Annotated in this window: 54 protein-coding genes, 1 tRNA gene and 1 pseudogene (2 of these 56 running past the window's edge); 33 read left to right on the forward strand and 23 right to left on the reverse strand. The window is 71.8% G+C overall.

Annotation, left to right across the window (positions count from 1 at the left end):
• On the forward strand, positions 1-216 hold the 3' portion of the coding sequence (locus ACGF5O_RS09375; protein ID WP_393809300.1) for a MerR family transcriptional regulator. Its footprint begins 162 nt before the window's first position; the window shows 216 of its 378 coding nt (coding positions 163-378); its start codon lies beyond the left edge, outside the window; the stop codon is at positions 214-216.
• 341 nt (positions 217-557) lie between these two features.
• Here the strand turns inward: ACGF5O_RS09375 and ACGF5O_RS09380 are convergent, their stop codons facing one another.
• Complete coding sequence (locus ACGF5O_RS09380) at positions 558-1,415, reverse strand: LysR family transcriptional regulator (RefSeq protein WP_393809301.1); 858 nt, start codon at positions 1,413-1,415, stop codon at positions 558-560.
• A 107-nt stretch (positions 1,416-1,522) separates the two neighbouring features.
• On the opposite strand from ACGF5O_RS09380, the gene ACGF5O_RS09385 reads away from it, so the two are divergent.
• Entirely contained in the window at positions 1,523-2,521 is a 999-nt protein-coding gene (locus ACGF5O_RS09385; protein ID WP_393809302.1) for a 4,5-dihydroxyphthalate decarboxylase, read from the forward strand.
• Positions 2,522-2,965: 444 nt separating this feature from the next.
• On the opposite strand, the gene ACGF5O_RS09390 is transcribed toward ACGF5O_RS09385, so the two are convergent.
• From ACGF5O_RS09390 to ACGF5O_RS09405, 4 genes are all read right to left on the reverse strand, one after another.
• Complete coding sequence (locus ACGF5O_RS09390) at positions 2,966-3,802, reverse strand: carbohydrate ABC transporter permease (RefSeq protein WP_393809303.1); 837 nt, start codon at positions 3,800-3,802, stop codon at positions 2,966-2,968.
• A 2-nt stretch (positions 3,803-3,804) separates the two neighbouring features.
• The gene (locus tag ACGF5O_RS09395; RefSeq protein ID WP_393809304.1) at positions 3,805-4,794 is read right to left on the reverse strand and encodes a carbohydrate ABC transporter permease; all 990 of its coding nucleotides are present in this window, start codon (positions 4,792-4,794) and stop codon (positions 3,805-3,807) included.
• A gap of 82 nt (positions 4,795-4,876) precedes the next feature.
• On the reverse strand, positions 4,877-6,217 hold the full coding sequence (locus ACGF5O_RS09400; RefSeq protein WP_393809305.1) for an ABC transporter substrate-binding protein: 1,341 nt from the start codon (positions 6,215-6,217) through the stop codon (positions 4,877-4,879).
• Between the two features lie 90 nt (positions 6,218-6,307).
• Positions 6,308-7,327: a LacI family DNA-binding transcriptional regulator gene (locus ACGF5O_RS09405; RefSeq protein WP_393809306.1), complete on the reverse strand. Its 1,020-nt coding sequence runs from the start codon at positions 7,325-7,327 to the stop codon at positions 6,308-6,310.
• 179 nt (positions 7,328-7,506) lie between these two features.
• Between ACGF5O_RS09405 and ACGF5O_RS09410 the strand changes: the two genes are divergently transcribed.
• Together ACGF5O_RS09410 and ACGF5O_RS09415 are read left to right on the forward strand one after the other, a co-directional pair.
• On the forward strand, positions 7,507-8,847 hold the full coding sequence (locus tag ACGF5O_RS09410) for a mucin-1 (RefSeq protein WP_393809307.1): 1,341 nt from the start codon (positions 7,507-7,509) through the stop codon (positions 8,845-8,847).
• An 11-nt stretch (positions 8,848-8,858) separates the two neighbouring features.
• Positions 8,859-9,905 (forward strand): family 1 glycosylhydrolase, encoded by a 1,047-nt coding sequence (locus tag ACGF5O_RS09415; RefSeq protein ID WP_393809308.1) that lies wholly within the window; start codon positions 8,859-8,861, stop codon positions 9,903-9,905.
• Positions 9,906-10,005: 100 nt separating this feature from the next.
• Here ACGF5O_RS09415 and ACGF5O_RS09420 read toward each other — a convergent pair.
• Together ACGF5O_RS09420 and ACGF5O_RS09425 are read right to left on the reverse strand one after the other, a co-directional pair.
• Positions 10,006-10,079: transfer RNA gene (locus ACGF5O_RS09420), tRNA-Pro, on the reverse strand.
• Positions 10,080-10,125: 46 nt separating this feature from the next.
• Positions 10,126-11,553, reverse strand: a complete 1,428-nt coding sequence (locus tag ACGF5O_RS09425) for an MFS transporter (RefSeq protein WP_393809309.1) — start codon at positions 11,551-11,553, stop codon at positions 10,126-10,128.
• 204 nt (positions 11,554-11,757) lie between these two features.
• Here ACGF5O_RS09425 and ACGF5O_RS09430 point away from each other — a divergent pair, with 204 nt between their 5' ends.
• The gene (locus tag ACGF5O_RS09430; RefSeq protein ID WP_393809310.1) at positions 11,758-12,336 is read left to right on the forward strand and encodes a TetR/AcrR family transcriptional regulator; all 579 of its coding nucleotides are present in this window, start codon (positions 11,758-11,760) and stop codon (positions 12,334-12,336) included.
• Positions 12,337-12,368: 32 nt separating this feature from the next.
• Here ACGF5O_RS09430 and ACGF5O_RS09435 read toward each other — a convergent pair whose 3' ends face one another.
• Positions 12,369-13,619 (reverse strand): PP2C family protein-serine/threonine phosphatase, encoded by a 1,251-nt coding sequence (locus ACGF5O_RS09435; protein ID WP_393809311.1) that lies wholly within the window; start codon positions 13,617-13,619, stop codon positions 12,369-12,371.
• A gap of 479 nt (positions 13,620-14,098) precedes the next feature.
• Between ACGF5O_RS09435 and ACGF5O_RS09440 the strand changes: the two genes are divergently transcribed.
• The 6 genes from ACGF5O_RS09440 to ACGF5O_RS09465 all read left to right on the forward strand — a co-directional run bounded on the left by ACGF5O_RS09440 (position 14,099) and on the right by ACGF5O_RS09465 (position 23,354).
• Positions 14,099-15,085, forward strand: coding sequence for a cyclase family protein (locus tag ACGF5O_RS09440; RefSeq protein WP_393809312.1), 987 nt, complete (start codon positions 14,099-14,101; stop codon positions 15,083-15,085).
• Positions 15,086-15,224: 139 nt separating this feature from the next.
• The gene (locus ACGF5O_RS09445; protein WP_393809313.1) at positions 15,225-18,317 is read left to right on the forward strand and encodes a SpoIIE family protein phosphatase; all 3,093 of its coding nucleotides are present in this window, start codon (positions 15,225-15,227) and stop codon (positions 18,315-18,317) included.
• Positions 18,318-18,532: 215 nt separating this feature from the next.
• Entirely contained in the window at positions 18,533-20,152 is a 1,620-nt protein-coding gene (locus ACGF5O_RS09450) for a sugar ABC transporter ATP-binding protein (protein WP_393809314.1), read from the forward strand.
• Complete coding sequence (locus tag ACGF5O_RS09455) at positions 20,149-21,261, forward strand: ABC transporter permease (RefSeq protein ID WP_393809315.1); 1,113 nt, start codon at positions 20,149-20,151, stop codon at positions 21,259-21,261. The genes ACGF5O_RS09450 and ACGF5O_RS09455 overlap by 4 nt, the downstream gene beginning before the upstream one ends.
• Before the next feature lie 176 nt (positions 21,262-21,437).
• A complete protein-coding gene (locus tag ACGF5O_RS09460; protein WP_393809316.1) occupies positions 21,438-22,613 on the forward strand; it encodes a substrate-binding domain-containing protein in 1,176 nt (391 codons plus the stop codon).
• Positions 22,614-22,730: 117 nt separating this feature from the next.
• Complete coding sequence (locus tag ACGF5O_RS09465; RefSeq protein ID WP_393809572.1) at positions 22,731-23,354, forward strand: DedA family protein; 624 nt, start codon at positions 22,731-22,733, stop codon at positions 23,352-23,354.
• 6 nt (positions 23,355-23,360) lie between these two features.
• On the opposite strand, the gene ACGF5O_RS09470 is transcribed toward ACGF5O_RS09465, so the two are convergent.
• A complete protein-coding gene (locus tag ACGF5O_RS09470; protein WP_393809317.1) occupies positions 23,361-23,786 on the reverse strand; it encodes a MarR family winged helix-turn-helix transcriptional regulator in 426 nt (141 codons plus the stop codon).
• Between the two features lie 94 nt (positions 23,787-23,880).
• On the opposite strand from ACGF5O_RS09470, the gene ACGF5O_RS09475 reads away from it, so the two are divergent.
• Positions 23,881-24,318, forward strand: coding sequence for a PaaI family thioesterase (locus ACGF5O_RS09475; RefSeq protein WP_393809318.1), 438 nt, complete (start codon positions 23,881-23,883; stop codon positions 24,316-24,318).
• A 32-nt stretch (positions 24,319-24,350) separates the two neighbouring features.
• Here ACGF5O_RS09475 and ACGF5O_RS09480 read toward each other — a convergent pair.
• A pseudogene (locus ACGF5O_RS09480) lies at positions 24,351-24,833 on the reverse strand (ATP-binding protein); the annotation flags it as partial.
• Here ACGF5O_RS09480 and ACGF5O_RS09485 point away from each other — a divergent pair.
• The 3 genes from ACGF5O_RS09485 (at position 24,718) to ACGF5O_RS09495 (ending at position 26,100) form a co-directional block, all read left to right on the forward strand.
• Positions 24,718-25,395, forward strand: coding sequence for a TetR/AcrR family transcriptional regulator (locus ACGF5O_RS09485; protein WP_393809319.1), 678 nt, complete (start codon positions 24,718-24,720; stop codon positions 25,393-25,395). The pseudogene ACGF5O_RS09480 and the gene ACGF5O_RS09485 sit on opposite strands and share 116 nt — an antisense overlap.
• Before the next feature lie 166 nt (positions 25,396-25,561).
• Positions 25,562-25,930 (forward strand): HdeD family acid-resistance protein, encoded by a 369-nt coding sequence (locus ACGF5O_RS09490; RefSeq protein ID WP_393809320.1) that lies wholly within the window; start codon positions 25,562-25,564, stop codon positions 25,928-25,930.
• An 8-nt stretch (positions 25,931-25,938) separates the two neighbouring features.
• Positions 25,939-26,100 carry a DUF308 domain-containing protein gene (locus tag ACGF5O_RS09495; RefSeq protein WP_393809321.1) on the forward strand — a complete coding sequence of 54 codons (162 nt, stop codon included), beginning with the start codon at positions 25,939-25,941 and terminating at the stop codon, positions 26,098-26,100.
• 156 nt (positions 26,101-26,256) lie between these two features.
• Here the strand turns inward: ACGF5O_RS09495 and ACGF5O_RS09500 are convergent, their stop codons facing one another.
• Both ACGF5O_RS09500 and ACGF5O_RS09505 read right to left on the reverse strand, forming a co-directional pair.
• Positions 26,257-26,709, reverse strand: coding sequence for a MarR family winged helix-turn-helix transcriptional regulator (locus ACGF5O_RS09500; protein WP_393809322.1), 453 nt, complete (start codon positions 26,707-26,709; stop codon positions 26,257-26,259).
• Positions 26,710-26,962: 253 nt separating this feature from the next.
• Positions 26,963-27,958: an Lrp/AsnC family transcriptional regulator gene (locus ACGF5O_RS09505; RefSeq protein ID WP_393809323.1), complete on the reverse strand. Its 996-nt coding sequence runs from the start codon at positions 27,956-27,958 to the stop codon at positions 26,963-26,965.
• A gap of 193 nt (positions 27,959-28,151) precedes the next feature.
• On the opposite strand from ACGF5O_RS09505, the gene ACGF5O_RS09510 reads away from it, so the two are divergent.
• Positions 28,152-29,744, forward strand: a complete 1,593-nt coding sequence (locus ACGF5O_RS09510) for an MFS transporter (protein WP_393809324.1) — start codon at positions 28,152-28,154, stop codon at positions 29,742-29,744.
• Between the two features lie 4 nt (positions 29,745-29,748).
• Here the strand turns inward: ACGF5O_RS09510 and ACGF5O_RS09515 are convergent, their stop codons facing one another.
• A complete protein-coding gene (locus tag ACGF5O_RS09515) occupies positions 29,749-31,080 on the reverse strand; it encodes an enolase C-terminal domain-like protein (protein ID WP_393809325.1) in 1,332 nt (443 codons plus the stop codon).
• Positions 31,081-31,253: 173 nt separating this feature from the next.
• Here ACGF5O_RS09515 and ACGF5O_RS09520 point away from each other — a divergent pair, with 173 nt between their 5' ends.
• The 3 genes from ACGF5O_RS09520 (at position 31,254) to ACGF5O_RS09530 (ending at position 33,151) form a co-directional block, all read left to right on the forward strand.
• A complete protein-coding gene (locus ACGF5O_RS09520) occupies positions 31,254-31,427 on the forward strand; it encodes a hypothetical protein (protein WP_393809326.1) in 174 nt (57 codons plus the stop codon).
• 40 nt (positions 31,428-31,467) lie between these two features.
• Positions 31,468-31,836: a DUF779 domain-containing protein gene (locus ACGF5O_RS09525; RefSeq protein WP_393809327.1), complete on the forward strand. Its 369-nt coding sequence runs from the start codon at positions 31,468-31,470 to the stop codon at positions 31,834-31,836.
• 142 nt (positions 31,837-31,978) lie between these two features.
• Positions 31,979-33,151 carry a phosphodiester glycosidase family protein gene (locus tag ACGF5O_RS09530; RefSeq protein ID WP_393809328.1) on the forward strand — a complete coding sequence of 391 codons (1,173 nt, stop codon included), beginning with the start codon at positions 31,979-31,981 and terminating at the stop codon, positions 33,149-33,151.
• 34 nt (positions 33,152-33,185) lie between these two features.
• On the opposite strand, the gene ACGF5O_RS09535 is transcribed toward ACGF5O_RS09530, so the two are convergent.
• The 6 genes from ACGF5O_RS09535 to ACGF5O_RS09560 form a co-directional block, all read right to left on the reverse strand.
• A complete protein-coding gene (locus ACGF5O_RS09535) occupies positions 33,186-33,380 on the reverse strand; it encodes a hypothetical protein (protein ID WP_093505948.1) in 195 nt (64 codons plus the stop codon).
• Positions 33,381-33,482: 102 nt separating this feature from the next.
• Positions 33,483-34,346 carry a phosphatidylinositol-specific phospholipase C/glycerophosphodiester phosphodiesterase family protein gene (locus tag ACGF5O_RS09540; protein ID WP_393809329.1) on the reverse strand — a complete coding sequence of 288 codons (864 nt, stop codon included), beginning with the start codon at positions 34,344-34,346 and terminating at the stop codon, positions 33,483-33,485.
• Between the two features lie 225 nt (positions 34,347-34,571).
• Positions 34,572-35,645 carry an acyl-CoA dehydrogenase family protein gene (locus ACGF5O_RS09545; RefSeq protein WP_393809330.1) on the reverse strand — a complete coding sequence of 358 codons (1,074 nt, stop codon included), beginning with the start codon at positions 35,643-35,645 and terminating at the stop codon, positions 34,572-34,574.
• Entirely contained in the window at positions 35,642-36,823 is a 1,182-nt protein-coding gene (locus ACGF5O_RS09550; RefSeq protein ID WP_393809331.1) for an acyl-CoA dehydrogenase family protein, read from the reverse strand. Before ACGF5O_RS09550 ends, ACGF5O_RS09545 begins: the two co-directional genes overlap by 4 nt.
• On the reverse strand, positions 36,820-37,788 hold the full coding sequence (locus tag ACGF5O_RS09555) for an NADPH:quinone oxidoreductase family protein (RefSeq protein ID WP_393809332.1): 969 nt from the start codon (positions 37,786-37,788) through the stop codon (positions 36,820-36,822). Before ACGF5O_RS09555 ends, ACGF5O_RS09550 begins: the two co-directional genes overlap by 4 nt.
• A 165-nt stretch (positions 37,789-37,953) precedes the next feature.
• Positions 37,954-38,526 (reverse strand): helix-turn-helix domain-containing protein, encoded by a 573-nt coding sequence (locus ACGF5O_RS09560; protein WP_393809333.1) that lies wholly within the window; start codon positions 38,524-38,526, stop codon positions 37,954-37,956.
• Positions 38,527-38,604: 78 nt separating this feature from the next.
• Here ACGF5O_RS09560 and ACGF5O_RS09565 point away from each other — a divergent pair, with 78 nt between their 5' ends.
• The 5 genes from ACGF5O_RS09565 to ACGF5O_RS09585 all read left to right on the forward strand — a co-directional run bounded on the left by ACGF5O_RS09565 (position 38,605) and on the right by ACGF5O_RS09585 (position 43,514).
• Positions 38,605-39,540 carry an NAD(P)/FAD-dependent oxidoreductase gene (locus tag ACGF5O_RS09565; RefSeq protein WP_393809334.1) on the forward strand — a complete coding sequence of 312 codons (936 nt, stop codon included), beginning with the start codon at positions 38,605-38,607 and terminating at the stop codon, positions 39,538-39,540.
• Positions 39,541-39,794: 254 nt separating this feature from the next.
• On the forward strand, positions 39,795-41,333 hold the full coding sequence (locus ACGF5O_RS09570; protein WP_393809335.1) for an ATP-dependent DNA ligase: 1,539 nt from the start codon (positions 39,795-39,797) through the stop codon (positions 41,331-41,333).
• Complete coding sequence (locus tag ACGF5O_RS09575) at positions 41,330-41,797, forward strand: NUDIX domain-containing protein (protein ID WP_393809336.1); 468 nt, start codon at positions 41,330-41,332, stop codon at positions 41,795-41,797. The genes ACGF5O_RS09570 and ACGF5O_RS09575 overlap by 4 nt, the downstream gene beginning before the upstream one ends.
• Before the next feature lie 75 nt (positions 41,798-41,872).
• A complete protein-coding gene (locus tag ACGF5O_RS09580; protein ID WP_393809337.1) occupies positions 41,873-43,258 on the forward strand; it encodes an NADP-dependent succinic semialdehyde dehydrogenase in 1,386 nt (461 codons plus the stop codon).
• A 25-nt stretch (positions 43,259-43,283) separates the two neighbouring features.
• Positions 43,284-43,514, forward strand: a complete 231-nt coding sequence (locus ACGF5O_RS09585) for a DUF6213 family protein (protein ID WP_089105419.1) — start codon at positions 43,284-43,286, stop codon at positions 43,512-43,514.
• A gap of 56 nt (positions 43,515-43,570) precedes the next feature.
• Here ACGF5O_RS09585 and ACGF5O_RS09590 read toward each other — a convergent pair whose 3' ends face one another.
• Positions 43,571-44,233 carry a transcriptional regulator gene (locus ACGF5O_RS09590; protein ID WP_393809338.1) on the reverse strand — a complete coding sequence of 221 codons (663 nt, stop codon included), beginning with the start codon at positions 44,231-44,233 and terminating at the stop codon, positions 43,571-43,573.
• Positions 44,234-44,418: 185 nt separating this feature from the next.
• On the opposite strand from ACGF5O_RS09590, the gene ACGF5O_RS09595 reads away from it, so the two are divergent.
• From ACGF5O_RS09595 to ACGF5O_RS09605, 3 genes are read left to right on the forward strand one after another with little or no spacing between them, the layout of a single operon-like run.
• On the forward strand, positions 44,419-45,486 hold the full coding sequence (locus ACGF5O_RS09595; protein ID WP_393809339.1) for a type III polyketide synthase: 1,068 nt from the start codon (positions 44,419-44,421) through the stop codon (positions 45,484-45,486).
• 2 nt (positions 45,487-45,488) lie between these two features.
• Positions 45,489-46,754 (forward strand): cytochrome P450, encoded by a 1,266-nt coding sequence (locus tag ACGF5O_RS09600; RefSeq protein WP_393809340.1) that lies wholly within the window; start codon positions 45,489-45,491, stop codon positions 46,752-46,754.
• Positions 46,755-46,761: 7 nt separating this feature from the next.
• On the forward strand, positions 46,762-47,283 hold the full coding sequence (locus ACGF5O_RS09605) for a cupin domain-containing protein (RefSeq protein ID WP_393809341.1): 522 nt from the start codon (positions 46,762-46,764) through the stop codon (positions 47,281-47,283).
• A gap of 88 nt (positions 47,284-47,371) precedes the next feature.
• Here ACGF5O_RS09605 and ACGF5O_RS09610 read toward each other — a convergent pair whose 3' ends face one another.
• Positions 47,372-48,637: an acyl-CoA dehydrogenase family protein gene (locus ACGF5O_RS09610; protein ID WP_393809342.1), complete on the reverse strand. Its 1,266-nt coding sequence runs from the start codon at positions 48,635-48,637 to the stop codon at positions 47,372-47,374.
• 173 nt (positions 48,638-48,810) lie between these two features.
• On the opposite strand from ACGF5O_RS09610, the gene ACGF5O_RS09615 reads away from it, so the two are divergent.
• Positions 48,811-49,455, forward strand: coding sequence for a TetR family transcriptional regulator (locus ACGF5O_RS09615; RefSeq protein ID WP_393809343.1), 645 nt, complete (start codon positions 48,811-48,813; stop codon positions 49,453-49,455).
• Between the two features lie 104 nt (positions 49,456-49,559).
• Here ACGF5O_RS09615 and def read toward each other — a convergent pair whose 3' ends face one another.
• Positions 49,560-50,099: a peptide deformylase gene (gene def, locus ACGF5O_RS09620; RefSeq protein WP_393809344.1), complete on the reverse strand. Its 540-nt coding sequence runs from the start codon at positions 50,097-50,099 to the stop codon at positions 49,560-49,562.
• 151 nt (positions 50,100-50,250) lie between these two features.
• Between def and ACGF5O_RS09625 the strand changes: the two genes are divergently transcribed.
• The 5 genes from ACGF5O_RS09625 (at position 50,251) to ACGF5O_RS09645 (ending at position 54,809) form a co-directional block, all read left to right on the forward strand.
• Positions 50,251-51,489, forward strand: a complete 1,239-nt coding sequence (locus ACGF5O_RS09625) for a MurT ligase domain-containing protein (RefSeq protein ID WP_393809345.1) — start codon at positions 50,251-50,253, stop codon at positions 51,487-51,489.
• Between the two features lie 20 nt (positions 51,490-51,509).
• A complete protein-coding gene (locus ACGF5O_RS09630) occupies positions 51,510-52,238 on the forward strand; it encodes a glutamine amidotransferase (protein WP_351499378.1) in 729 nt (242 codons plus the stop codon).
• A 180-nt stretch (positions 52,239-52,418) separates the two neighbouring features.
• Positions 52,419-53,444: a 6-phosphofructokinase gene (locus ACGF5O_RS09635; RefSeq protein ID WP_393809346.1), complete on the forward strand. Its 1,026-nt coding sequence runs from the start codon at positions 52,419-52,421 to the stop codon at positions 53,442-53,444.
• 166 nt (positions 53,445-53,610) lie between these two features.
• Positions 53,611-54,561 carry a cytochrome c oxidase assembly protein gene (locus tag ACGF5O_RS09640; protein WP_393809347.1) on the forward strand — a complete coding sequence of 317 codons (951 nt, stop codon included), beginning with the start codon at positions 53,611-53,613 and terminating at the stop codon, positions 54,559-54,561.
• Positions 54,562-54,629: 68 nt separating this feature from the next.
• Positions 54,630-54,809, forward strand: coding sequence for a hypothetical protein (locus tag ACGF5O_RS09645; RefSeq protein ID WP_393809348.1), 180 nt, complete (start codon positions 54,630-54,632; stop codon positions 54,807-54,809).
• 110 nt (positions 54,810-54,919) lie between these two features.
• On the opposite strand, the gene ACGF5O_RS09650 is transcribed toward ACGF5O_RS09645, so the two are convergent.
• On the reverse strand, positions 54,920-55,233 hold the end of the coding sequence (locus tag ACGF5O_RS09650; RefSeq protein WP_393809349.1) for a sensor histidine kinase. 868 nt of this gene lie beyond the right edge of the window; only the last 314 of its 1,182 coding nucleotides appear in the window; the start codon falls outside the window, past its right edge — the gene reads right to left on this strand; it ends in the stop codon at positions 54,920-54,922.

A 55,233-nucleotide genomic window follows, 5' to 3' on the forward strand; every position in this document is an offset into this window, starting at 1 on the left:
TCCCGGGTCCGTTTCTTCCAGCAGATGTTCGCCGCCGGTCTGACCAGCCGAAGGATCACGGAACTTCTTCCGTGCTGGGACTCCGGGCACACCGACGCCGAGCAACGAGCCATGCTGCGCGCCGAGCGCGATCGCATCCAGGCCAAGCTCGACGACCTGCAGGGCGCCCTGGACCGCCTCGACGAGGTCATCGCGATCACCGACACGCACCCCTAGACGCGGTCGGCCGGACGTCACGCCAGCGATCTGCGGCTGGAGTACCGGATCAGCCATGAAGCGCTCTCGCACAAGGCGCGCCATGACGGCTCCGTGCCGCTTCCGGTCGGGCTCGCACAGGCCCGGCAGCTTCGCGCCTCCACCGGTGCCCGCTGTGCTTGTCTGCTCGCCGACAGCACCTATGGGACCGGGACCTTCGCCGTCGACCTGGACGGGGACGCGTTCGGCACAGCAGTTGTCCGTCAGCGGATGGCGCCGGAAGTTTCATGATCTGTACACGCGATGCACCAACCCTCGTGGCTGGTGGTGATCAGCTGGATCCAGGAGCACGTGTGTCTGTTTCAGGTGTACCAGCAGCTCTCCGTGACTCGGATGAAGCCGCGTACCAGCGGGTTGCGCGCTGTCGTCCTTGGCCAGGCCACGACGAGGTCAGTGGGCGGGCGGTCACTTAGCGGGACTACGACCAGGCCTGCGGGCAACGGCTGATCCATGGGAGCCAGAGCCGATGTGCCGTTCCACAAGACCGCTTGCAGGCACTCCTGGATCGTTCGCAGGACCGGCGACGCGTCGTTGTCTCCGCTGCCGGTCCAGTACGCCGTCCACACCGGATCGGTGCCATCCGGCAGCCGGACCCATCGGCGGTCGGCGAGGTCGGTCGACGAGACCGAGGCGTGACCGGCGACTGGATCGTCATCCCGTATCACTACGCCGACGGGTACCGAGCGCAGGACGTGGGTGTTGATGCCGGTTTCGTCGAAGGGCGTTCGGGTGATTGCCACGTCGACCAGCCCGGCGCGGAGTCCGGCCGTCGGGTCGCCGAGGTCGGATTCGTGGATGGTGACGTGGACGTGCGGATAGCGGGCCCGGAAGAGTGAGACCAGTCGGCCGCTGACCTGTTCGGCCGCGTCTGCCAGAGTTCCGACGGTGAGGGGTGCGGTAGCCGCCGCGGCGGTCACCCGCCTGCGGATCCGGTCGGCTCGCCCCAACAACGGCCCCGTTTCGTCGTACAGGACCTTTCCAGCAGGCGTGAGGGTGACACCCTTGGGAGTGCGTTCGAACAGGAGGACGCCGAGTTCGTTCTCGAGCTGCCGGATCGCGCGGCTCAGCGGTGGCTGTGTCATGTGAAGGCGGTTCGCCGCCCGGCCGATGTGACACTCGTCGGCGACGGCGATGAAATACCGGAGCGAGCGAAGGTCCACCGCAAGCACGATACCCGTGCGGTATCGGATGTTCCCGACGGGTCTTGGACAGCGGACAGCGCGACGGCCAACGATGAAAGCAGCAGAGCCTACGAGAAGGAGTATTCATGGCCGCCCCTGCCCTCACGGTCGGGTGCTTCCCGTACGACACGACGCGAGCGCTGTTCGATGGGACCGTAAACACCGACGGCATCGACGTCACGATGAAAACCGGAGAGACCCTGCCGGAGATTTTCGACCGGCTGATCCGCGGAAACGAGTTCGACGTCGCCGAGCTCGGTCTCACGTTCTACCTGCGGTTGCTGAAGACCGGACTGCCGTTCATAGCGTTGCCGATCTTCCCGAACCGCGTGTTTCGTCACTCGTGCATCTTCGTCAACATCCACAGCGGGATCACGGAACCCGGCGATCTTGCCGGCAGGACCATCGGTGAGTTCGGCGTCTACGGTCAGGACTCCGGTGTGTGGGCCAAAGGGATCCTGATGGACGAGTACGGATTCAAACCCGAGGAGAGCCGCTGGGTGATCGGCGGCCTCGAACACCCCGCGCCCCCCTTCGACTTCATCCCCCATCCATACCCGGCCGAAGTAGACGTGCGCGTCGCACCCGAGGGAAAGACACTGAGCGCGATGCTCGACGCCGGTGAGATCGACGCACTGTTCTCGGCGAACGTCCCGCAGTGCGTGCTCGACGGATCCCCGAACGTCACCCGGCTGTTCCCCGACTTCGAGTCGCTGGAACGCGACTACTACCGGCGAACCGGCATTTTCCCGATGATGCACGCCATCGTCATCCGGCGGGAACTGCTGCGGGACCATCCTGGGCTCGCGACCGGCGTCTACCGCGCTTTCTCCCGGGCGAAGGACGCCGCTGCCGAACGCTACCGCCAAAACCGCAGGCTCTACCAGGTCCAGACCATGATTCCGTGGATGAACGCCCTGGTGGACCGCAACGGCAAAGAGTTCCCTGAGGACTGGTGGCCCTACGGCATCGCGGCCAACCGCGCCGCCCTCGACGCATGCCTGCGCTATCACTGTCAGCAGGGCCTGACCAGTCGGCAGTGGAGGATCGAAGACGTCTTCGCCGCGGAATTGCTCAACACGTAGCCACCGCCCCCTGGAACCGGGCCCGCCGGGCTAGATCCCGTGAGCTGGAAGAACGCTAGGTCTGCGCCGAGTACGCCACACATCTGGCCTGAGAGATCGACGCGAAGACGGACACCACCGACCCCTGCTCGCGACATCCACGCCCGACACCTCGACGTAGGGCACGGCCTCGTCCGTCTGAGCCAGTACGGCCATACAACAGCCCCGGCGTGCTCACCCCGCATGACCAGGTTCGCTGTCAAAGACGCCGAAACGGCTGGGTTCGCTGTCAAACGACTCGATTGGACGGCAGCGGACACCGGCGAACTATCCACCGACACCGCGCTGTAGGGTCTCGAATTTCATGTCGGAATCTCACGGCCAATGTCGGATCGATGTCGGATGCGACATCGACCGTGAGAAAACAGCAGATTCCTGGATGAAACAACGGGAGAAAACGCCCTCTCAGCCTTTGACGGCGGAGCTCGCGACGCCCTGGACGAACCAGCGCTGGAAGAAGGCGAAGACGAGGAGGACGGGCAGTACGAGGAGGACGCCGAAGGCGAGGACCTGGCCCCAGTCGACGGGCTGCTGGCCCTGGAAGACGCTCATCTCCAGGGGCAGTGGGCGGACCGTGGGGTCGGAGACCATCAGGACCGGCCAGAGGAACGCGCCCCACTGGGTGAGGAAGGTCAGGATGGCGACCGAGGCGAACACCGGCTTCGACATCGGGAGGACGATCGCGAAGAAGGTCCGCCAGGGACCCGCACCGTCGATGCGGGCGGCTTCCTCGATGCTGGGCGGGATGGCGCGGAAGAAGGTGGCGAACTGGTAGACGGAGAAGGCGTTGGCGATGAAGGGGATGGCCTGGATGTAGATGGTGTTGCGCTGTTCGTTGAGCATGTAGAAGAGCGGGACGGCGACGGCTTCGAACGGGACCAGCATCAGTAGCAGGACCACGGTGAAGACGGCGTTCTGGCCGCGCCAGCGCAGCCGGGTCAGCCCGTAGGCGGCCATGGAGTTGACGATCAGCCCGCCGAGGACCGTGACGGTGGCCACCAGCAGCGAGACGCCCATGAACCGCCAGAAGTAGCCGGTCGCGTCGGAATTGAAGTTGTTCAGGACGGCGCGGTAGTTGTCGAAGGACAAGTGGGTGGGGAGGAAGCCGGTGAGGCCGCTCAGGACTTCGTCGGAGGGCTTGAAGCTGCCGATCAGCAGATAGAGCACCGGCAGGACGAAGACGAACGCCAGCACGCTCAGGACGGTGTAGTCGAGGAAACGGCGCAGGGGGGTGCGGGTCATGGTCAGTCCTCGTTGCCGGTGCGGACGACGCGGCGCTGGATGAGCGTCAGGGCGACGACGATCAGGAAGAAGACGACGGTGATCGCGGACGCCTGGCCGATGTTGTTCTGGTCGAAGGCGGTGGTGACGGCCTCGTACATCACGGTGCGGGTGGCGTCCTCGTTCAGTCCGCCGCCGTGCACGAGGACGTAGATCTGGTCGAAGACCCGGAAGGACAGCACCGAGGTGAGCATCGCGACGAAGACGAGCGTGCCGCGGATGCCCGGCAGGGTGACATGGCGGAACTGCTGCCGGCGGGAGGCCCGGTCGAGTTCGGCGGCCTCGTAGAGCTCGCCGGGGATCTGCTGCAGGCCGGCCAGCAGGATGACCATCTGGAAACCGACGCCCTGCCACACGGACAGCACGATGATCGAGGCCATCGCGGTGAGCCCGTTGCCGAGCCAGTCGAAGGCGCCCCAGTTGCCGAGACTCACCGTGTGCAGCGCGGAGTTGAGCAGGCCGTCGCCGCTGCGGGCGAGGATCAGCCGCCAGATGACGGCGACCAGCGCCATCGGGAAGACCACCGGCAGGAAGAACAGGGACCGGAAGACACCGATGGCCTTGAGCTTGCGGTTCAGCAGGATGGCCAGGCCCAGCGCGAGACCGGTCTGCAGCGGTACGACGACCACGGCGAACGTCAGGTTGTTCAGCAGCGCCCGCAGGAACGGCCCGGACATGTCGGGGTCGGTGAAGAGCCGGCGGTACTGCTCGATGCCGAAGAACCGCGGCGGCAGCGGTGAGCCGAGCCGCACGTTGTAGAAGGACAGGACGACGGCGTACCCGAACGGCACGCCGACGAAGGCGATCAGTCCGGTGAGCGCGGGCGCGGACATCAGCAGCCCGTGCAGCCGGTCGCGGTTGGGGCGCCGCGGGCGTCCGGGCACGACGGCCGCCGGTGCGGGGCCCGGTTTCCGCCGGTCGGGCGTGGCGGGTGCGGGGTTCACGGTGGTCACGGTAGGAGTCCTCTTCCCGGCCGGGCGGGACGGACGCTGTCAGAGCGCGTCCGTACCGCCCGGCTGCTGGATGCCGGTCCGGCTACGACAGCGGGTAGCCGTCGTTGTCCGAGAAGTCCTGGTCGATGGCGCGGGCGGCCTTGGCCAGGGCGGTCTTCGGGTCGGCGCCGCCGTAGACGTCGCTCAGCGCCTGGCTGAACTTGGCGGTGACGGTCGGGTATCCGGCGGTGATCGGGCGGGTCACCGCGACGCAGGACTTGGTGATGTCGCTGTCACCGCAGGGCTTGGCGAGCTGGTCGGCGAAGAGCTGGAGCGGGCCGCCCTTCTTGTACAGCGCGCTCGCGGCCAGCGCGGACTTGGTGCCGGCGGGGGCGCCGTTGGCCGTGGTCATCGCGGTGACGTTGGTGTCGTTCAGCAGGGAGTCGAGGAAGGCGCCGGCGGCCTTGCCGTTCTTGGTGTCGGCGCCGATGCCCCACTCCCAGGAGCCCTGGCCGGTCTTGGCGCCGTTGCCGAAGTCGGGCAGCGGCAGCACGACCAGGTCCTTGCCGAGCGCCTTGCTGTACGCCGGGTAGTTCCAGTGACCGCCCCAGCTCAGCGCGACCCGGCCCTTGGTGAAGGCGTTCCCGTCGGTGTTGGGGTCGGTGTACGTCTTCCAGGACTGGAAGGTCTTCAGCGCCGAGGCCACGGCGGAGGTGTCGAGGGCGCCCGCCGCCTTGCCGTCCTTCAGCAGCGAGCCGCCGGCCGACCAGACGACGGGCGCGAACGCGTAGGTGCCCCACTCGCTCGCGAAGCCGTTGTTCTCCTGGAGGTCCAGGCTCTTGCCGTCCGAGTCCTTGGCGGCGAGCTTCTTCACGGCGGCGGTGAACTCGGCCGCCGTCCAGTCGTCGGAGAGACCGGTGGGGTACTTGACGCCGGCCGCGTCCAGCAGCTTCTTGTTGCCGTAGATGCCCAGCCCCGAGTCGTACATGCCCAGGCCGTACTGCTTGCCGTTGATGTCGCCCTCGGCCTTGATGGAGTCGGTGGCGTTCGCCAGGGTCTTGGCGGAGACGTAGCTGTCGATCGCGGCGAGCTTCTTGTTGTAGACGAAGTTCGCCATCGTCGGACCGTCGAACTCCATCACGTCCGGCAGCTTGGAGGCGTCGGTCGCGGTGATCGTCTTGGTGTAGTCGGCGTCGGGGATCAGCGTCAGCTTGGCCTTGACCTCCTGCTGCGAGGAGTTGAAGGTCTTCACCGCGCTCTGCAGCACGGCGGCCTCGCTGGCCTGACCCTGGTGGGCCCAGACGGTGATGGTGCCCTTACCGCTGCCGGCCGAGGCGGCGGTGCCGCCACCGCTGCCGCCGCAGGCGGCGAGTGCGGCGAGGGGAAGGGCGAGAGCCAGGCTCGTACCGACCGTGCGGCGGTACCTTCTGCTGGTCGGGATCATGGTGTCGTGCCTCCGTGCGGTGCGAGGGTGCGAAGGTGCGTGGTGCGCTGGTGCTTCCGGCGTGGGGGGGGCTCTGGGGAGGAAGGAGGATTACTGAGGTCCGCGCGGGCGCGGGGGTGCGGTGGTTTCGCGCAGGACGAGACGGATCGGCATCTGCACATGCCCGGAAGGCTCGGCGCCGGGCTCGTCGAGCTGGCGCAGCAGCAGCCGGGCGGCCTCGGCGCCCTGGCCTGCGACCGGCTGGGCAACGGTGGTCAGCCCGATCACGTCGGAGAGCTCGTGGTCGTCGAAGCCGACGACCGACACGTCTTCCGGCACCTTCAGCCGGTGCCGGCGCAGTGCGCGCAGCACGCCCATCGCCATCTCGTCGGACTGGGCGAACACCGCGGTAGGCGGCCGGGAGGCGGCCAGCAGTTCGGTCATGGCCCGCTCGCCGCCGTCGACGGTGTAGTCGCCGTCCGCCTCCAGGGCCGGATCGTGGGCGATCCCGGCTTCGGCCAGTACGTCCAGATACGCCTGGCGGCGTGCGAGGGGTGTGGTCCAGTGCTGTGGCCCGCTCGAACCGCTGATCATGCCGATCCGGCGGTGGCCGAGGTTCACCAGATGCCGTACGGCGCTCTCCGCGCCGGCCCGGTCGTCGATACCGACAACGGTGAAGCCGGGACGGGCACCGCCGACCGTGCTGGCCAGCGGCACGCCTAGCGAACGCAGCGCGGCCGCCTCCTCCTCGTCGGGGATGAGCAGCGACAGTACGGCGTCGACCCGCTTGCGGACCGGCATCTTGGTGAAGAAGCGCTTGCGTGTCTCGGGTGAGCCGAGGTTGTACAGCAGGACGTCGTAGCCGGCGGCGCTGAACACGTGCTCGGCGGCGTCCAGGACGGTTCCGAAGAACCAGCGGCCCACATACGGAACGACGACCCCGATGGTGAAGGTGCGCCCGCTGGCCAGGCTGGACGCCGAACGGGAGGCCGTGTAGCCGAGCCGCCCGGCGACGGCCGTGATCTGTGCTCGCACTTCGTCGGAGACGCCCGGCTGGCCGCGCAGGGCGCGGGACACGGTGGACGCCGAGACTCCGGCGGCGCGGGCGACATCGGTGATGCTGACGGTCACCGCGATTTCTCCCGTCTGTTTCACATCGGTGTGATCTGGAGGTGACGAGACCGTAAGCCGGGCGTCGCTGTTGCGCAAGCGTTTGCGTTCAGTTTTACTTGGGCCGATTCCCGAGTGAGACCTTCAGGGTTATTGATCAGCGCATGCGTTTGGGCGCTGCGAGCCGACAGGAACTGTGCATGCGATACGCCCCGCCCGGCCTCTGCGTGAACGACTTCGCCCTGCTCCGTGACGGCGACGGCACCTACGCGGTGCTGCACCTGCAGGGCCCGTGGACGAGCGAGTTCGACCATCTGAGGATGGAGACCTCGTACGGCCGGGCCACCTCCACCGACCTGGTCGCCTGGCGGCCCGAGGGCACCGCCTTCGGCAACGGCCTGCCCGGCCGCTTCGACCAGCAGGCGGTGTGGACCATGCATCCCATCCCCTACCGGGACGGGATGGCGATGTTCTACACGGGCATGAGCGGACTGACGCCGGGCGGCTGGCCGCTGCAGTCCGTCGGACTGGCGTACTCCGACCGCACCGACGGCACCGGCTGGCGGCGCCACGGCACCGGCCCCGTCGTCGAGGCGGACCCCCGCTGGTACCGCACTGGTGAACGCATGGGCTGGCGCGACCCGTTCGTCGTCCGCGACGACGAGGGCGACGGCTGGGTGATGGTCGTCTGCGCCGCCGACGCCTCCCACCCGGTGGAGGCCAGTGGCTGCGTCGCCTGGGCGACCTCGGACGATCTGGAGCACTGGACGGTCCAGCCGCCGCTCATCTCGCCCGGCGACGTCGACGAGCTGGAATGCCCCGTCCTCGAACACCTCGACGACGGCAGCTGGCTGCTGATCGGCTCGATCGGCGCGACCCGCGGATTCGAATCATGGACCGCACCCCGGCTGCGCGGACCATGGACCCGGCGCGGTCCGCTGGGCCCGACCGGCTCCTACGCCCCACGCGTCATCGCCGCTCCCGACGGCTCCCGCGTCGTCCTGCACACCACACCCCGCAAGACCGGCCTGACCGACTCCGGAGACCGCTGCCGCGGCATGCTGGCCCAGCCCAAGTCCCTGGTCGTAGAGGAGGGTTCGGCACCCCGCCTGGAGTGGTGGCCTGGCCTGGACGCCTGGCTGCTGGAGCAGACGACACAGCCGACGCTCCACGCGGTCGGTGACATCGATGTCTCGGGACGCACCGAGATCACCCTGCGCGACGGCGACGAGGGCCCCGCCCTCACTGTCGGGTGCGACGGCAAGAACCTCTGGATCACCGGCCCCGCCGGCACCCCCCTGGGCGAGACCGTCCTGACCGAGCCCGCGACCACGCTGCGCATCCTCACCGTCGGCGAGTACGTCGAGGTCTACGCCGACGGCGTCTTCGTCCTGACCACCCTGTGCTACGCGGGCCACCCCGCCTCCTGGACAGCGGAGGCGGAAGGCCGGACCCGCACCATCCCCGTCCGCCCCGTCCGCCTCCCCGCCCCGGACCGCGACGACGCCTCCGCTGTGTGGCCCGGCCCCACCGCACGCTGAGAGGCCCCACCATGACACCGACCTCCGACGGCCTGCCCATCCCCGACGGCTTCCTGTGGGGCACCGCCACTGCCGCCCACCAGATCGAGGGCAACAACGTCAACAGCGACTGGTGGCACCGGGAACACACGCCGGACACCACGCTCCCCGAACCCAGCGGCGATGCCTGCGACAGCTACCACCGCTGGCCCGAGGACATGGACCTGCTCGCCGGACTCGGCTTCACCGACTACCGGTTCAGCATCGAATGGGCCCGCATCGAACCCGCCCCCGGCCACTTCTCCAAGGCGGAGATCGCCCACTACCGCCGCATGGTCGACGGCGCCCTGGAACGCGGCCTGCGCCCCATGGTCACCCTGCACCACTTCACCCTGCCGCACTGGTTCGCCGAGCAGGGCGGCTGGACCGCAGACGACGCAATCGACCTGTTCGAACGCTACGTTCGGGCGACCGCACCGATCATCGCCACCGGCGTCCGCCACGTCTGCACCATCAACGAGCCCAACATGATCGCCCTGGCCGTCGCCTTCCGCGAACTGGGCACCGAAGTGGCGCCCATCGCCGGCATCCCGCTCCTCGACAAGCCGACCACCGACGCGCTGATCCAGGCCCACCACAGGGCACGCGCCACAGTGAAGTCCATATCCCCCGACATCCAGGTCGGCTGGTCCGTCGCCAACCAGGTCTACCAGGCCCTGCCCGGAGCCGAAGAGACGACCGCCGCCTACAGCCACCCCCGCGAGGACGTCTTCATCGAGGCCGCGCGCCACGACGACTTGCGCGACGCGACCCACGGGGACGAGGTGGTCACCCGGCTCGGCTACGAACACCTGCGCCGCCACGATCTGCGCCACACCGGACTCACCTGGCTCGCCGACGCCGGAGTCCCCATTCACGTCCTGCGCAGAATCGCCGGCCACGGATCGCTGACGACCACTCAGCGCTACCTGCACCCGGACACTCACAAGATCACAGCCGCCGGTACGGCACTCTCCGCGCACCTCAGCGTGCTGCGCGCCCCGCGCACCCTTCCCGCAACGGCGGTCCTGACCCGCTGACACCGGTCAAGGCCAACTGGTCCCCAACTGGTCCCCAGAAAAGATCAAGGGGCGGTTTCGGATTTCTCCGAAACCGCCCCTGACCTGCGACTCCATAGAGTCGGGACGACAGGATTTGAACCTGCGACCCCTTGACCCCCAGTCAAGTGCGCTACCAAGCTGCGCCACGTCCCGCTGCGGAGTCACGCGGTGAGTTTCCGCGTGATCACGCAGGTCAACACTACCGCACGCGTACGGGTGCTGCCGCCGACCGCTCCGTGACCGGGTCGGCGACGCGGCTCGCGCGGCGGACCGGGACGAGGAGGGCGGCGCCGGCCGCGGTCAGGCAGAACAGGGCGAGCAGGGCCCAGGCGTGGGTGTAGCCGGAGGCGTACGGCAGTCCGGAGGGCTGGAGCCGCCCGGTGACCAGGACGCTGGTGAGCGCGGCGCCGATGGAGCCGCCGATGGTGCGGATGTTGGCGTTCATGCCGGTCGCGGCGCCGGTCTGCTCGGGCGGCACGCTGCCGACGATGAGGTTGGCCATCGAGGCGAAGGCCAGGCCGATGCCGAGACCGAACAGGCCCGCGACGACGCCGATCTGCCACTGCGCGTCGTGCCAGAGGGAGAGGAAGCCGCAGGCCAGCGCGCCGAGCGCGGCTCCCGTGGTGAGCTGCGCCTTGGCGCCGACGCGGGGTTCGAGGCGGCCGCCGACGACACCCGAGAGGAACATGGCGATGAGCATCGGCAGCATGAGCAGGCCGGACTCGGTGACGGTGGCGCCGAAGCCGTAGCCGGCCGCGGCGGGCGTCTGGACGAAGCCGGGGAGGAAGGACCAGATCGCGTACATGCCGGCGCCGAAGAGGAGGGCGGCCGCGTTGGTGGTCCAGACGGCGGGCAGCCGCATCACGCGCAGGTCGATGAGCGGGGTGGCGGATCGGGACTCGGTGAGCAGCCAGACGGCGAACAGCACGACGCCCGTGGCGAACAGACCGAGCACCCTGGCCGAGCCCCAGCCCCACTGACCGGCCTGGCTCAGCGGCAGCAGCAGCGCCACCAGCCAGGCGGAGAGCAGCCCGGCACCGAGCCAGCTGACGCTGCCCTCGGCCCGCTTCGGCGACTCGGGCACGTAGCGGGCGGCGATCAGGACGGTGGCCGCGACCACGCCCACCGGGATCCAGAACAGCCAGCGGTAGTCGAGCGCCGAGACGATCGGTCCCGCGGCCACGATGCCGACGCCGCCGCCGGCCGCGATCACCGCGGAGAGGTTGCTGATGCTGCCGCTGACCTCGGCCGGGGTGAACTCGTCGCGGATGATGCCGAAGGAGAGCGGGAACAGGGCGCCGCCGATGCCCTGGACGACCCGGGCGATGATCAGGACGCCGATGTTCGGCGCGAGGGCGGCGACCAGACAGCCGGCCAGGACGGCCACCAGGACGGCGACGAGGGTGCGCTTCTTGCCGACCAGGTCGCCGACCCGGCCGAGTATCGGGGTGAAGACCGAGGCGGACAGCAGATAGGCCGTCATCACCCAGGTCGCGGTGGACTGGGAGGTGTGCAGGGCGTGCTGGACGGTCGGCAGGGCCGGTGCGACCAGCGACTGGAGCATGGAGAACACGCCGGCACCGGTCGCGAGGACCGCGAAGGTGAGGCGGGTGGACTTCCGGGGCATGAAAGGCCTCTCCGAAATCGGAACGGAGGGAAGGGTGGAAGGAAGAGACAAGGGTGTGGGAGACGCCGGGCCGCGTCCGGCCATGGCGGTACCGCTCCGCACTGCTAAAGTGGAGGTACCCCTCCACTCTACTGGAGGCAACCCTCCGCTTCAACCGAAGTCGAGGAAACCCTCCGCTTCACCCTCGTCGCACGGGAGGCAGCAGTGACGGACAGCCCGTTCCCCGTCAGTGAGATCGTCGCGTCCCGCAGACCGCACCGTAAGGACGCGGCCCGCAACTACGACGCGCTGGTCACGGCCGCCCGCGAGGCGTTCGCCGAGCGGGGCGCGGACGTCTCCCTGGAGGACGTCGCCCGCCGCGCGGGGGTCGGGATCGGCACCCTGTACCGGAACTTCCCGACCCGCCGCGACCTCTTCGAGAGCGTCTACGCGGACGAGGTCAACGCGCTGTGCCGGGCCGCCCTGGAACTGGCCGGGCACGAGCCGTGGGCGGCCCTGACCTCGTGGCTGGACCGCTTCACCGGCTACATGGTCACCAAGCGGGCGGTGCGCGAGGCCCTCAACGACGAGTCGGAGATCTTCCAGGCCTGCCGTGACTCGATGTACGCGGCCGGCGGCCCGCTGCTCGAACGGGCCCAGAAGGCGGGCGTGGTCCGCACCGACATGGAGATCGGCGACCTGCTCCGCATGGTCTCCGGCATCACGGCCACGGCCTTCGAGGACGACGCCCAGCGCGACCGCGTCCTCGGCATCGCCCTGGACGGGGTACGCGCCGGCCGCTGACGGGCGCCGCTCCGCCGCCGGAGTCCGGCGGCTCAGAGCCGTACGACGATGAGCGCGATGTCGTCCCGGCCGCCGCTGGCGACGCCCAGGCGGGCCAGCACGGTGTCGGCGAGCTCCTCGGTGCCCAGGTGGATGAACTCGCCGAGTACATCGGCCAGTTGTTGCAGACCGACGTCGATGTCCTGGTGCCGCCGCTCGATCAGCCCGTCGGTGTACAGGACGAGGGTGTCGCCCGGCTTGTACGGCAGGCTCGACTGCGGGCGCGGGACGTGCTGCGGGCGGGCGCCGAGCGGCGGGTCGGTGGCCTGGTCCAGCAGTTCGCAGCTGCCGTCGGGATGGATGAGCATAGGCGGCGGGTGGCCCGCGCTGCTGTAGGTGATCAGCCGGCTGCGCATGTCGACGACCGCCTTCACGGCGGTGGTGCCCAGCGCCCCCTCGACGGACCTGGCGTACAGACCGAGTACCTCCAGCGCCTGGGCGGGACGCTCCAGGGCCCGGATGGCGGCGGACAGCGCGCTGCGGAGCATGCCCATGACAGCCGCCGCCTCCAGGCCGTGGCCGATGACGTCGCCGACCGCGACGGCCAGCCGGTCGGGCGCGATGTCGACGACGTCGTACCAGTCGCCGCAGACGTTGAGGGAGCCGGTGGCGGGCAGGTAGCGCACCGCGATGTCACGGTGGTGGGCCAGGTCGGGGACGTGGAGCATGGCCTCCTGGAGGATGACGGCGACCTCGCGTTCGCGGGTGTGGGCCTGCCGCAGTTCCTCGTTCAGCCGCTGCAGCTCCCGCGCCCGGGCGTACAGTTCCGCCTCCAGGGCCTGTGTCTCCTGCGGACGCTCCGTCGCCCGGATGCCGTCGGGATGGGTGGCCCGGTACTCCTTGACGAACGAGGTGACGTCCTCCACCCGGTGGATGATGTAGTCCACCTGGCCTGCCGCGCCGAGCACGGGGGTGTTCACCGGGGACCACCAGCGCTCCTCGAAGACCCCGGGCCGGCCCATGACCGGGATGTCGTACTTCTGCAGCGCCATGGTGTCGGACCGGCCGGTGGCGAGGACCCGGTGCAGGGAGGCGCCGAGGTTCTTGACCCCGTCGGCGTCCGGGTCGGCGGGGTTGTCCGGGAACGCGATGAAGATGTGCCGCCCGAGCAGGTCCTCCCGGGTGCGTCCGGTGGCCGCCAGATAGGCCCGGTTCACATCGACGATGACCAGATCCGGACCGAGCACCAGATACGGGCTCGGCGTCGCGGCGAACAGCGCCGTGTGATCAACCCGGGATGCCACCGCTGACGCTCCTTCCCGCCTCGACGGCTCCGTCCTCAATCTACGGTCCGTCCTGCGCCTCTGCCCGCCGTGCGCCTCCCGGCCCGGCCCGGTCGCCCTGCGGGGGCCTGCCCCGGCGTGCCGGGTGCACCCGGCACGCCGGGGCAGGTGGTGCCAGGCTGGGAATCCGGCGCGACGGGCGCGCGGAGGGTCGTCAGGCCTGCGCGGCGGTTCACCGAGTCCGTAAGGAGGGTCGCCGGATCCGCGCGGCTGGCCGCCGGGTACGCGCGGCGGCGCACGGCCGCCGGAGCATGGCCCCCGCCCGGCCATCGGGGCCGTGCGCCGACACGGAGGGCGGGGCGGTGCGTGCGGAAAGCGGCGGGCCGCGCGCGAGGAAGGCGGTGACCGGTGCGTACGGAATGCGGAGACCGGTGCGTACGAAAGGCCGTGGGCGGTACGCGGAAGGCAGTGAGCGTGTGTGCGGAAGGCGGTGAGCGCGGATGAGCGCGGACCCCTTGGACGGCCCGGACCTCGCGGACGGCCCGGACCACGGTCCCGGCGGTGACCGGAACGGGCCCGCCGTCTCCCGCCGGGACTTCGACGCGCTCTTCGAGGCGGTCCGCACCTGGGGCCGCTGGACCCCGGCCGACCGCGGCGCCTGGAACCGGGTCACCGCCGAGCAGGTACGACGGGCCACGGCGACGGTGCGGTCCGGCCGGGTCGTACCGCTGGCGCTGCCCTGGAACACCGTGCCCGGACCCGACAACCCCAGGCCCGCCCTGCACCACATGACCGACCTCGGCGACGTGGAGATGCCGGAGCCCGCCACCCACAAGGACTTCATCGGCGCCGACTACCACGGCAAGGCCGTCACCCATCTGGACGCCCTGTGCCACGTCTCCTACCGGGGGCGGCTGTACGACGGCCGGACGGCGAAGGACGTCGTCGGCGCGGCGGGCGCCCGTTTCGGGGCGGTGTCGGCGCTCGGCCCCCTCGTCACCCGGGGCGTGCTCCTCGATCTCCCGGCCGTCCTCGGGGTGCGCTGGCTGGAGCCGGGGCTGGCGGTGCACGCGCGGGACGTCGCCGCCGCGGAGCGGGCACTCGACGTGCGGATCGGTGAGGGCGACGCGGTGCTCCTGCGTTCCGGGCAGGCCCGCCGTCGCGCGGAGCTCGGCGCATGGGACCCGGGCACGGCCAGCGCGGGCTTCCACGTGGACGCCGTACCGCTGCTGGCCGAGCGCGGCATCGCGCTGCTCGGGGGTGACGGCGACAGCGACGTACGGCCCTCCCCCGTGGCGGGTGTGCACTCGCCCGTCCACGCCCTCGCCGTGGCCGCGATGGGGGTGCCGCTGCTGGACAACCTCGACCTGGAGGCCCTGTCGGCCGCGACGGGCCGGGCAGGGCGGTACGAGTTCCTGCTCGTGGTGGCACCGCTGAACATCCCGGGCGGGACGGGCTCCCCGGTCAACCCGGTCGCCGTCCTGTGACACCAGGCGCGCCATGTCCGTAATCCAACGTATATCCTATTGTTGTAGTAAAACTTCTCGGAGCATTGTCGGAACGAAACGAACACTGCGGGCGCGAGTGAGGCGAAGCGTGGTTCGGGGCGGTGGGAAAGCGGCAGCGATGGGGCGTGCGACAGACGGCAAGGGGCCCACTCGTTCGCGTGAGCGATTTCTGCAGGGCGAGGCGGTCGAGGCCGGCGTACGTACTCCCATCTCGCACTCGTGGCAGCGCTGCCGGGCCCTGGGGCTCTCCCCCGACCAGCCCGGGCTCCCCTTCCGGGACGACTTCGAGCGTGATGCCCGGATCATCCGTGCGGCCATGCCGGTGCTCGACCGGCTGCAGTCCTGGTTCGCCGACACCAGGATGAACATCTCCGTCGCGGACGCCAACGGCACCGTCCTGCTGCGCCGCTTCGGAGCGGCGTCGCTGGCCAGAAGCCTCCCGGCGTTCCAGCGCGACCCCGGGTTCGTGTTCGCCGAGCGGTACGCCGGCACCAACGGGATCGGGCTCGCACTGGCGGAGCGGCAGCTCGTCCAGGTCTACGGCGCCGAGCACTTCGCCGAACGCGCGCAGGGCAACGCCTGTCGGGCGCTGCCGGTCCGCGACCCGATCAGCGGCCGCATCGAGGGCGTCCTGTGCCTCGGCTACCCGCGCGGCGCAGAGGACCCGGCGCTGGCCACCCTGATCCGCCGGGCGGCCCACGCCATCGAGAGGCGGCTGCTCGGACAGAGTTCCGAACGCGAGCGGGCCCTGCTGCGGGCGTACCTGGACACCGGCGCCGAGACCGCCGCCGGACCCCACCACCGCCTCGGGGTCGGCGAGCCGGCCCTCGGGATGCGCCCCTGCGACCGGGCGGTCCTCATGGAGAAGGCCGTCGAGCTGATCTCCTGGGCGCAGCGAGCCGCCGTCCACGTGGTCCTGTCCGACGGCCGGCGGGTCACGCTGGTCAGCCGCCCGATGACGACCGCGACCGGCGTGCAGGGCTTCGTCACCGAGGTCGTCATGCCCGGCCCCGCCCCGCGCGAGCCCCTCCTCGTCCCGTGGCCGACCGAGGAGCCGCGGCACCCCGCCCTCGTCCACGCCGGCGCCTCCGTCGCGACCACCGATCCCGCGGTGGCCACCGCGTTCACCGATCCTGCGGCGTCCTCCGTGCCCGGCGCCGTCGTCCGGGAGACGTCCGCCGTCTTCACCGTCCCGCCGACCGCCGCCGTCCCCGTCCCCCTCGCCGTGGCGCCCGGCTCCTTGCCCGGCCCCGCTGCGCCCGGCTTCGTACCCCTCCGAGCCGAATCGCGCGACGTCCAGACGCCGGCGGACGGTTCGAGCGGTTCGAGCGGCCCGACGGCCGGTTCCCAGGCCGGAACCGGAGCCGAGGCCGGAACCAGAGGCGGAATCGGTCCCTCCGTCGCGGCGGACGGTAGCGGCTCGCCGCCCACTGCTGAGCCCTCCGCACCACCCGCCGCAGAACCAGCCTCAGAACCAGCCTCAGAGCCCCCGGCAGAGCCCCCGGCCAGAGGGCTCGTGCTGGTGGGAGAGCCGCATGTGGGGCGGTACGCCCTCGCCGCCCGGCGTCGCCTGGAGCTGCTGACCGACGCCAGTACGCGCATCGGGACCACCCTGGACGTGCGGCGCACCGCCGAGGAACTCGCCGAGACGGCGGTGCCACGGCTGGCCGACTACGTCACGATCGACCTGCCCGAGGCCGTACTGCGCGGCGAAGAGGCCGCCGATCCCTTCTCCGACCTGTACCGCACGGTGGTCCACGGCGTCGCCGACGACTGTCCGTTCCACCCGGTCGGCAAGCGCGTCGACTACGGCCCGGCCACTCCGCACGTGCGTTGCCTGAGCGGCGGGCAGGCCGTGCTGGAACCGGACCTGAGGACCGCCATGGGCTGGCTCGCCCACGACCCGCCGCGCACCGAGGCGATGCTGGCCCACGTCCACTCGCTCATCGCCGTCCCCCTGGTGGCCCGCGGCGTCATCCTCGGCGTGGCCGCGTTCTACCGTGGACGGCACCCCGCGCCCTTCGACGACGACGACCGCTCGCTGGTCCAGGAGCTCGCCGCCCGTGCCGCCCTGTCCATCGACAACGCCCGGCGCTACACGCGGGAACGCACCATGGTCCTGACCCTGCAGCGCAGCCTGCTCCCGCAGGGCCTGCCCGACCAGGACGCCGTGGACGTGGCGCACCGCTACCTGCCCGCGGAGTCGGACGTGGGCGGGGACTGGTACGACGTCATCCCCCTCTCCGGCACCCGGGTCGGCCTCCTGGTCGGTGACGTCGTGGGCCACGGCATGCTCTCGGCCGCAACCATGGGACGGCTGCGCACCGCGGCCCGCAGCTTCGCCGAACTCGACTTCTCCCCGGACGAGGTCCTCACCCACCTCGACAACCTGGTGGGACGCCTCGACCGGGAGGCCCCCGCCGCGGGCGAGACGGGCATCTTCGGCGCGACCTGCCTGTACGCCGTCTACGACCCGACCACGCAGCAGTGCACCATGGCCCGTGCCGGGCATCCGCCTCCCGCGCTCGTCCTCCCCGACGGCACGGTCTCCTTCCCGGACCTGCCCGCCGGTCCCCCGCTGGGCCTCGGCGGCCTGCCCTTCGAAGCCGTCGACATCGACCTCCCCGAGGACAGCCGGCTGGTCCTCTACACCGACGGGCTCATCGACAGCCGCAACCGCGACGTCGACCTGGTCCTCGACCAGATGCGCGGCATCCTCGCCCACCCGGGCCGCACACCCGAGGAGATCTGCGAGACGCTGCTGGACACGGTCGCGCCGGACCACCCCCACGACGACATCGCGCTGCTCGTCGCCCGTACCCACGCGCTGGCCCCGCACCTGATCGCCACCTGGGACCTGCCCGCCGACCCCTCCCTCGTCAGCCAGGTCCGCTCCTCGGCGCTGCGCCGGCTGGCCGACTGGGGACTGGAGGAGGCCGGGTTCGCCGCGGAGCTGGTGCTGAGCGAACTGGTCACCAACGCCATCCGGCACGGCTCCGGCCCCGTCCAGGTACGTCTGCTGCACGGCCGGACCCTGATCTGCGAGGTCTCCGACGGCAGCAACACCGCCCCGCACCTGCGCCGGGCGGCGATCACCGACGAGGGCGGCCGCGGCCTGTTCCTGGTGGCCCAGCTGTCGCGGAGCTGGGGCACCCGCTACATCCGGCAGGGCAAGGTCATCTGGGCCGAGTGCGGGCTCGACGCCGCCTGAGGCCGTGCGCCGGCCGTGCGCGGCGGAGGCCGGCGCCGCGGCTGACCCGTTGGTGTCATCACGGGTATCGAATCGGGCATCGGATCCGCCGCCCGGGCGTCGCATCCGGAATGCGACGATTCATCCAACTACGATCACCGGCAAGAGTCGGGAAGTGAAGAAGGCAGGAAGAAGCAGGCAGGAAGAAGACCTCAGGCCGACCCCCGGAGCTGTCCGTGCACGAGCCTTGCGACCCCCTCGTACGGATCCGCGGGCTCGCCAAGCGGTTCGGCGGGACCCGCGCGCTCGACGGGGTCGATCTCGACGTGCGGGCCGGCAGCGTCCTCGCCCTGCTCGGCCCCAACGGCGCCGGCAAGTCCACGCTCATCAAGGTGCTCGCCGGGGTCCATCAGGCCGACGCCGGGTCGGTCACCGTGGCCGGGCACCCGCTCGGAAGTCAGGCCGCCGCCCGCAGCATGTCCTTCATCCACCAGGACCTGGGGCTCGTGGAGTGGATGACCGTCGCCGAGAACATCGCCCTGACCACCGGATATCAGCGCCGGGCCGGGCTGATCTCCTGGCGGCGGACCCGGGAGCGCTGCGCCGAGGCCCTGGAGACGGTCGCCGGGCACCTCGATCCGGACACGCCGGTCGCGCGGCTCGGTCCCGCCGAGCGTTCGCTGGTCGCCGTCGGCCGGGCGCTGGCGGCCCACGCCCGGCTCGTCGTGCTGGACGAGCCGACCGCCCGCCTGCCCGCCGCGGACTGCGCCCGGCTCTTCCGCGTGCTGCACGCCCTGCGGGACCGGGGCCACGGCATCCTCTACGTCACCCACCGCATGGACGAGGTCTACCAGGTCGCCGACGCCTTCGCCGTCCTGCGCGACGGCCGGCTGGTCAGCCATGGCCCACTGGCGGGCCACAGCCCTGCCCGGCTGGTCCGCGACATCGTCGGCGCAGCACCGGGCCACGGCGTCACCGGCCAAGAGCCGGGCCGCGACACCACCACCGAGGGACCGGCCCGCCCCCTCCCCTCCGCCGCCCCCGCCAACGGCCCCCCGGGCGCCCCCACGGGCGGTCCCGCCGTCCCGGTGCCCGCTCCCGCCCCCTCCCCCGTCCTCGTCCTCGACGGCGCGAGGACCGCCGGCACGGCGGCGGTCACGCTGGAGCTGAGGGCAGGGGAGGCGGTGGGCCTGGTCGGTCTCTCGGGTGCCGGGCACCTGGAGCTGGGCCGTGCGGTGGCCGGCGCCCGGCCCTTTGCCGACGGCCGGGTCTTCCTGGGCGGGCGGCCCTACCGGCCCCGTACGGTCGCGGACGCCGTCACGGTCGGGGTCGGCCTCGTGCCCGGTGACAGACAGCGTGAGGGCTGTGCCATGGGGCTGAGCGTGCGCGAGAACCTGCTGGCCAATCCCCGGGCGGGCGGGCTGCCCGTACTGCGCTGGACCGGTCCCCGCCGCGAACGGGCCCGGGCCGCGGAGCTGATCGAACGGTTCGCGGTGCGGCCCCGCGACGGCGAGGCCCCCCTCGCCGCCCTGTCCGGCGGCAACCAGCAGAAGGTCCTGATCGGCCGCTGGCTCGGCACGGATCTGCGGCTGCTGGTCCTGGAGGAGCCGACCGCCAGCGTGGACGTCGGGGCCAAGGCCGCGGTCCACCGGCTGCTCGACGAGGCGCTGACCGGCGGGCTCGCGGTGCTGCTCGTCTCGACCGACTTCGAGGAGGTGGCGGGCGTGTGCCGACGCGCCCTGGTGTTCGTCCGCGGCCGGGTGACCGCCGAGCTGAGCGGTGCGGACCTCACGGCCACCGGGCTCGCCCGGGCGGCCTCGGCCCTGCCCGCCCCCGGAACCCGCTCGGACTCATGACGGCCGCGCCCCCGCCCTCCGCCCAGCGCTCCCGGCCGCTCCGGCGGATCCCGGCCCGGCACCTCGCGAGCGCCTACGGCCTGCTGGTCCTCACCGCGCTGCTCGTCGTGGTCTTCTCGCTCGCACTGCCACGCACGTTCCCCACCCGGGACACCCTCGACTCGATCCTGTCCAACCAGTCGATCCCGGCCGTCCTCGCCCTCGCCGCCATGGTCCCCGTCGTGACCGGCTCCTTCGATCTCTCCCTCGGCTACGGCCTCGGCCTGGCCCATGTCATGGTGCTGCGGCTCGTCGTCGACGCGGGCTGGCCCTGGCCCTGGGCCTGCCTCGCGGTGATCGCCGGCGGCGGGGTGGTCGGCGTCCTCAACGGTGTGGCCGTCGAGTTCGGCCGGATCGACTCGTTCATCGCCACCCTCGGGACCGGCAGCATGCTGTACGCCGTGACCGGGTGGGTCACCGGCGGCGGCAGGATCGTCCCGGGCCCGGCCGGGCTGCCGGCCGCCTTCACCGATCTCTACGACTCGACGCTCCTCGGCCTGCCACTGCCCGCGTTCTACGTCCTCGCCCTCGGCGTCGTCCTCTGGGTGCTGCTGGAGCGGCTGCCGCTCGGCCGGTGCCTGTATGTCATCGGCGCCAACCCGCGCGCCGCCGAACTGGTCGGCATCCCGACCCGCAGGTACACGGTCTACGCGTTCACCGCCTCGGGGCTGATCGTCGGCTTCGCCGGGGTGCTGCTCGCGGCCCAGCAGCAGATCGGCAATCCCAGCGTCGGCCTCGACTACCTGCTGCCCGCGTTCGTCGGCGCGCTCCTCGGCTCCACCGCGATCAGGCCCGGCCGTCCCAACGCCCTCGGCACGCTCGTCGCCGTCGCCGTGCTCGCCGTCGGCCTCACCGGCATCGGCCAGCTGGGCGGCGCGTTCTGGACAGTCCCCCTGTTCTACGGCGGCACGCTGCTGCTCGCCGTCGGCCTGGCCGGCTACTCCGCCCGCCGGCTGCGCACCGGGGCCGACGCGGCCCGCGACGCTCCGGACGCCCGCGACGCACCGGCCGACCGGCCGCGCCCGCCGACGGCGGCGTCCGGAGGCGGCCCCGCCGGCACCGCGCCATGACCCGCACCGGCCGCCCCGGCCGCGTCCCCGGCCGCAGCCCGAGCCCAGGCCCTGACCCAGGCCCTGACCCAGGCCCAGGCCCAGGCCCAGGCCCAGACCCAGACTCCGGCCCAGACCCCAGCCCCAGCCCCAGCCCCAGCCCCAGCCCCACGCTCGTCCACCCGCGAGGCACTCACGTGCACCGCAGCCGCAAGGCCGACGCTCCCCGGGCCGACCGGGTCGGCCGGGCCGGGTCCGGTGCCCTCGCGCTGCTCGCCATCGCAGCCACCCTGGCCGGCTGCCAGCGCGGTTCCTCGGAAACCCCCACGGTCCCCACCACCGGCCCGGGCGGCTGCCCCGCCGTCCGGGCCGCGGCCCAGGCCGCCGTCGCACAGGCGGAGCGGACCGACACCGCCTGGGACGGGCCGACCACCGGCCCCGCGGCGGTGTCCGGCAGAACGGTCGTCTTCGTCGCGGAGACCATGACCAATCCCGGCGTCGCGGGCGTCGCGAACGGCCTGCGCGAGGCCGCGCGCGTCGTCGGCTGGGACCTCCGGGTGATCGACGGAGCCGGCAGTCCCGCCGGCATCCAGGCGGCGATGAGCGAGGCCGTGACCCTGCGGCCCTCGGGCATCGTCATCGGCGGCTTCGACCCCGGCTCGACCGCGCAGCAGGTCGCCGACGCCGCCGCGGCCGGCATCCCGCTCGTCGGCTGGCACGCGGTCGTCGCCCCGGGCCCCAGCAGCCGGCCCCCGCTCTTCACCAACGTCACCACCCGGGTGGAGGACGTGGCCGGCATCAGCGCCCAGTGGATCATCGCGCACTCCGGCGGCCGGGCCGGTGTCGTCGTGTTCACCGACGCCTCGGTCCCGTTCGCGCGGACGAAGTCCGACCTGATCACGGCGAAGCTCGCCACCTGCGCCGGGGTGCGGCTGCTCGCGTACGAGAACATCCCGATCCCGGACGCGAGCAGCCGCACCCCGCGCGAGATCGCCTCGCTGCTCGCCCGTTTCCCGGACACGTGGACGCACTCCGTCGCCATCAACGACCTGTACTTCGCCGACGCCGCCCCCGCCTTCCGCGCGGCCGGCCGCAAGGGGACCGGGCCGCCGTTCAACATCGGGGCCGGGGACGGCGACCCGTCCGCCTTCCAGCGCATCAACAGCGGGCAGTACCAGGCCGCCACCGTTCCCGAGCCGCTGACGCAGCAGGGCTGGCAGATCGTGGACGAGTTCAACCGCGCCTTCTCCCACCGTCCGGCCAGCGGCTACGTCGCCCCCACCCACGTCTCGACGGCCGCCAACAGCGCCGGGGCCACGACCTGGGACCCACCGGGCTACCGGGAGGCCTACCGGAGGATCTGGGGCAGATGAGCCGCCGGGGCCGCGGCGGGCGGCGCCCCGGTGCGCGGTGTTGCGGGTGGGTCCCCGGCGGCCGTCACGGGACACTTGAGGGAGACGGCCGGCGAGCGGGGCGGGGAGGCTAGCGTGGTGATCGCCGTCAATCCGACGGACAGCGGCTCGCTGCTCGCTGCCTTCGGCGCGCTGGGCGTACTGGCGGTGATCTTCGCGGAGTCGGGGCTGCTGGTCGTCGGCTTCTTCCTGCCGGGCGACACGCTGCTCTTCCCGGCCGGTGTGCTGTGCGCGGCCACCGCGGACCGGGGGCCCCGGCTGGAGCTGTGGCAGGTGCTGGTGTGCGCGGCCGTCGGTGCGGTGGCGGGCGGGCAGGTCGGCTATCTGATCGGCCGGCACGGCGGGCGGCCGTTGCTGGCCCGTACGTCGAGACCGAGGGTACGGGAGGGCGCCGCCCGGGCGGAGGAGCTGCTCGCCCGGTACGGGTACGGCAAGGCGCTGGTGATCGGCCGTTTCGTGCCGATGCTCAGATCGGTGCTGCACCCGGCGGCGGGGGCGCTCGGGGTGCCGGTACGGCCGTTCACCGTCTGGCAGGCCGTCGGCGGGGTCCTCTGGTCCCAGAGCTTCGTCCTCGCCGGGTACGCGCTGGGCTCGTCGGTCTCCCACATCGACCGCTATCTGCTGCCGCTGGTCGGCGCGATCGTCGTACTGTCCCTGCTGCCGCTGCTGCTGGAGGCCCGCCGGGCGCGCCGCGACCGCTGACCCCGGTCAGGGCTCCCAGTGGGCGAGGCGGTGCAGGGCCGCGGCCGTGTCCGTGAAGCCGTCGGCGCCGAGCAGGGCGCGCAGTTCGGCGTTGAAGCCGTCGATCTCCGGCCGGGCCAGGTCGAGCGCGCCGGCACCGTGTTCGGTCAGTTCGAGTACGACCGCGCGGTGTTCGCTCGGGTGCCGCTGCCGGGTGAGGAGGCCGGCGTCCGTGAGCCGCCGGACCAGCGCGGTGATGCCGGACTCGCGCTGCTGGAGGACCTGGGCCAGCCGCTGCTGGGTGATCCCGGGTTCGTCGCTCACCGCGAGCAGCGCGCCGAGCTGGGCGGTGGTGATCCCGGCGGCGGAGAGCAGCCGCCGGTCCGCGGTGGTGCGTAGCTGGTGGGCGGCGCGTTGCAGGAGGAAGAAGAGGCGCTGGTCGGGCTCGGGCATGGGCGGAATCTTGACAGAGGCGGCGGTCCGGCGCCATTCTCACTTCACTAGTGAATCGAGCCCGGTGAACCGCGACCGGTGTGGGGTGGCGACTGTGACCGACACGCCTGATCTGGCCTTCGCCCGGAAGGTCCTGGCGGCCCAGCCCTTCAGCGCCCTGGTCGGTACCCGGCTGGTGGCCTTCGGCGACGGCGGGGCGACGCTGGAACTGGACAACCGCGCGGACCTGCGCCAGCAGTACGGCTACGTCCACGGCGGGGTGCTCGCCTACGTGGCGGAGAACGCGATGGCCTTCGCGGCCGGTACCGGACCGGGGAACCGGCCCCTGACGGCCGGGTTCACCATCGACTACGTCCGCCCGGCGGACGGCGAACTGCTGCGCGCCCGGGCCCGGGTGGTGCGGGCCGGCCGCTCGCTCGCCGTCTGCCGCTGCGAGGTGGCGAGCGTCGGCGCCGACGGCACCGAGAGCGTCTGCGCCGTCGCCCAGGGCACGATCTCGTTCGCCTCGGCAGGCGGTTCCGGCGGTCCTTGACCGGACGCCCGCGGTCGGTCCGCCACCGGCGGGACCAGTCGGAACGTGCAGCCGCGACCGGGTGCCGCGTCGAGTTCGAGGCGACCGCCGTGGCCCTCGGCGACGGCCGCCGCGACGGCGAGGCCGCTACCGCCGTGGGCGCGGGACCGGGACGGGTCGGCGCGGTGGAAGCGCTCGAAGGCGTGCTCGGCGTCGGACGCGGCGAGGCCGGGCCCTCGTCGGCGACGCCCTGCGCGGCGCGCCGAAGGCGATGCCCGCCGCGGGGCCGCCCGACCGGGCGCCCGGCGGTACGGGCGGACAGCCACCGGACGGACAGCCATCGGACGGACAGCCATCGGACCCGCGGTAGCCGGGCAGCGAACATGCTCGTACCGAACATGTTTCGCTCTACACTGCTGTATGCCCACTCCGCAAAGCCGCCGCGAGCGCCCTGCCAAGCCCGCCCTCACCCGGGAGGGCATCGTCGACACCGCCGTGGCGCTCATGGAGGAGGAGGGGCTCCAGCGGGTCACCATGCGCCGTCTGGCCCAGGCCCTGGACACCGGTCCGGCGTCCCTGTACGTGTACCTCGCCAACACCGCCGAGCTGCACGGCGCGATCCTCGACCGCCTGCTGGGCCGGGTCGACCTGGACGCCGCGCCCGCGGGAGCCGACTGGCGCACCCGGCTGGACGCCGTGCTCGCCGGCTACGAAGGGCTGCTGCTCGCCCACCCGGCGCTCGCCCAGTCGGCTCTGGCCGCCCGTCCCTCCGGCGAGAACTACCTCGCCCTGCTGGAAGTTCTGCTCGCCCTGCTCGCCGAGGGCGGCGTGCCCGGCCTCCAGGCCGCCTGGGGCGTCGACATCCTGCTGCAGACCGCCACCGCCACTGCGGCCGAGCATTCCGCCCACCCCGAGGACACCCGCGCCGAGCAGGAGTGGGCGCAACTGCGGCAGGCTCTCGCCGACGCCTCGGCCGACGAGCACCCGCATGTGCGCGCCCTGGCCGGGAGCCTTCTGTCCGGCACCCCGTCCACGCGCCGCCAGTGGCGGATCGACACCCTCCTCAACGGCATCCTGATCACCCGCCCGGAGGGCTGACAGCCACCTCGGCACTCAGGAGCGGTGCCCGGACGAGCAGTAGGCGAATGCGTCGAATGACGGATCACGCGAGGGCGTCGCGGCGCCGGCCTTCGTCGCCGTCATCGCGGTTCCCCCCGCCGGGGTGGAAGTCGGCGCCACGGCAGCCTCGTTCGCGGAGGTCACCTTGCCCAGTTCGCCCAACGCCCTGCTCTGGCGCGGCCTGCTGGCCGTCGTCATCGGCATCGTCTCCGTCTCCTGGCCGGGCATCACCGTCGGCGCCTTCGCCGTCCTGTTCGCCGTCTACGCGTTCGTGTACGCGGTGACGGACGGGGTCCGCGCCTTCAGCAGCGACCGGGTGGGACCGGTCCTCGGCTGGCTGCTGCCGGCCGTGCTGTCCGTCGTGGCCGGCGTCAGCTCACTGGCCTGGCCGGGCATCACGGCCCTGGTGCTCACCCTCTGGGTCGCCGCGTGGGCCCTGACGACGGGTGCCATGGAGGTCGCCCTTGCCTTCCTGCGCGGTGAGACGGCGGGTGAGCGGGCCTGTTCCTGCTGACCGGCCTCGTGTCGGTCGCGCTCGGGTTCGTGCTCTTCGTGCGGCCGGACATCGGTGCGGTCTCGCTCGCCACCGTCCTCGGTCTCTTCAGCATCGTCCACGGCATCTCGGCGGTCTTCGCCTCCTCGGAGGTGCGCCGCCGGCGCCGCTCCGAGCCGCTCGGCGGCTGACCGACCACCCGATTTCCTTGCCTACCAAAGCACATACTGGCCCCGGCGTACTCGATGACGACAGGCTCGGACCGCGGAAGGCCGGCCTGGACCTCGGCATCGCCATCGCGGATTTCACCCGGCCCGGCCACGGCGAGCCCCCACGGGATGCGGGGGTCAGTCGAGTTTCTCGACCACCGCTTCGAACTGCCGGACCATGGCCGGCACCGACCGCCCGTCGAGCAGGTCCACGACCCGCTTGCGGGCGCTCGCCAGGTGTACGGGGTACGCGGCCTGGAGGCGCTTCAGGCCTTCCGGGGTGAGCGTCGCCACGTTGCCGCGGGCGTCGCCCTCGTAGCGGCGCTTGACGACCTGGCCGCGGCTCTGCAGCGCGTCCACGACCCGGGTGATGCGGCTCGCGGACAGGGCGGTGGCCGAGGCGAGGTCCGTCATGCGGAGTTCCTGGTTCTCGGCCTCGGAGAGGTTCATGAGGACGACGTACTCGGTGAGCGTCAGCCCCGTGGACCGCAGCAGATCGTCGTCCAGCGAGCGCGGCAGCGCCACGATCACGCGCATCAGGGCACGCCAGAGACGCTCCTCCTGGGCGGTCAACGGTTCTTCGACGCTCATCGAATCAGAATAGCGTGCTCAAGCAACGAACCTCAACCGTGCGCACGAGTGCCGCCGGGCCCGTCAGGAGAGGCGCAACGCGACATTCGTGCGAGCCTGTTCGAGGAGTTCGTCGCCACGTTCCGACAGCACGGTGCGGGCGGCGCACAGGGGGGTTGTGTCACGGGCGCCATGGTGACGGTCGGCGGCGGAGCGCGGGCCGGTTTCTGGCGCGCTCCTCGTCCGGATTCGTCCGGGTCCTCCGGGACCGCGGCTAGAGGGACGTCACGGGCACCAGCCGTCCCCGGGAGATGATGGACACCGCCTTCTTGAGGGGGCGCACCCGCATGCTGACGCTGTAGGCGTCGATGCCCGGGGTGGCGGCGACGCGGGTGGTCAGATAGCGGTAGAAGTCGTCGGGGTCACGGCTGATGACGCTGACCATCAGGTTGTACTCACCGCTGACGGCCCCCGCGAACGGCACCTCCTCATGGCCGGCGAACTCCTCGCCGACCTGCTCCAGCCGGGCGGGGGCCACCCGCAGCCAGAGCGTGGCGTTCAGGGGGTAGCCCAGGTTCTCGGGCAGCAGCTCGACCTCGTATTCGAGGGTGCCGGAGCTCTCCAGCGACTCCAGCCTGCGCGCCACCCGGGACAGCGACCAGCCGGTGCGTTCGGCGAGCCGGGTGTGGGTGGTACGGCCGTCCTCGGCGAGGGCGTCCAGCAGCGGGGCGTCCTCGGCGGTGGGGGCCGGCGGGGGCGAGGGGGCCGGCGGGGGCCGTTCCGCCGTGAGCCGTCGTACCTGCTCGGCGTCGAGGCTGTCACCGTATCCGGTCCAGTGGATGGTGCCCGGGGTGCCGTACTCGTGGAGCAGCAGATCGATGCTGACGTCCAGGACCGAGCCCGACCTCGGCAGTTGCCGGAACAGGAAGTCGTCGCGCTCCGTGTCCAGGGGCGCGCGGATCACACAGAAGATCTCGGAACCGGCCGAGGCCAGGTGGGCGTAGGCGATGTCGGGATGGCGGGCCAGGGCGTCGGCGAGCGGGCCGACCCGGTCGGGACGGCAGCGGATGCGGGCCACCCACTGCGCGGAGCCGTACACCCGCGGGTTGACCAGCCCGAGCACGCGCAGTGTGCCGCTGCGGCGCAGCGCCTGGTAGCGGCGTGCCGCGGTCTGCTCGGAGACGCCGGCCACCTCGCCGATCCTCCGGAAGGGCAGCCGAGGGGCGCACTGCAGGGCACGGAGGATCTTTCTGTCCACGTCGTCGAGCATGGCGGAAGTCTGTCACGGATGGGCGGTCTCTATGGAGGCTTTTGCAGCCGGGAGGGCACTTGGTTGGCGGTTGCGGGTGGGCAGACCGGATGCTGTGGCGGCGGGTTTCCCCTCGGAAGCCCGCACCCCACAGGCCACCGGATCCGCCGGTGGCCTTCTAGCGCGGTGCGGTGCGCCGCGAAGGAGTATCTCCGTGAACGTCACGACACCGGCGAGCGCGCCGGTCGAGCGACGGGCGGCCACGATCGTCATGGCCTGCCTGGGCGTCTTCGTCGCCTATCTTCCGGTCACCACCGTCGCCGTGAGCCTGCCCGCCCTGCAGGCCGCGCTGAACGCCTCGACCGCACAACTGTCGTGGGTGCAGGACGCGTTCGTGCTGCCGATGGCCGCGTTCATCCTGACCGCGGGCGTCTTCGGTGACGTCCACGGGCGCAAGAAGGTCTTCCAGGCCGGTCTGCTGTTCTCGGCCGCGGGCGCGGTCACCGCCCTGTGCGCGCAGTCGATCGAGGTCGTCTGGGCCGGACAGGCCCTGGCCGGTGTCGGGGCGGCCGCGCTGCTGCCGACCACGCTGGCGCTGATCAGCCACGTGGTGCCCGACCACCGGGAGCGCGGCAAGTACATCGGCATATGGGCGACCTGTCTGATGGCCGCCCTCGCGGTCGGCCCGGTGATCGCCGGTGTGGTCGTCGCGCACTTCTCGTGGCGCTGGATCTACCTGCCGGGCATCCCGGTGGCGCTGCTCGCCGTCGCGGTCGCGGCCCGGCAGCTGACCGACTCCCGGGCCCCGCACGGGCGCCGGCTGGACTGGCCCGGCCAGCTCACCGCCACGCTCGCGATCACCGCCCTGGTCTACGGCGTGATCGAGGGCGGCGCCGGCTCGTTCACCGACGCCAAGGTGATGGTGGCGCTGTTCACGGCAGCAGCCGCCGGTGTCGCCTTCGTCCTGGCGGAACGGCGCAGCGACAGCCCGATGCTGGACCTGAGCCTGTTCCGCAGCCCCGCCTTCACCGCCACCACGCTGGTGGCGATGATCAGCTTCCTGGCGCTGATCGGGTTCTTCTTCGTGCTGAGCCTGTACTTCGGCATGGTGCAGCGGCTGGACACCCTTCAGGCCTGCTGGCGGCTGCTGATGGTCACCGGGGCGGCCCTGCTGGTCGGCGGTCCGGCCGGGCGGCTGATGCACCGGATCTCCGCACGCTGGATGATCACCGGCGGTCTGCTGCTCGTCGCCTTCGCCCAGTTCGCGCTGACCGGGCTGGCCGCCGACACCTCCTTCGGCTCGGCCGCCTGGCGGCTGGCCCTGCTGGGCCTTGGCATGGGCCTGGTCATGACCCCCATGACCGCGACCGCGGTGGCCTCCGTGCCCTACCACCTGGCCGGCATGGCCGCCGCGGGCAACAACGCCTTCCGGCAGGTCGGCGGCGCCCTGGGCCCGGCCGTGCTGGGCGCGCTGCTCACCACCCGGGCGCTGCACGCGCTGCCCGGCCGTCTCACCGACGCGGGCGTCACCGGCGCGGCGCAGGACCGCATCGTCACGACCGCGCAGACGGACGGCCTCGGCGCGGTCGCCGGGCTCGACCTCGGCGCCCGCACCGGGCAGGCGATGGGCGCGCTCGGCGACTCGTTCCTGGACGGGATGCGCCTGTGCCTGATCACGGCGGGGAGCCTGACGCTGCTGGCCGCCCTGGTCTCGGCGGTCCTGCTGCGCGCACCCCGGCAGCAGCCGACCCTCAGGGCGGCCGGGCACACCACGGCCGAGAAGTCGGCCGCGGCGCAGGGCGCCTGACGGCTCAGCGCACCAGGCAGGGCCGCTTGGCGTCGAAGGCCCAGTCCGCCACCAGGTACTGCATCCCGGCCGCGTCGTCCCGACCCGCGCCGAGGTCCAGCTCCTCGTGGCGGGCGTGGGCCGCGAGCAGCCGGTCCATGTCGAGCCGGACGCCGAGTCCGGGGGCGTCGGTGACGGCGACCTCGCCGCCGGAGATCCTCGGCGGCTCGACGGTGAGCCGCTCCTGTCCCTCCTGCCAGATCCAGTGCGTGTCCAGGGCGTTGTACTCGCCGGGGGCCGCGGCACCGCAGTGCGCCATCATCGCGAGCGAGATGTCGAAGTGGTTGTTGGAGTGGCAGCCCCAGGTGAGCCCCGTCTCGTGGCAGAGCTGGGCCACCCGGACCGACCCCTGCATGGTCCAGAAGTGCGGGTCCGCCAGCGGGATCGACACCGACTGCAGGGCGAGGGCGTGGGTGAGCTGCCGCCAGTCGGTGGCGATCATGTTGGTCGCGGTGGGCAGCCCGGTGGCCCGGCGGAACTCGGCGAGGATCTCCCGGCCGGAGTAGCCCGCCTCGGCCCCGCACGGGTCCTCGGCGTAGGCGAGGGTGCCGAGCAGCGGGCGGCACAGCTCGACGGCCTCGCGCAGGGACCAGGCGCCGTTGGGGTCGAGGGTGATCCGGGCCTCGGGGAAGCGGTCCTTCAGCGCCCGGACGGCCTCGACCTCCTCGGCGCCCGGCAGCACACCGCCCTTGAGCTTGAAGTCCCGGAAGCCGTAGCGGTCGTAGGCCGCCTCCGCCTGCCGGACGATCGCCTCCGGGGTGAGGGCCTCCTCGCGGCGGATCCGGTACCAGGGCACGTCGGAGCCGGGTTCGCGGAGGTAGTCGAGGTCGGTGCGGCCGGGGTCGCCGACGTAGAAGAGGTAGCCGAGGACGCGTACCGAGTCGCGCTGCTTGCCGTCGCCGAGCAGGGCGGCGACGGGTACCTCCAGGTGCTGGCCGAGCAGGTCGAGGAGCGCGGACTCCACGGCGGTGACGGCGTGCACGGTGGTGCGCAGGTCGAAGGTCTGCGCCCCGCGTCCGCCCGCGTCCCGCCCCGCGAACTCCTCCCCCACGGCCCGCAGCACCCGCTTGTAGTCGCCCGGCCGGGCCCCGACGACCAGGGACGCGGCATCCCGCAGGGTCCGGGTGATCGCCTCCCCGCCGGGCACCTCGCCGAGCCCGGTCCGGCCCTCGGAGTCCTCGACGACCACGACGTTGCGGGTGAAGTACGGGGCGTGCGCACCGGACAGGTTGAGCAGCATCGAGTCCCGGCCTGCCACCGGATACACGGAGAAGCGGGTGACGACGGGCTGGCTCATGGGTGACATGTCCTTCGGATACCGGGCGCCATGCCCATGGTCGTGAATGACGCCTGCATACAGAGACTACATCTACGTACGGAGACAGAGGCTATGGATGTGGACGTGCTCGGGTCAATGGGTGTGGACGGATCCGGATCGTCGGCGAGGTCTTCGACACCGGCCGGCAGGGCATGCGGGAGTTCACGGACCTGGCGACGCTCCGGACCACCGCCCCGGACCTGCACCCGGCCGACCACGCCGCACGACTCGCACCGGGCACCGACGTACACGCGTACGTCGCCCACCTCGGCAAGGCGCTGAGTAGTCCAACGACGGGTGCTGGACGCGTCGGTGACCGGGCGTGAGACTGGGGAGGATCCGACGACCCGGCCCGGGAGGGTGACCATGGACGACCGGACAGCGGCTCCTGCACGCGTGGAGCTCACCCCCGAAGCCGCCGAACTGGTGCGCCGGCTGCACGCCGAGCACGGCCCGCTGATGTTCCACCAGTCCGGCGGCTGCTGCGACGGCAGCGCACCCATGTGCTACCCCGACGGCGAGTTCCGCACCGGCGGCTCGGACGTGCTGCTGGCCGAGCTGGCGGTGGACGGGGTCGAGGAGCCGGTCACCTTCTGGATGTCCCGCAGCCAGTACGAGGTGTGGAGCCACACCCGGCTGATCGTGGACGTGGTACCCGGACGGGGGAGCGGTTTCTCCCTGGAGGCACCCGAGGGGGTGCGTTTCCTCACCCGTTCTCGCGTAGTCGACGGCTAGCCGCCCCGCCGGTCACTCCGGTCTGCTGCACTTCCCTGTGTCCTGAGAACTTGACGAGACATCAGGGGGTGCGGTGACGCATCGTCGGAGACGGCTTGCAGCGACGACCCGAAACCTGTGCACGATTCTCACCACGTCCGGCGTGCTGGCCGGTGCGGCCCTCGCGGGGGCTGCACCGGCCGGCGCCGCGTCGGAGGCCGGCCGGATCGCGTCCGGCGTCGCCTACCGGCAGTTCGACGTCCCGGCGGCCAAGGGCACGGTCCACGTCCATCTGCTGACCGTCGAGCTGACCGACCCGCACGTGCACGTGGACCTGCTCTCGCCGGGCGCGGTGGCCGCACGGTCGCCGGTGTCCACGATGGCGGACGCGGCGGGAGCGGTCGCGGGCGTGAACGGCGACTTCTTCAACATCTCCGAGACCCAGCACCCGGGCGTCGCGGTGACCGGCGCGAGCGTCGGCCCGGCGATCGCGCACGGCAGGGTGCTCAAGGCGGCGGTGCCGACGGCCCAGCGGTTCGGGCCCTCGCTGCCGCCCGGCACCGACACCACCGACGTCTTCGGCGTCGGCGTGGACCGCCGGGCCCGGCTCGACCGGCTGACACTCGTCGGCACGGTCCGCACCCCCGACGCCACCCTGGCGCTGCGGGGGCTCAACCAGTACGCCCTGGCACAGGGGGCGGTGGGCGCCTACACCGCCGCCTGGGGCTCGGCCTCCCGCAAGCGCGCCACCTGCGGCTCGGACACCGACCGGGCCGCCGGATGCAGCACGGACACCTACGAGGTGCGGGTCCGCGCCGGCAAGGTCGTCGCCACGTCCGACACCCCGGGCAGCGGTGCGATCGCCACCGGGACGACCGTCCTGCTGGGCCGGGAGGCGGGCGCGGACAGACTGCGCGCCCTCACCAAGGGCGAACGGGTCACCGTCCGCGAGCACATGGTGGCGTCCGCCGCCAGGATCCCGTACCGCTTCGCGGTCGGCGGCTACCCGGTGCTGCGCGACGGCGAGCCGCTGGCCGGCCTGAACGACACCACCGCGGCCGTGCGCACGGCCGTCGGGTACGCGAACGGCGGGCGCAGGCTGCTGCTGCTCGCGCTGGACGGCGCGGCGGCCTACCGCAGCGGGCTGACCATCGCCGAAGTCGCCGACGAGATGCGGCAGTTGGGCGCGGTCGACGCATTCAGCCTGGACGGCGGCGGCTCCTCGACGATGGTGGCCCGCACCGCGGGGGCGAAGACGGTGAGCGTGCTCAACCACCCGACCGAGAGCCCGGAACGCGCCGTGGCCAACGGGATCGGGGTCTTCTGGAAACCCTGACGGAACCCTGAGCCGGCCGACCCCGGCGGCCGGCTCAGGGCCGCAGACTGCTGACCAGGTCGGCCGTGGCGGTGAGCCCGCTGGTGATGGTCGGCGCCATGCTGGTACTGGCCAGGAAGAACCCGAACAGCATGCAGACCAGGGCGTGTGAGATCTTCAGCGCGCCCTGGCGCATGAAGATCACGGCCAGCAACAGGAGCAGCAGCACCACAGAGATGGAAACGGCCATCGCGAACCTCCTCCGCCACGCCCGTTCCGGGGCGTTCGGCCGCAAGTGTGGCGTAGCGGAGGGTTGGCCCGTGCGGTTGACACGGCCCCCGTTCGAGTGGTCTTACGACGCCGCGCGGGCGTCCAGGAAGGCCTCCAGGCCAGCCAGGTCGTCGGTGTTGAAGTAGTCGATGCCGGCGGCGAACAACTCGCTCCACAGCGCGTCGCGGGCGGGGCCGGCCACGTCGGGGGTGTTCCAGAAGCGCACCGTCTGACCGTGCGCGTGCGCCTGGCCGATGATGTCGAGCAGCTTCCGGCGCTCGGCGTCGGGGAACGCGCCCTCGCCGAGCCAGGTGAAGTTGAGCTGCCAGTTGTCGCTGATCAACGGGACGAAGGAGGCGGGCGCCGCGGTGCCGAGGTCGGTGAGCCGGCCGTCGTAGAAGGCCCGGCGCACGGTCTGCGCCTCCATCGGCGTGCGGGCGGCTCGGTCACCGGAGATGACGTTGGTGACGGCACCGGGGATCACCCGGCCGTGGGCGTAGGTGGTGAACAGGTGCGGGTAGCGCCGCAGGTGCCGGTCGAGCTCCAGGTAGGTCGAGGAGCCCTCGGTCTTGATGTCGATGAGCAGTTGCAGCGGCCTTCGCCAACCCCGGTACACGGAACCGTGGTTGGCCTTGACGATGGCGGACAGCGGGTCGAGGTACAGGGATTCGAGGGTACGGCTCGGGTCGAGGTCGTCCGCCGTGTGGCCGATCAGGAGCTGGTCGCCGACGAGGAAGATGTCGGCCTCGACGCTCCCGAACCGGTGGCCGAGGGCGTCGTACAGGGGGTGGGTGTGCTCGTAGTCGTTGTGGGCGTGGGCACGCCACAGCGGTCGCCGACCACGCCGACCGCCGCCCGCCCAGGCCTGCGCGCCGGGCAGTACGACGGCGCCGGCGAGGGCGGCACCGAGGGTGGTGAGGGCTCTGCGACGGGTGGTGAGGGCCATGCTCTGCCTCCCTTGTAGGGCCATGAGTGACCCAAGGGAGTATGCGTGCGAACAGAGCCCAATCGGCGCACCTGCGCAGGAGGTTGGCTGGACTGCCACCCCCGGTTCACTTCATGCCGACCCCGGCACGGGCGCCCCGCAAGGGGCGCGGGGCTGCATTTGATATGCGGCTCCGCCGCGTGGGCGCGACCGGCCCCCACACACCCGCAGCCGAAAACCGTCACCTCACGGCGCTTGAAGGTCGACGAGCCCGGCAAGAGCCGACCGGTGCGCCCCCGCGGTACCGAAGGCGATCGAGTCGGCCTTCGCCCGCTTCAGATACAGGTGAATGGGATGTTCCCAGGTCATCCCAATGCCCGCGTGCAACTGCAGCGCCTCCTCCGCCGCGTGCACGGCGACCGGCGCCGCATACGCCTGCGCGACGGCCACCAGCACATCGGCGTCCCCGCCGGAGGCCAGCGCGTCGGCCGCACCGCGCGCCGCCGCGCGAAGGTTCACCACCTCCAGCCACAGCTGCGCCAGCCGGTGCTTGATCGCCTGGAACCCGCCCACCGGCCGGTTGAACTGCTTGCGCTCCTTGAGGTACCGCACGGTCTCGGTCAGCGCCCATTCGGCGACGCCGAACTGCTCGGAGGCCAGCAGCCCGGCCCCGGCCCGCAGCGCCCGTCGTACCGCGGGCTCGGCGTCGCCCACGCGCCGCCCGGCCGCCCCGTCCAGGGTCACCGTGGCGAGCGGCCTGGTCAGGTCGAACGCGACCTGCGGGGTGACGGTCACCGCGCCCGCCTCGACCGCGTACAGCCCACCGTCGGCGCCGGGCACCAGCAGCACGTCGGCCGCGACCGCGTCCGCGATCCCGGTCAACTCACCGTGCAGACGGCCGTCTTCGACGCGTACGGTGCTGAACTCGCCGCCCGGGGCGACATGCAGCCCCACCGCCAGCGCCCCGACGGTCCGCCCGGACGCCAGCTTCCCGAGCAACTGCCCGTCGCCGCAGGCCAGCAGCGCCTCGGTCGCCACCACGGCACTGGTCAGATACGGCACCGGCGCGACCGCCCGCCCCAGCTCCTCCAGGACGACGGCGACCTCGCGGTGCGACGCACCCTGGCCGCCCAGCTCCTCGGGGACCAGCAGGCCGGCGAGGCCCATGCCCTCGGTGAGGGCCTTCCAGGCCGCCGCGTCGTGCGGGGTGTCCGACTCGGTACGGGCGATGACGCCCGGCGCGTCGCAGTGGTCGGCGAGCAGGTCCCGCACCGCGGCCCGCAGCGCCTCTTCCTCCTCCGAGTACAACAGATCGCTCATCGGGCGAGGTCCTTCCAGGCGACGTCCTTGTCGGTGCGCGGCTCCGAGGGCAGGCCCAGGACGCGCTCGGCGACGATGTTCAGCAGGACCTCGCTGGTCCCGCCCTCGATGCTGTTGCCCTTGGCGCGGAGGTAGCGGTAGCCCGCGTCCCGGCCGGTGAAGTCGACGAGTTCGGGCCGGCGCATGGTCCAGTCGTCGTACAACAGGCCTTCCTCGCCCCGGAGTTCGACCTCAAGGCCACTGATCTCCTGGTTGAGGCGGGCGAAGGCGAGCTTCATGCCGGCGCCCTCGGGCCCGGGCTGTCCGGCGACCAGCTGCTGGCGCAGGCGCTCGGCGGTGAGGCGGGCGACCTCGGACTCCACCCACAGCTTCAGCAGCCGCTGGTGCAGGTCGTGGGTGCGCAGTGCGGGGCGTTCGCGCCAGGTCTTCACGACCGGGCCGATCATGCCGCCCTCGCGGGGCAGCCGCATGCCGCCGATGGCGACGCGCTCGTTGTTCAGCGTGGTCTGCGCGACCCGCCAGCCGTCGCCGACCGCGCCGAGGCGCCGGGAGTCGGGGATCCGGACGTCGGTGAGGAAGACCTCGTTGAACTCGGCCTCGCCGGTGATCTGCCGCAGCGGGCGGACGTCGACGCCGGGGTCGGTCATGTCGCAGACGAAGTAGGTGATGCCCGCGTGCTTGGGCACGTCCGGGTCGGTGCGGGCGATGAGGATGGCCCAGCGGGCGTTGTGCGCGCCGGAGGTCCACACCTTCTGCCCGTTCACCACCCACTCGTCGCCCTCCCGCACGGCCCGGGTGCCCAGCGCGGCCAGGTCGGAGCCGGCGCCCGGCTCGCTGAACAGCTGGCACCAGACCTCCTCGCCGATCCACAACGGCCGCAGATAGCACTGCTTCTGCTCCTCCGTGCCGTACTTGAGGATGGTCGGCGCGGCCATGCCGAGCCCGATGCCGTTGCGGCGCGAGTCGTTGTCGGGGGCGCCGGCGGCCTCCAGCTCGGCGTCCACGACGACCTGGAGGGAGCGGGGGGCACCGAGTCCGCCGAGGCCCTCCGGATAGTGCACCCAGGCGAGTCCGGCGTCGAAGCGGGCCTTGAGGAAGTCGAGCCGATCGGTGGTCTCCACCGGATACGCGGCCAGCAACTCGGCGGTGCGGCGCTGGAGTTCGGCGGCGTCGGTCATGCTGCGGCTCCGTTCGGTACGACGGTGACCCGGCCGGTGGTGACGCCGTCGCCGACCCGCTGCACGGCCGCGGCGGCCCCGGACAGCGGGACCCGCTCGCTCACCAGGGGCTTGATGGCGCCCTTGGCGGCCAGCTCGCTGAGCTGCCGGTGGCACTCCAGGATCAGCCCGGGGTTCTTGGTGGCGTACAGGCCCCAGTGCAGGCCCTGGATGGAGTAGTTCTTCACCAGGGCGTGGTTGAGCGCCGGGCTGGGGATGCTGCCGCTGGCGAAGCCGACGACCACGATCCGGCCCTCGAAGGCGACCACCTTGGTGGACTGGGTGTAGGCGTCGCCGCCGACCGGGTCGTAGATCACGTCGGCGCCCCGGCCGCCGGTGGCCTCCTTGACGGCGGCGACGACGTCCTCGGCGCGCCGGTCCACGACGACGTCGCAGCCCTGCTGGCGGGCGACGGCGGCCTTGTCGGCGCCGCCGACGACACCGATCACCGTCGCCCCGGCGGCCTTGCCGAGTTGCACGGCCGCACTGCCGACCCCGCCGGCGGCGGCGTGCACGAGCAGCGTCTCGCCGGCCTGCAGGGCCGCCCTGCGGTGCAGGCCGAACCAGCCCGTCTGGTAGCCGATGTGCAGCGCGGCGGCCTCGGCGTCGTCCAGCGCGTCCGGCGCGGGCAGCAGCGCGGCGGCGTCCGCGACCGCGTACTCGGCGAAACCGCCGTGCGGCAGCGCCGGGTTGGCGATCACCCGGCGCCCGTCCTCGGTCTCGCCGCAGATCTCCACCCCCGGCGTGAACGGCAGCGGCGGGCGCACCTGGTAGTGGCCCCGGCACATCAGGACGTCCGGGAAGTTGATGTTGGCGGCACGCACCCTGAGCAGCACCTGGCCGTCGCCGGGCGTGGGCCGCTCCACCTCCTGGAGCCGCATCACCTCGCTCGGCTCGCCGTTCTCGTGCACTTGCCATGCCTGCATGCGGTGCCTCCACGGGACTGCGTCGACTGCGTCGTCTGACCGGGGTCCACCGCATACTAAGCGGTCGCTTGCCATGGAGGGAACAGCCGCCCGGGGAACGCCGCAATCGCCGGGCCGGATTGGTCACGCCGGATGCGTCGGGCCGGATGCGTCGGGCCGGATGCCTCACGGCCGCTTCGGGCGGGCCCGCACGTGCATCCGCTCCCCCTGCGGCCCGAACAGGCTGAGGAACTCCACCGGCCCCTCCCCCGTCGACCCGAACCAGTGCGGCACCCGGGTGTCGAACTCGGCCGCCTCCCCCGGCCCCAGCACGACGTCGTGGTCGCCGAGCACCAGCCGCAACTTCCCGGACAGCACGTAGAGCCACTCGTAGCCCTCGTGGGTCCGCGGCTCGGGTTCGAGTTTCCGCCTGGGTTCGAGCACCTTGAAGGCCTGCAGACCGCCGGGCTGCCGGGTGAGCGGCAGGAACGTCCTGCCGTACCGCTCCATCGGCTTGGCCCGCACCCGCGGGTCGCCGGCCGGCGGGGCGCCGACCAGTTCGTCCAGGGGCACCTGGTGGGCCTGCGCGATCGGCAGCAGCAGCTCCAGGCTGGGCTTGCGCAGCCCGGACTCCAGCCGGGAGAGGGTGCTGACCGAGATGCCGGTGGTCTCGGAGAGGGCGGCGAGGGTGACCTCCCGCTCCTTGCGGATCCGGCGCAGCCGGGGTCCCACGCCTGCCAGGACGTCGTCCGTAGTCATGACTGCATTGCAGTTTCGGCAAAGCCGTTTGTCAATCCGGCAGCGGCCGGGCCACCCTCGGCCGCGGAGGTGGTCACCATGACCGATACGTACGAAGTGGTCGTCGTCGGAGGCGGCGCGGCCGGCCTGTCCGCCGCGCTGGTCCTGGGCCGGGCCCGGCGCCGCACGCTGGTCGTCGACGCCGGCGAGCCGCGCAACGCCCCGGCGGCCCACATGCAGGGCTTTCTGTCCCGGGACGGCATGGCGCCCGCGGAGTTCCTGGCGGTGGGCCGGGAGGAGATCGCCCGGTACGGCGTGGAGCTGGTCCGGGACCTGGCGGTGGGCGCGACGAGGGACGACGCGGGCGGCTTCACGGTGACGCTGGCGGGCGGCCGGACGGTCCGGGCCCGGCAGCTGGTCGTCGCCACCGGCCTGAAGGACGAGCTCCCGCCGGTCCCCGGCGTGGCCGAGCGCTTCGGCCGGGACGTGCTGCACTGCCCGTACTGCCACGGCTGGGAGGTCCGCGACCAGGCCTTCGGCGTGCTGGCCACGACGCCGATGAGCGTGCACCAGGCGCTGATGGTCACCCAGTGGTCCAAGGACGTGACCCTCTTCCTGCACCAGGTCGAGGAGACGGAGCTGACCGACGACGACCTGCGGCGGCTGGCCGCGGCCGGGGTGCGGGTGGTGCCGGGCGAGGTCGTCGGGCTGCGGATCGAGGACGACCGGCTGACGGGCGTACGGCTCGCCGAAGGGACCGTGCACGAACGGGAGGCACTGTTCGTCGCGCCCCGCCCGGTCCCGCGGAACGACCTGTTCCTCGGGCTCGGCGCGGAGCTGACGGAGACCCCCTTCGGCGCCTACCCGGTGATCGACGAACGGGGCCTGACGACCGTGCCCGGGCTGTGGGCGGCCGGCAACGCGAGCGGTTTCGCCGAACAGGTGGTCAACGCGGCGAGCCGCGGCTACCGGGCCGGCGCGGCGATCAACGGCGAGCTGCTCTTCGCCGACCTGGACGCGGCGGTACGGGCGTAGCCCGGACACGCCCGACGGCGTCTGGTCCGGGCACGTCCGACGGCGTCTGGTCCGAGCATGCCCGAGGGCGTCCGGCCCGAGCACACCCGAGGGCGTCCGGCCCGAGCACACCCGAGGGCGTCCGGCCCGAGCACACCCGACGGCGTCCGGCCCGAGCACACCCGACGGCGTCCGGCCCGAGCACACCCGACGGCGTCCGGCCCGAGCACACCCGACGGGGTGTGGTCCGGCGGCGCCCGTTGCACCATGGCTGCATGCTGCTGACCCGGCTCGCCGAAGTGTCCCGGGAGGTCGCCGCCACCGCGGCCAGGTCCCGCAAGAGCGCGCTGCTCGCCGAGCTCTTCCGGGAGACGGCGCCCGACGACGTGCCGGTCGTCATCCCGTACCTGGCCGGGCGGCTCCCGCAGGGCCGTCTCGGCGTCGGCTGGAAGGTGCTGAGCCGGCCCGTCCCGCCGGCCGCCGAACCGTCCCTCACGGTCCGCGCGGTCGACGCCCTGCTCGGCGAGCTCGGCAAGGTCTCCGGGACCGGATCGCAGGCCGAACGGGCCCGGATCGTGGGCGAGTTGATGGGAGCGGCGACGGCGGACGAGCAGCACTTCCTGCTGGGGCTGATCACCGGGGAGGTCCGGCAGGGCGCCCTGGACGCGATCGCCGTCGAAGGGCTCGCGCAGGCGACCGGCGCGGACCCGGCCGACGTGCGCCGGGCGGTGATGCTCGCCGGGTCCCTCCAGGCGGTTGCGGCGGCGCTGCTGGCGGACGGCCCGTCGGCCCTGGAGCGCTTCCGGCTCACCGTCGGCCGCCCGGTGCTGCCCATGCTGGCCCACACCGCAGCCTCGGTCGCCGAGGCGGTGGCGAAGCTGGGCGGCTCGGCGGTCGAGGAGAAGCTGGACGGCATCCGGGTCCAGGTCCACCGGGACGGCGACACGGTACGGGTCTTCACCCGCACCCTGGACGACATCACCGACCGCCTGCCCGAGGTGACCGCCGCCGCACGGGAGCTGGGCGGCGACCGGTTCGTCCTGGACGGCGAGGTGATCTCCTTCGACGCGGACGGGCGGCCCCGCTCCTTCCAGGAGACGGCGGGCCGGGTCGGCTCCCGGACGGACGTGGCGAAGGCGGCCCGGGAGGTTCCGGTCTCCCCCGTCTTCTTCGACGCGCTCGCGGTCGACGGCCGCGACCTGCTCGACCTGCCCTTCGCCGGACGGCACGCGGAACTGGCCCGGCTGGTCCCGGAGCCGATGCGGGTGCGCCGGGCGCTGGTGTCCGGGCCGGACGACACGCCGGCCGCCGAGGAGTTCCTCGCCGCCGCCCTGGACCGCGGCCACGAGGGCGTGGTCGTCAAGGGCCTCGACGCGCCCTACAGCGCCGGCCGCCGGGGCGCCTCCTGGCTGAAGGTGAAACCCGTCCACACCCTCGACCTGGTCGTCCTGGCCGCCGAGTGGGGCCACGGCCGCCGCACCGGCAGGCTCTCCAACCTCCACCTCGGCGCCCGCAACCCGGACGGCACCTTCGCCATGCTCGGCAAGACCTTCAAGGGCCTGACCGACGCGTTGCTGGAGTGGCAGACCGCCCGGCTCAGGGAACTGGAGGTCTCGGACGACGGCTGGGTGGTGACCGTACGCCCCGAACTCGTCGTCGAGATCGCCTACGACGGTCTGCAGCGGTCCACCCGCTATCCGGCCGGGGTGACGCTGCGCTTCGCGCGGGTCGTCCGCTACCGCGAGGACAAACGGCCCGAGGAGGCCGATACGGTGGAGACCCTGCTGGCCGCCCACCCGGAGGTACGGCGTTGACGGAGCCGAAGCGCAGCGCCGGACTGTTGTTGTTCCGGCATACCGACGAAGGCGTCGAGGTGTTGCTCGGCCATATGGGCGGGCCGTTCTTCGCCAAGAAGGACGCGGGCGCCTGGACCGTCCCCAAGGGCGAGTACGGGCCGGACGAGCCCGCCTGGGAGGCGGCCCGCCGCGAGTTCCGGGAGGAGCTGGGCCTGGCGCCGCCGGACGGCGAGGCGATCGAGCTGGGCGAGGTCCGGCAGACCAACGGCAAGATCGTCACGGCGTGGGCGATCGAGGCCGACCTGGACCCGGCCACCGTCGAACCGGGCACCTTCGTGATGGAGTGGCCGCCGCGGTCGGGCCGGATCCAGGAGTTCCCCGAGCTGGACCGGGTGGCCTGGCTGACCCCGGACCGGGCCCGCGAGGTGATCGTCAAGGCGCAGGCCGCGTTTCTCGACCGGCTGGCGGAGCACACGCGCTGAACAGCGCCCCCTACGTTGCGGTCGCCCCGGCCGCGCGGGAAGGTCATAGCAAGCCCGCTCCAAGGGAGGTCAGCCATGCCCATCGCGACGGTCAACCCGGCGACCGGCGAGACGCTCGAATCGTTCGAGGCCATGGACGAGGACGAGCTCGAACGCCGGCTCGAACTCGCCGAGGCGACGTTCCGCACGTACCGCACGAGCACCTTCGCCGAGCGCGCCCGGCTGCTGCACCGGGCCGCCGACCTGCTCGACGGCGACCTGGACGGCATCGCGCGCATCATGACCACCGAGATGGGCAAGCCGCTGAAGCAGGCCCGTGCGGAGGCCGCCAAGTGCGCGAAGGCGATGCGCTGGTACGCCGACCACGCGGAGGAACTGCTGGCCGACGAGGAGCCGGCGGATTCGGACGTGAAGGACTCGGGCGCGTCCCGGGTACGGGTGCGGTACCGCCCCATCGGGCCGGTGCTCGCCGTGATGCCGTGGAACTTCCCGCTCTGGCAGGTGGTCAGGTTCGCCGCGCCGGCGCTGATGGCGGGCAACGTGGGCCTGCTCAAGCACGCGTCCAACGTCCCGCAGACCGCCCTGTACCTGGAGGACCTGTTCCACCGGGCCGGCTTCACCGAGGGCTGCTTCCAGACCCTGCTGATCGGCTCGGGCGCGGTCGACGACGTCCTGCGCGACGAGCGGGTGCGGGCGGCGACGCTCACCGGCAGCGAGCCCGCGGGCCGTGCGGTCGCCGCCACCGCCGGCGAGATGATCAAGAAGACGGTGCTGGAGCTGGGCGGCAGCGACCCGTACGTGGTGATGTCCTCGGCGGACATCGACCGCGCCGCGAGGATCGCGGTGACGGCGCGCGTGCAGAACAACGGGCAGTCGTGCATCGCCGCGAAGCGGTTCATCGTGCACACGGCCGTCTACGACGCGTTCGCGGAGCGGTTCGTGGCGGGCATGGCCGCGCTGCGCACGGGCGACCCGATGGACGAGGCGACGGACGTCGGTCCGCTGGCGAGCGAGCAGGGGCGCAGGGACCTGGAGGAGCTGGTCGAGGACGCGAAGCGGTCGGGTGCGGAGGTGCTGTGCGGCGGGCGGCGGCCGGAGGGGCCCGGCTGGTACTACCCGCCGACCGTCCTGGCCGGGATCCACCGCGACATGCGCATCCACCGCGAGGAGGCGTTCGGTCCGGTGGCCACGCTGTACCGGGCCGGGGACCTGGACGAGGCGGTCCTCATCGCCAACGACTCGCCCTTCGGGCTGAGTTCGAACGTGTGGACGCGGGACGACGCCGAGGTGGACCGGTTCGTGCGGGATCTGGAGGCCGGTGGCGTGTTCGTCAACGGCATGACCGCCTCCCACCCGGCGTTTCCGTTCGGCGGGGTGAAGCGGTCCGGCTACGGCCGTGAGCTGTCCGGGCACGGAATCCGGGAGTTCTGCAACATCACCACTGTTTGGCAGGGTGCGTGAGCGTTGCGCGACTACGATCCCGAGTGTGAACCGCGAAGTGACCCTGCCTCTGATCGTCGACGACCGCGGGACCTTGCAGGTGGCCGCGGCCGACGTGAGTAAGTTGTTGCGGACGTTGGGGGCACGGTGGCTGCGTCTGGTGGAGGCCGACGAGGGTGGGCTGGACGAGGACACGGTGGCTGCGCTGACCATCGAGCTGGCGAAACTCGCCGATCGGATCGACGTGGCTTGTATCGCCCATAGCAGTGGGGAGTGACGGTCGTTCAGCGGGTGCGGGTGGGGTTGTGGCTGGTCGCGCAGTTCCCCGCGCCCCTAGGTGAGTGCGCTGAGCGACGTCCAGAACATCTGCTCGTATGCCTGGAGCAGGCGGCCGTAGGTGTACACGCGCTTCTCGTCCAGGCGTCCTGAGTCCAGTCCCGCCTGCACCGCTGCCGTCGCCTGTTGGTCCAGGGCCGGGGCCGGTTCTGCGAAGAAGTCGAAGAAGGCGCAGGACTCGTCGGTGAAGCCGTAGTGCTCGCGCAGGCCCTGCGCGATGGTCGCGCAATACGTGCCCCACGTCGCGAAGTTGGCCGTGACGGCGAGGACGGCGTCCGTCGGGGTGGCGTTGAGGGCGAGCCAGGAGATGTACGCCGGGTACGCCTGGCAGCCCGGTAGGGGCTCGTACGCCCGCATGCGCTCTTCATCCACTCCGCACGCCTCGGCGAACGCGCCCAGCCGCTCTGCGGCCAGCTCCTCGCCCTCGGCCAGCGTGGTGAAGAACCCGGCGGCCGCCGGCTCCTCGGAGGCGCGCTGCGCCAGATGCAGGAACGCGTGCCGGTCGGCGGGGATCACCCGGTGTTGTTCCAGGGCGAGTGCGGCGAGTGTCTCCAGGCTCGCCCGGCCGCCGGCCACGAGGGGGACCAACGGGTTGGCTTTCGGGTCCGGGGAAAGCTCTGACCTGGTCGTTTCCAGCATCTCGACGGCCGTGCCGGGCATCGCGTCCTCCTCGTCTGGATACCTCTGTGCTGATCCGACCCTGACACGGGGTCACCGGTTCGGAGTAGTCCGGCGAGAGATCGTCGCCCTCACGGGTGATCGTGAGGGAACCACCTCCTGAGGTGAACCACCTCTCTGACCGGTCGGACCCAAACCCGCCGGAAGGCTGAAAGCAGGCACGGTTCATGGCGACTTTGTGCAAACCCTCAGTGTCGGTCCCGGAGTACGTGATCACGATGGAGGAGACGCTGGAACTGGCGCGCTCCCACCACGAGAACCACCCGCAGCTGCCGTTGGCGCTGAGACTGATCGAGAACACGGGCGTTCGCACCCGGCACATCGTGCAGCCGATCGAGGAGACCCTGAAGCACCCCGGCTTCGAGGAGCGCAACAAGCTCTACGAGGTCGAGGCCAAGGCCAGGGTCCCCGCAGTCATCCAGCGAGCGCTCGACGACGCCGAGCTGCTCACCAGCGACATCGACGTGATCATCTACGTCTCGTGCACGGGCTTCATGATGCCCTCGCTCACCGCGTGGCTGATCAACGAGATGGACTTCGACTCCACCACCCGCCAGATCCCCATCGCGCAGCTCGGCTGCGCGGCCGGCGGAGCGGCGATCAACCGGGCGCACGACTTCTGCTCGGCGTACCCGAACTCCAACGCCCTCATCGTGGCCTGCGAGTTCTGCTCGCTGTGCTACCAGCCGACCGACCTCGGCGTCGGCTCGCTGCTCTCCAACGGCCTCTTCGGCGACGGCATCGCCGCCGCCGTGGTCCGCGGCCAGGGCGGCACGGGCGTCGAGCTCGAACGCAACGGCTCGTACCTGATCCCGAAGACCGAAGAGTGGATCATGTACGACGTGCGGGCCACCGGGTTCCACTTCCTGCTGGACAAGCGGGTCCCGGCGACCATGGAGCCGCTGGCGCCGGCTCTCCAGGACCTGGCGGGGCTGCACGGCTGGGACGCGTCCGACCTGGACTTCTACATAGTCCACGCGGGCGGGCCGCGCATCCTGGACGACCTGAGCAAGTTCCTCCAGGTCGACCCGCACGCCTTCCGGTTCAGCCGGGCCACGCTCACCGAGTACGGCAACATCGCGAGCGCCGTCGTCCTGGACGCCCTGCGCCGGATGTTCGACGAGGGCGGTGCCGAGCACCAGGCGCGCGGCCTGCTGGCCGGGTTCGGTCCCGGCATCACCGCGGAGATGTCGCTGGGTCGCTGGCGGCGTCCGGACGAAGAGGCGGCTCGATAGAGATGGCACTCACCGAACCGCTCGACCCCGCCGACGAGGCGGCCACCGCCGAGGTCGTCGCCGAGGCAGCCGGTGAGGCCACCTGTCCGGTCCGGCACTGGGAAGTGCCGGACCTGGCGGGGGTGGACTTCGACCCCACCCTGGCCGAGCTGATGCGGGCGGGTCCGATCAACCGGATCCGGCTCCCCAACGGCGACGGCTGGGCGTGGCTGGTCACCCGGTACGACGACGTACGCATGGTGGCCAACGACCCCCGGTTCAGCCGTGAGGCGGTGATGGCGCAGCCGGTCACCCGGCTCGCCCCGCACTTCATCCCGGACCGCGGCGCGGTCGGCTTCCTGGACCCGCCCGACCACACGCGGCTGCGCCGTACGGTGGCCCCCGCGCTCACCTCCAAGGGCGTGGAGCGGGTCCGGGAGAAGGCCCGCCTGGTCCTGGAAGAGATCGTCGACGAGCTCGTCCAGGACGGGCCGCCCGCCGATCTCACGGCGACGGTGCTCAGCCCGTTCCCCATCGCGGTGATCTGCGAGGTGATGGGCGTACCGGCCGCCGACCGGCACAGCATGCACCTCTGGACCCAGCTGATCCTGTCCTCCAGCCACGGCAAGGAGGTCAGCGAGAAGGCCAAGCGCGAGATGGGCGTCTACTTCGCCGACCTGATCGGGCTGCGGGAGCACAGCACGGGCGAGGACGTCTGCTCGCTGCTGGGCGCCGCGGTGGGCCGCGGCGAGGTCGCTCTGGAGGAGGCCGTCGGTCTGGCCGTCCTCCTCCAGATCGGCGGCGAGGCGGTCACCAACAACAGCGGGCAGATGTTCTACCTGCTGCTGACCCGCCCCGACCTCCTCGACCGGCTGCGCACCGAGCCGGCGATCCGCCCCCGGGCGATCGACGAGCTCCTGCGCTACATCCCGCACCGCAGCGCGGTCGGCCTGTCCCGGATCGCCACGCAGGACCTGGAGATCAAGGGCGTCCGGATCCGCGCGGGCGACGCGATCTACGTCTCGTACCTGGCCGCGAACCGCGACCCGGCCGTCTTCCGGGACCCCGAGACGATCGACCTCGCCCGCAGCCCCAACCCGCATGTGTCCTTCGGGTTCGGCCCGCACTACTGTCCCGGCGGCCAGCTCGGCAGGCTCGAGGAGGAACTCCTCGTCGACGTCCTGCTCGACCGGCTGCCCGGGCTGCGGCTCGCCGTACCCCCGGAGCAGGTGCCCTTCAGGAAGGGCGCGTTGATCCGGGGGCCCGAGGCTCTTCCGGTGGCCTGGTGAGCGGCCCATGACCACAAGTGAGGGACTCCTCGTACCACCGGGCCACGGGCGCGTGGTCCACACGCCGGCCCAGCGTGTCACCTTCAAGGTGACGGGAACGCACTCGCGGATGGCCTCCACCTTCGAGGTGGACGTCCCGCCGGGCTTCGACGTGGGCGCCCATGTGCACACCCGCAGCGAGGAACTGTTCTACGTCCTCGAAGGCGAGCTGGACGTCCTCGCCTTCGAGCCCCGCATCCGCACCCCCGACAACTGGCAGAAGTGGGAGTCCAGTTCGGGCACGCGGGTGGTAAGGGCAACCCCGGGCACGTTGATCGCCGTACCCCCCGGCTGCCCCCACGCCTTCGCCAACCCGACGGACGCCCCGACGAGGATGTTCTTCCAGTCCTCGCCGCCGCCCGATCACGAGAACTACTTCGAGGAACTGCTGGAGATCCTGGGCAACGGCGGCCCACCGGACCACGAGGCGATCGAGGCGCTCCGCAAGCGCTACGACATCGAACAACTCACACCTTTGAAGCACCGGTGAGACGGAGCGCCCCGTCAGGGGCGCGGGGAACTGCGCGAGCAACCACAACGCACGGTCCGCCCGCAACGCACCCGCACCCCCCGCGGCGCTACCGGATCGGCATCCCCGACAACGTACGGGCGATCACCAGCCGCTGGATCTCGCTCGTCCCCTCGAAGATCGTGTAGATCGCCGCGTCCCGGTGCATCCGCTCCACCGGATACTCCCGCGTGTACCCGTTGCCGCCCAGGATCTGGATCGCCTGGGCGGTCACCTTCTTCGCCGTCTCGCTCGCGAACAGCTTCGACATCGACCCCTCGGCTGCGGTGAACGGCTTCCCGTTCACCGCCATCCAGGACGCCCGCCACACCAGCAGCCGGGCCGCGTCGACGGCCGTGCGCATGTCCGCGAGCTGGAAGGCCACGCCCTGGTTGTCGATGATCGGCCGCCCGAACTGCTCGCGGGTCACGGCGTAGTCGAGGGCGACCTCGTAGGCGGCGCGCGCCGTACCGACGGCCATCGCCCCGACGGCGGGCCGCGAGGCCTCGAACGTGGCCATCGCCGCGTTCTTGACCCTCCCCCAGCCTCCGGCCGGGGGGACCCCCATCTCGCTTCGCCCGCCGCCCGACTTGGCCCGCTCCCGGGCCCGGGCGAGGCGCTCGTCCAGCTTCTCCTTGCCGCCGAGCAGGCAGGACCCGGGCACCCGGGCGTCGTCCAGGACGACCTCGGCGGTGTGCGAGGCGCGGATCCCGTGCTTCTTGAACTTCTGGCCCTGGGACAGCCCGGGCGTCCCCGGCGGGACGATGAAGGAGGCGTGGCCCTTGGAGCCGAGCTCCGGGTCGACGACCGCGACGACGACGTGGACGTTGGCGATGCCGCCGTTGGTCGCCCAGGTCTTCGTGCCGTTGAGCACCCACTCGTCCTTGGCCTCGTCGTAGACGGCCCGGGTGCGCATGGAGCCGACGTCGGAGCCGGCGTCGGGCTCGGAGGAGCAGAACGCGGCGACCTTGACGTCGTTGGGGTCGCCGTACATCTGGGGGATCCAGGTGCCGATCTGCTCCTCGGTGCCGTTGGCGAGGACGCCGACGGCGGCGAGGCCCGTGCCCACGATGGACAGGGCGATGCCCGCGTCGCCCCAGAACAGCTCCTCCATGGCCATCGGGATGCCGAGGCCGGTGGGGTCGAAGTACTGCTGGGCGTAGAAGTCGAGGGAGTAGATGCCTACCTTCGCGGCCTCCTGGATGACCGGCCAGGGGGTTTCCTCACGCTCGTCCCATTCGGCGGCCGCGGGACGGATGACGTCGGCGGCGAAACCGTGCAGCCAGTCCCGGACCTCCTTCTGTTCGTCGTTGAGTTCCATGGTGAACTCGGCCATGACCCCTCCAGCGGCGGCGCATAATGTGTTACTAGCGGTAACCCGAGTCTGTTACTCGTCGGTAGGAAAAGTCAACTCCCAAGGTCACCTCGGCAGCCAGTTCGAGAGCAGATGGCCGTCAGGTGTTAGTTTGCGCAGGCGTCACCGATAAGAGCACGGGGTGGGGAGAGCACATGGACACCACGCAGCGAACCGAACAGCAGCGGTCGGCCGACCGCCGACGGCGCGAGCTGCTGGAGGCCGCCGACCGAGTGGTGCTGCGCGACGGCCCACAGGCTTCCATGAACGCCATCGCGGCCGAGGCGGGCATCACCAAACCCATCCTCTACCGTCACTTCGGCGACAAGAGCGGGCTGTACGCGGCGCTGGCCACCCGGCACACGGACGCGCTGCTGAACTCGCTGCGGGCCGCGCTGGACGCGCCCGCGGAGCGCCGTGAGCGGGTCGAGGCGACCTTGGACACGTACCTCGCGGCGATCGAGGCACGGCCTCAGGTGTACCGGTTCCTGATGCACCCCGCGGACGGCAGCACGGGCGCCGACCAGGGGTTCGACGTGGGCAAGCACTCGGCTCCGCTGTTGCGGCGGATGGGTGAGGAGCTGGCGCAGGTCATCGAGGACCGGCTGGATCTGGGACCGAACAGTCAGCAGCTGGCGCGGGTGTGGGGGCACGGGATCGTCGGGATGATGCATGCGGCGGGGGACTGGTGGCTGGGAGAACGGCCCTGTTCTCGTGCGGAACTGGTGAAGAGTTTGGCGGATCTTCTGTGGGGGCGGCTTGCGGCTGCGGGGGACAGAATTGGAGGTCCGGGGTTCTGAGGGTTCGGTTTCGGCCGAGCGCCCGGTGGGGGCTTGTCGCGCCCACGCGGCGGCAGCCGCGAATCAGCCACAGCCCCGCGCCCCCAAAAGACGGGGGGATGTCCTCACCGGTGCCAGGAGGACTTCGCCACCTGTCGCATCAGCTTGCGCTTGCGCCAGCCTGTGACGTGGTCGGCGTAGACGTGGCCCTCCAGGTGGTCGGTCTCGTGCTGGAGGCAGCGGGCGAAGAAGCCGGTTCCGTGGATCGTGACCGGGTCGCCCGTCGCCGTGAAACCCTCCACCACCGCGTGGTCGTGGCGTTCCGTGCCCGCTTCCAGGCCCGGCAGGGACAGGCAGCCCTCCGGGCCGCGGAGGGTCACGCCGTCCGCCGCCACCAGGCGCGGGTTGACCACGTGGCCGAGGTGGCGGACCTCGTCGTCGTCGGGACAGTCGAAGACGAACACCCGCAGCGACTCCCCCACCTGGTTCGCCGCCAGGCCCACCCCCTCCGCCGCGTACATCGTCGCGAACAAGTCCTCCACCAGCCGGGCGAGTTCGGGGCCGAAGTCGGTGACCTCCGCGCAGCGGGCGTGCAGAACGGGGTCGCCGAGCAGGGTGAGAGGCCGGACCCGCCCGTGGGCGCCCGGAATGGAACCTTGTCGCATGGCCGCAAGGGTACGGTTCGGATGGGCCCCTGCTCGCCGCGCAGGCATGGGCCGGAATTCGGGTGTGCGAATGGATCTCGATAGGCTGAGGTGCACACCACGTTGCCGGATGGCTCAGGCGCGGCGCGTAGTCAAGGAGGATCGAGAACTGATGGCAGGCAACTCGGACCCGCTCACGCCGCGGGCCAAGATCGCCGTGACCGCGGGCAAGGCGGTCGCGGCGGCGTCCCGTGCCGCGGGACGCGGCAGCGGATCCGTGATCGGCGGCCGGGTCGCGCTCAAACTCGACCCCGACCTTCTCGCCCGGCTCGCCCAGAACCTGGACGTGACCCTCGTCTCGGCGACGAACGGCAAGACGACGACCACCAGGCTGATCGCCGAGGCGCTGAAGGCCGCCGGACCGGTCGTGTCCAACGCGCTCGGGGCCAACATGCCGGCCGGCATCACGTCGGCGCTGGCGGGTGGCTCGGAGTCCAAGTTCGGCGTGATCGAGGTCGACGAGAAGTACCTGGCCGGGGTGGCCCGGGACACCGACCCGAAGTGCATCGCGCTGCTCAACCTCTCCCGCGACCAGCTCGACCGCGCCGCCGAGACCCGGATGCTCGCCGAGAACTGGCGGGAGGGGCTGGCCGGGTCCAAGGCCGTCATCGTGGCGAACTGCGACGACCCGCTGGTGGTCTGGGCCGCGTCCTCCTCCCCCAACGTGATCTGGGTCGCCGCCGGGCAGATGTGGAAGGACGACGCCTGGTCCTGCCCGTCCTGCGGTGGCGTGATGCAGCGCCCGGGCGACGACTGGTTCTGCGGCGAGTGCGGGTTCCGGCGGCCGACGCCGAGCTGGGTGCTCTCCGGGGACCACGTCCTCGACCCGCACGGGTCCGCCTGGCCGATCCACCTGCAGCTGCCGGGCCGCGCCAACAAGGCGAACGCCGCCTCCTCGGCCGCCGTCGCCGCCGTCTTCGGGGTGCCGCCGCAGGTCGCCCTGGAGCGGATGTACCAGGTGCAGGCCGTCGCGGGACGGTACGACGTCGTGCAGTTCCAGGGGCGCGACCTGCGGCTGCTCCTCGCCAAGAACCCGGCCGGCTGGCTGGAGACGTTCTCGCTGATCGACCCGCCGCCGGCCCCGGTCATCCTCTCGGTGAACGCGCGCGGCGCCGACGGCACCGACACCTCCTGGCTGTGGGACGTGGACTACACGCGCCTGACCGGCCACCCGATCTTCGTGCTCGGCGACCGCAAGCTGGACCTCGCGGTGCGGCTGGAGGTCGCGAACCAGCACTTCCAGGTCTGCGACTCCCTCGACCAGGCCGTCCAGATGTGCCCGCCCGGCCGGATCGAGGTCATCGCGAACTACACCGCGTTCCAGGACCTGCGCCGCCGCGTCGGCAACTGACCACGAAGGACGAACAGTTCATGAGCGACAACCAACTGCGGCTGGTGTGGATCTACCCGGACCTGCTCAGCACCTACGGCGACCAGGGCAACGCGCTCGTCGTGGAGCGGCGGGCCCGGCAGCGCGGTCTGGACGTGGCCCGGCTCGACGTGCGCAGCGACCAGCCGATCCCGACCTCCGGCGACATCTACCTGATCGGCGGCGGTGAGGACCGTCCGCAGCGGCTCGCCGCCGAGCGGCTGCGCCGCGACGGGCACCTGTACCGGGCGGTGGAGAACGGCGCGATCGTGTTCTCCGTCTGCGCGGGCTACCAGATCCTCGGCCACGAGTTCATCAACGACCTCGGGCAGCGCGAGCCCGGCCTCGGCCTGCTCGACGTGACGACCGTGCGCGGGACCGGCGAGCGGTGCGTCGGCGACGTCCTCGGCGACATCGACCCGCGGCTCGGCCTGCCCCCGCTGACCGGCTTCGAGAACCACCAGGGCGTCACGCAGCTCGGCCCCACCGCGCGCCCCTTCGCCCGGGTCAAGCTGGGCCGGGGCAACGGCACCGGAGACGGCACGGAGGGCGCGTACAACGAGACCGTCTTCGGTACCTACATGCACGGGCCGGTCCTCGCCCGCAACCCGCTCATCGCCGACCTGCTGCTGAAGCTGGCGCTGGACGTCAACGCGCTGCCGCCGATCGACGACCGCTGGTACGAGGCGCTCCGCAACGAGCGCATCGCGGCCGCCCAGCAGCCCGCCTGAGCTGCGTCGCAACGGCCGGTTCCGGGCCCGCCTGACAGGGTGTCCGCTCACATGTGCGGGCGCGTCCAGCAGGCGGACGCCGGGTACGGAATGACCCCCTTGCGCCGGTAGGGTGGCCGCGATGTCAGCCGGACAGCGTGGTCCGGTCTCCGGCCCACGTGGAGAAGGTTGTTTCGGGCTATGCGCATTGGTGTCCTCACGTCCGGCGGCGACTGCCCCGGCCTGAACGCCGTCATCCGGTCCGTCGTGCACCGCGCCGTCGCCGACCACGGCGACGAGGTCATCGGCTTCCGGGACGGCTGGAAGGGCCTCCTGGAGTGCGACTACCTCAAGCTCGACCTCGACGCCGTGGCCGGCATCCTGGCCCGCGGCGGCACCATCCTCGGATCGTCCCGGGTCCAGCCCTCGCACCTGCGGGACGGCGTGGAGCGGGCCAGGGGCCATGTCGCCGAGCTCGGGCTCGACGCGATCATCCCGATCGGCGGCGAGGGCACGCTGAAGGCGGCCCGGCTGATGTCCGACGCGGGTCTGCCGATCGTGGGCGTCCCGAAGACCATCGACAACGACATCGCCGTCACCGACGTGACCTTCGGCTTCGACACGGCCGTGGGGGTCGCCACCGAGGCCCTCGACCGGCTGAAGACCACCGCCGAGTCCCACCAGCGGGTGCTGGTCGTGGAGGTCATGGGCCGGCACACCGGCTGGATCGCCCTGCACTCCGGCATGGCCGCCGGCGCCCACGCCATCGTCGTACCGGAACGGCCCTTCGACATCGAGGAGTTGGCCCGCCGGGTCGGCGAGCGGTTCGAGGCGGGCAAGCGGTTCGCGATCGTCGTCGCGGCGGAGGGCGCCAAGCCGAAGGCGGGCACGATGGCCTTCGACGAGGGCGGCAAGGACATCTACGGCCACGAGCGGTTCGCCGGGATCGCCCGGCAGCTCTCCATCGAGCTGGAGCAGCGGCTCGGCAAGGAGGCGCGGCCGGTCATCCTCGGGCACGTGCAGCGGGGTGGCACGCCGACGGCGTACGACCGCGTGCTGGCGACGCGGTTCGGGTGGCACGCGGTGGAGGCCGTGCACGGGGGGAGGTTCGGCCACATGACGGCGCTGCAGGGGACGGAGATCGTCATGGTGCCGTTGGCCGAAGCGGTGGAGACGTTGAAGACGGTTCCCTCCGGGCGGTACGACGAGGCGGAGACCGTGCTTTAAGGGGTGCGGTCGTGTGTCGTCTGCGGGTGCGTGGGGGCTGGTCGCGCAGTTCCCCGCGCCCCTTCAGGTGGGTGTCCTTGCCCCCCGCTCACAGGTGCGGTCGGAGGCGGTTCTAGTCTGGGGTCGGCAGTAAACGTACAACCCCCCACGAATCAGGAGCCGCCGGATGGATCACAGCGGGCACGGCATGATGATGGATCTGCCGCCGTTCACGCTGGGGCGGGGGCTGGAGTGGTCGGCGGATCCCTTCTTCCTCGTCGCGTGTCTCGCGGGGCTCGCGCTGTACGGGTGGGGTGTGGTGCGGCTGTGGCGGCGCGGGGACGCGTGGTCCGTGGGGCGCACGGTGTCGTTCGTCGTCGGGGTGCTGACCATCATGCTCGTGATGTGCACCAGGCTGAACGACTACGGGATGGTCATGTTCAGCGTGCACATGGTGCAGCACATGGTCATCAGCATGCTGTCGCCGATCTTCATCCTGCTGGGCGCGCCGATGACGCTCGCGCTGCGTGCGCTGCCCGTCGCCGGGAAGGGGCGGAAGGGGCCCCGTGAGCTGCTGCTGGCCCTGCTGCACAGCCGGTACATGCGGATCATCACCCATCCCGCCTTCACCATCCCGCTGTTCATCGCGAGCCTGTACGCGCTCTACTTCACCCCGCTGTTCGACTTCCTGATGGGCTCGAAGGCCGGGCACATCGCGATGATGGTGCACTTCCTCGCCGTCGGTGTCGTCTTCTTCTGGCCGATCATCGGCGTCGACCCGGGCCCGCACCGGCCGGGGTATCTCATGCGGATGCTGGAGCTGTTCGCGGGCATGCCGTTCCACGCGTTCTTCGGCATCGCGTTGATGATGGCTTCGGAGCCGATGGTCGAGACCTTCAAGCATCCGCCCGCCTCGCTCGGCATCGACGCGCTCTCCGACCAGAACGCGGCCGGCGGAATCGCCTGGGCGTTCAGCGAGGTCCCGTCGGTACTGGTGCTGATCGCCCTGCTCTTCCAGTGGTACGGCTCCGAGCAGCGCCAGGCCCGGCGCATGGACCGGGCCGCCGACCGGGACGGCGACAAGGAGCTCGAGGCGTACAACGCCTATCTGGCCTCGCTGAACGCACGCAAGGGCTGACGGGGTCCCCCGAAAGAAGCAGAACCGGGGCACCATGGAGGGAGTCGGACCCTGAGGAGGGTGTCGCGATGCCCGGTTCTGTGAACGGCTCGAACGGTGCCACCAAGGCGATGGGGGTGCTCACCGTAGGCGGACTCGTCGTGGTGACCGCCTACACGGTGGCCCTCGGCAGCAACGGCTGGCTCTGGTTCGGCTGGGTGGTCCTGGGCCTACTGACCCTGGCCATGGTCGTCACCCAGAGCAACTGACCCAGCGCAACCGTCCCAGCGCCCTCGCCTGGAGCGCCCCGTAAGGGGCGCGGGGAACTGCGCGACCAGCCCCCACGGCGCGGCACACGACAACGGCGCACCGCGGAGCGCTAGTGCACCCCGGCCTGGTACTTCGGCAACCGCGCGGTGATCTTCATCCCCGCCCCGGGAGCCGTCTCGATGACCAGCCCGTGGTCGTCGCCGTACACCTGGCGGAGCCGATCGTCGACGTTGGACAGTCCGATCCCCCCGGAGGGGCTGGTCTCGCCCGCGAGGATGCTGCGCAGCAGGACCGGGTCCATGCCCACCCCGTCGTCCTCGATGACGACCAGTGCCTCGGCGCCCTCGTCCTGCGCGGTGATCTGGATGTGGCAGGTGCCGGTCTTGCCCTCCAGACCGTGTTTGACGGCGTTCTCGACCAGCG

It is taken from the genome of Streptomyces sp. NPDC048291, from assembly GCF_043201715.1.
Classification (GTDB): domain Bacteria; phylum Actinomycetota; class Actinomycetes; order Streptomycetales; family Streptomycetaceae; genus Streptomyces.

What these genes read in the sequence shown, in the direction of transcription:
- ACGF5O_RS09385 (WP_393809302.1), top strand. Translation starts at nt 1,523, where the DNA reads ATGGCCGCCCCTGCCCTCACGGTCGGGTGCTTCCCGTACGACACGACG.
- ACGF5O_RS09390 (WP_393809303.1), bottom strand. Translation starts at nt 3,802, where the DNA reads ATGACCCGCACCCCCCTGCGCCGTTTCCTCGACTACACCGTCCTGAGC.
- ACGF5O_RS09400 (WP_393809305.1), bottom strand. Translation starts at nt 6,217, where the DNA reads ATGATCCCGACCAGCAGAAGGTACCGCCGCACGGTCGGTACGAGCCTG.
- ACGF5O_RS09410 (WP_393809307.1), top strand. Translation starts at nt 7,507, where the DNA reads ATGCGATACGCCCCGCCCGGCCTCTGCGTGAACGACTTCGCCCTGCTC.
- ACGF5O_RS09415 (WP_393809308.1), top strand. Translation starts at nt 8,859, where the DNA reads ATGACACCGACCTCCGACGGCCTGCCCATCCCCGACGGCTTCCTGTGG.
- ACGF5O_RS09425 (WP_393809309.1), bottom strand. Translation starts at nt 11,553, where the DNA reads ATGCCCCGGAAGTCCACCCGCCTCACCTTCGCGGTCCTCGCGACCGGT.
- ACGF5O_RS09440 (WP_393809312.1), top strand. Translation starts at nt 14,099, where the DNA reads ATGAGCGCGGACCCCTTGGACGGCCCGGACCTCGCGGACGGCCCGGAC.
- ACGF5O_RS09445 (WP_393809313.1), top strand. Translation starts at nt 15,225, where the DNA reads ATGGGGCGTGCGACAGACGGCAAGGGGCCCACTCGTTCGCGTGAGCGA.
- ACGF5O_RS09455 (WP_393809315.1), top strand. Translation starts at nt 20,149, where the DNA reads ATGACGGCCGCGCCCCCGCCCTCCGCCCAGCGCTCCCGGCCGCTCCGG.
- ACGF5O_RS09470 (WP_393809317.1), bottom strand. Translation starts at nt 23,786, where the DNA reads ATGCCCGAGCCCGACCAGCGCCTCTTCTTCCTCCTGCAACGCGCCGCC.
- ACGF5O_RS09485 (WP_393809319.1), top strand. Translation starts at nt 24,718, where the DNA reads ATGCCCACTCCGCAAAGCCGCCGCGAGCGCCCTGCCAAGCCCGCCCTC.
- ACGF5O_RS09500 (WP_393809322.1), bottom strand. Translation starts at nt 26,709, where the DNA reads ATGAGCGTCGAAGAACCGTTGACCGCCCAGGAGGAGCGTCTCTGGCGT.
- ACGF5O_RS09505 (WP_393809323.1), bottom strand. Translation starts at nt 27,958, where the DNA reads ATGCTCGACGACGTGGACAGAAAGATCCTCCGTGCCCTGCAGTGCGCC.
- ACGF5O_RS09515 (WP_393809325.1), bottom strand. Translation starts at nt 31,080, where the DNA reads ATGAGCCAGCCCGTCGTCACCCGCTTCTCCGTGTATCCGGTGGCAGGC.
- ACGF5O_RS09520 (WP_393809326.1), top strand. Translation starts at nt 31,254, where the DNA reads ATGCGGGAGTTCACGGACCTGGCGACGCTCCGGACCACCGCCCCGGAC.
- ACGF5O_RS09525 (WP_393809327.1), top strand. Translation starts at nt 31,468, where the DNA reads ATGGACGACCGGACAGCGGCTCCTGCACGCGTGGAGCTCACCCCCGAA.
- ACGF5O_RS09535 (WP_093505948.1), bottom strand. Translation starts at nt 33,380, where the DNA reads ATGGCCGTTTCCATCTCTGTGGTGCTGCTGCTCCTGTTGCTGGCCGTG.
- ACGF5O_RS09540 (WP_393809329.1), bottom strand. Translation starts at nt 34,346, where the DNA reads ATGGCCCTCACCACCCGTCGCAGAGCCCTCACCACCCTCGGTGCCGCC.
- ACGF5O_RS09545 (WP_393809330.1), bottom strand. Translation starts at nt 35,645, where the DNA reads ATGAGCGATCTGTTGTACTCGGAGGAGGAAGAGGCGCTGCGGGCCGCG.
- ACGF5O_RS09550 (WP_393809331.1), bottom strand. Translation starts at nt 36,823, where the DNA reads ATGACCGACGCCGCCGAACTCCAGCGCCGCACCGCCGAGTTGCTGGCC.
- ACGF5O_RS09555 (WP_393809332.1), bottom strand. Translation starts at nt 37,788, where the DNA reads ATGCAGGCATGGCAAGTGCACGAGAACGGCGAGCCGAGCGAGGTGATG.
- ACGF5O_RS09560 (WP_393809333.1), bottom strand. Translation starts at nt 38,526, where the DNA reads ATGACTACGGACGACGTCCTGGCAGGCGTGGGACCCCGGCTGCGCCGG.
- ACGF5O_RS09565 (WP_393809334.1), top strand. Translation starts at nt 38,605, where the DNA reads ATGACCGATACGTACGAAGTGGTCGTCGTCGGAGGCGGCGCGGCCGGC.
- ACGF5O_RS09570 (WP_393809335.1), top strand. Translation starts at nt 39,795, where the DNA reads ATGCTGCTGACCCGGCTCGCCGAAGTGTCCCGGGAGGTCGCCGCCACC.
- ACGF5O_RS09580 (WP_393809337.1), top strand. Translation starts at nt 41,873, where the DNA reads ATGCCCATCGCGACGGTCAACCCGGCGACCGGCGAGACGCTCGAATCG.
- ACGF5O_RS09590 (WP_393809338.1), bottom strand. Translation starts at nt 44,233, where the DNA reads ATGCCCGGCACGGCCGTCGAGATGCTGGAAACGACCAGGTCAGAGCTT.
- ACGF5O_RS09595 (WP_393809339.1), top strand. Translation starts at nt 44,419, where the DNA reads ATGGCGACTTTGTGCAAACCCTCAGTGTCGGTCCCGGAGTACGTGATC.
- ACGF5O_RS09600 (WP_393809340.1), top strand. Translation starts at nt 45,489, where the DNA reads ATGGCACTCACCGAACCGCTCGACCCCGCCGACGAGGCGGCCACCGCC.
- ACGF5O_RS09605 (WP_393809341.1), top strand. Translation starts at nt 46,762, where the DNA reads ATGACCACAAGTGAGGGACTCCTCGTACCACCGGGCCACGGGCGCGTG.
- ACGF5O_RS09610 (WP_393809342.1), bottom strand. Translation starts at nt 48,637, where the DNA reads ATGGCCGAGTTCACCATGGAACTCAACGACGAACAGAAGGAGGTCCGG.
- ACGF5O_RS09615 (WP_393809343.1), top strand. Translation starts at nt 48,811, where the DNA reads ATGGACACCACGCAGCGAACCGAACAGCAGCGGTCGGCCGACCGCCGA.
- def (WP_393809344.1), bottom strand. Translation starts at nt 50,099, where the DNA reads ATGCGACAAGGTTCCATTCCGGGCGCCCACGGGCGGGTCCGGCCTCTC.
- ACGF5O_RS09625 (WP_393809345.1), top strand. Translation starts at nt 50,251, where the DNA reads ATGGCAGGCAACTCGGACCCGCTCACGCCGCGGGCCAAGATCGCCGTG.
- ACGF5O_RS09630 (WP_351499378.1), top strand. Translation starts at nt 51,510, where the DNA reads ATGAGCGACAACCAACTGCGGCTGGTGTGGATCTACCCGGACCTGCTC.
- ACGF5O_RS09635 (WP_393809346.1), top strand. Translation starts at nt 52,419, where the DNA reads ATGCGCATTGGTGTCCTCACGTCCGGCGGCGACTGCCCCGGCCTGAAC.
- ACGF5O_RS09640 (WP_393809347.1), top strand. Translation starts at nt 53,611, where the DNA reads ATGGATCACAGCGGGCACGGCATGATGATGGATCTGCCGCCGTTCACG.
- ACGF5O_RS09645 (WP_393809348.1), top strand. Translation starts at nt 54,630, where the DNA reads ATGCCCGGTTCTGTGAACGGCTCGAACGGTGCCACCAAGGCGATGGGG.